54 protein-coding genes and 1 pseudogene (2 of these 55 running past the window's edge) are annotated in these 57,012 nt (G+C 64.9%); 20 read left to right on the top strand and 35 right to left on the bottom strand.

Annotation, left to right across the window (positions count from 1 at the left end; genetic code table 11):
* The 3 genes in view from AWC31_RS21735 to AWC31_RS21745 are tightly spaced (at most 52 nt apart) and all read right to left on the bottom strand, a layout consistent with a single transcriptional unit that may run on beyond the window.
* Window positions 1–265, bottom strand: the beginning of a protein-coding gene (locus AWC31_RS21735) for a fumarate reductase/succinate dehydrogenase flavoprotein subunit (RefSeq protein ID WP_085146049.1). 1,646 nt of this gene lie to the left of the window's left edge; only the first 265 of its 1,911 coding nucleotides appear in the window; its start codon is at window positions 263–265; the stop codon falls past the left edge of the window.
* 30 nt (window positions 266–295) lie between these two features.
* The gene (locus tag AWC31_RS21740) at window positions 296–1,117 is read right to left on the bottom strand and encodes a succinate dehydrogenase subunit SdhC (protein ID WP_067848146.1); all 822 of its coding nucleotides are present in this window, start codon (window positions 1,115–1,117) and stop codon (window positions 296–298) included.
* 52 nt (window positions 1,118–1,169) lie between these two features.
* Complete coding sequence (locus tag AWC31_RS21745; protein ID WP_067848143.1) at window positions 1,170–1,466, bottom strand: Rv0250c family protein; 297 nt, start codon at window positions 1,464–1,466, stop codon at window positions 1,170–1,172.
* 111 nt (window positions 1,467–1,577) lie between these two features.
* Between AWC31_RS21745 and AWC31_RS21750 the strand changes: the two genes are divergently transcribed.
* Together AWC31_RS21750 and AWC31_RS21755 are read left to right on the top strand one after the other, a co-directional pair.
* Entirely contained in the window at window positions 1,578–2,339 is a 762-nt protein-coding gene (locus AWC31_RS21750) for an isocitrate lyase/PEP mutase family protein (RefSeq protein WP_085146050.1), read from the top strand.
* Window positions 2,340–2,424: 85 nt separating this feature from the next.
* Complete coding sequence (locus AWC31_RS21755) at window positions 2,425–2,928, top strand: hypothetical protein (RefSeq protein ID WP_234790814.1); 504 nt, start codon at window positions 2,425–2,427, stop codon at window positions 2,926–2,928.
* A gap of 59 nt (window positions 2,929–2,987) precedes the next feature.
* Here AWC31_RS21755 and AWC31_RS21760 read toward each other — a convergent pair whose 3' ends face one another.
* Complete coding sequence (locus AWC31_RS21760; RefSeq protein ID WP_085146051.1) at window positions 2,988–3,896, bottom strand: DMT family transporter; 909 nt, start codon at window positions 3,894–3,896, stop codon at window positions 2,988–2,990.
* On the opposite strand from AWC31_RS21760, the gene AWC31_RS21765 reads away from it, so the two are divergent.
* From AWC31_RS21765 to nirD, 3 genes are all read left to right on the top strand, one after another.
* Entirely contained in the window at window positions 3,895–5,307 is a 1,413-nt protein-coding gene (locus AWC31_RS21765) for an aminotransferase-like domain-containing protein (protein ID WP_085146052.1), read from the top strand. The genes AWC31_RS21760 and AWC31_RS21765 overlap by 2 nt on opposite strands.
* A gap of 115 nt (window positions 5,308–5,422) precedes the next feature.
* Window positions 5,423–8,002, top strand: a complete 2,580-nt coding sequence (gene nirB, locus AWC31_RS21770) for a nitrite reductase large subunit NirB (RefSeq protein ID WP_085146053.1) — start codon at window positions 5,423–5,425, stop codon at window positions 8,000–8,002.
* A complete protein-coding gene (gene nirD, locus AWC31_RS21775) occupies window positions 7,999–8,370 on the top strand; it encodes a nitrite reductase small subunit NirD (protein ID WP_085146054.1) in 372 nt (123 codons plus the stop codon). The genes nirB and nirD overlap by 4 nt, the downstream gene beginning before the upstream one ends.
* On the opposite strand, the gene AWC31_RS21780 is transcribed toward nirD, so the two are convergent.
* The 12 genes from AWC31_RS21780 to AWC31_RS21835 all read right to left on the bottom strand — a co-directional run bounded on the left by AWC31_RS21780 (window position 8,371) and on the right by AWC31_RS21835 (window position 19,643).
* On the bottom strand, window positions 8,371–8,601 hold the full coding sequence (locus AWC31_RS21780; protein ID WP_067848124.1) for a helix-turn-helix domain-containing protein: 231 nt from the start codon (window positions 8,599–8,601) through the stop codon (window positions 8,371–8,373).
* 681 nt (window positions 8,602–9,282) lie between these two features.
* Window positions 9,283–10,005, bottom strand: a complete 723-nt coding sequence (locus AWC31_RS21785) for a sirohydrochlorin chelatase (protein ID WP_085146055.1) — start codon at window positions 10,003–10,005, stop codon at window positions 9,283–9,285.
* Complete coding sequence (locus AWC31_RS21790) at window positions 10,002–11,162, bottom strand: uroporphyrinogen-III synthase (RefSeq protein WP_085146056.1); 1,161 nt, start codon at window positions 11,160–11,162, stop codon at window positions 10,002–10,004. Before AWC31_RS21790 ends, AWC31_RS21785 begins: the two co-directional genes overlap by 4 nt.
* 34 nt (window positions 11,163–11,196) lie before the next feature.
* Window positions 11,197–12,612, bottom strand: a complete 1,416-nt coding sequence (locus tag AWC31_RS21795; RefSeq protein ID WP_085146057.1) for a nitrate/nitrite transporter — start codon at window positions 12,610–12,612, stop codon at window positions 11,197–11,199.
* Window positions 12,613–12,711: 99 nt separating this feature from the next.
* Window positions 12,712–13,287, bottom strand: a complete 576-nt coding sequence (locus AWC31_RS21800) for a GNAT family N-acetyltransferase (protein ID WP_067848111.1) — start codon at window positions 13,285–13,287, stop codon at window positions 12,712–12,714.
* Window positions 13,288–13,296: 9 nt separating this feature from the next.
* The gene (locus AWC31_RS21805) at window positions 13,297–14,208 is read right to left on the bottom strand and encodes a 5-oxoprolinase/urea amidolyase family protein (RefSeq protein WP_085146058.1); all 912 of its coding nucleotides are present in this window, start codon (window positions 14,206–14,208) and stop codon (window positions 13,297–13,299) included.
* A gap of 9 nt (window positions 14,209–14,217) precedes the next feature.
* Complete coding sequence (locus AWC31_RS21810) at window positions 14,218–14,892, bottom strand: 5-oxoprolinase subunit B family protein (protein ID WP_085146059.1); 675 nt, start codon at window positions 14,890–14,892, stop codon at window positions 14,218–14,220.
* Window positions 14,893–14,966: 74 nt separating this feature from the next.
* Entirely contained in the window at window positions 14,967–15,650 is a 684-nt protein-coding gene (locus AWC31_RS21815) for a queuosine precursor transporter (RefSeq protein WP_067848100.1), read from the bottom strand.
* A gap of 444 nt (window positions 15,651–16,094) precedes the next feature.
* Window positions 16,095–17,048, bottom strand: a complete 954-nt coding sequence (locus AWC31_RS21820) for an ABC transporter substrate-binding protein (RefSeq protein WP_085146060.1) — start codon at window positions 17,046–17,048, stop codon at window positions 16,095–16,097.
* A 16-nt stretch (window positions 17,049–17,064) separates the two neighbouring features.
* Window positions 17,065–18,180, bottom strand: a complete 1,116-nt coding sequence (locus AWC31_RS21825) for a YeiH family protein (protein WP_085146061.1) — start codon at window positions 18,178–18,180, stop codon at window positions 17,065–17,067.
* Window positions 18,181–18,326: 146 nt separating this feature from the next.
* On the bottom strand, window positions 18,327–19,031 hold the full coding sequence (locus AWC31_RS21830) for a maleylpyruvate isomerase family mycothiol-dependent enzyme (RefSeq protein ID WP_085146062.1): 705 nt from the start codon (window positions 19,029–19,031) through the stop codon (window positions 18,327–18,329).
* A 9-nt stretch (window positions 19,032–19,040) separates the two neighbouring features.
* A complete protein-coding gene (locus tag AWC31_RS21835; RefSeq protein WP_085146063.1) occupies window positions 19,041–19,643 on the bottom strand; it encodes a TetR/AcrR family transcriptional regulator C-terminal domain-containing protein in 603 nt (200 codons plus the stop codon).
* A gap of 90 nt (window positions 19,644–19,733) precedes the next feature.
* On the opposite strand from AWC31_RS21835, the gene AWC31_RS21840 reads away from it, so the two are divergent.
* From AWC31_RS21840 to AWC31_RS21855, 4 genes are read left to right on the top strand one after another with little or no spacing between them, the layout of a single operon-like run.
* Entirely contained in the window at window positions 19,734–20,717 is a 984-nt protein-coding gene (locus AWC31_RS21840; RefSeq protein WP_067848088.1) for a nitrilase-related carbon-nitrogen hydrolase, read from the top strand.
* Window positions 20,714–21,730, top strand: coding sequence for an agmatine deiminase family protein (locus tag AWC31_RS21845; RefSeq protein WP_085146064.1), 1,017 nt, complete (start codon window positions 20,714–20,716; stop codon window positions 21,728–21,730). The genes AWC31_RS21840 and AWC31_RS21845 overlap by 4 nt, the downstream gene beginning before the upstream one ends.
* Before the next feature lies 1 nt (window position 21,731).
* Window positions 21,732–23,372, top strand: a complete 1,641-nt coding sequence (locus tag AWC31_RS21850) for an amidohydrolase (protein WP_085146065.1) — start codon at window positions 21,732–21,734, stop codon at window positions 23,370–23,372.
* A 10-nt stretch (window positions 23,373–23,382) separates the two neighbouring features.
* Window positions 23,383–24,726, top strand: coding sequence for an APC family permease (locus AWC31_RS21855; RefSeq protein ID WP_085146066.1), 1,344 nt, complete (start codon window positions 23,383–23,385; stop codon window positions 24,724–24,726).
* Between the two features lie 20 nt (window positions 24,727–24,746).
* Here the strand turns inward: AWC31_RS21855 and AWC31_RS21860 are convergent, their stop codons facing one another.
* The gene (locus AWC31_RS21860; RefSeq protein WP_085146067.1) at window positions 24,747–25,166 is read right to left on the bottom strand and encodes an organic hydroperoxide resistance protein; all 420 of its coding nucleotides are present in this window, start codon (window positions 25,164–25,166) and stop codon (window positions 24,747–24,749) included.
* A 117-nt stretch (window positions 25,167–25,283) separates the two neighbouring features.
* On the opposite strand from AWC31_RS21860, the gene AWC31_RS21865 reads away from it, so the two are divergent.
* A complete protein-coding gene (locus AWC31_RS21865; RefSeq protein ID WP_374214034.1) occupies window positions 25,284–25,739 on the top strand; it encodes a MarR family winged helix-turn-helix transcriptional regulator in 456 nt (151 codons plus the stop codon).
* Here AWC31_RS21865 and AWC31_RS21870 read toward each other — a convergent pair.
* The 5 genes and pseudogenes from AWC31_RS21870 to AWC31_RS21890 all read right to left on the bottom strand — a co-directional run bounded on the left by AWC31_RS21870 (window position 25,726) and on the right by AWC31_RS21890 (window position 32,355).
* Window positions 25,726–27,681: an MFS transporter gene (locus AWC31_RS21870; RefSeq protein WP_085146069.1), complete on the bottom strand. Its 1,956-nt coding sequence runs from the start codon at window positions 27,679–27,681 to the stop codon at window positions 25,726–25,728. The two genes, AWC31_RS21865 and AWC31_RS21870, sit on opposite strands and share 14 nt — an antisense overlap.
* Window positions 27,682–27,858: 177 nt before the next feature.
* Window positions 27,859–28,884 carry an alcohol dehydrogenase catalytic domain-containing protein gene (locus AWC31_RS21875; protein ID WP_085146070.1) on the bottom strand — a complete coding sequence of 342 codons (1,026 nt, stop codon included), beginning with the start codon at window positions 28,882–28,884 and terminating at the stop codon, window positions 27,859–27,861.
* Between the two features lie 2 nt (window positions 28,885–28,886).
* Window positions 28,887–30,794: a flavin-containing monooxygenase gene (locus AWC31_RS21880; RefSeq protein WP_085146071.1), complete on the bottom strand. Its 1,908-nt coding sequence runs from the start codon at window positions 30,792–30,794 to the stop codon at window positions 28,887–28,889.
* Window positions 30,795–31,263: 469 nt separating this feature from the next.
* A pseudogene (locus AWC31_RS37920) lies at window positions 31,264–31,431 on the bottom strand (response regulator transcription factor); the annotation flags it as partial.
* Between the two features lie 234 nt (window positions 31,432–31,665).
* Window positions 31,666–32,355: a class I SAM-dependent methyltransferase gene (locus tag AWC31_RS21890; protein ID WP_085146072.1), complete on the bottom strand. Its 690-nt coding sequence runs from the start codon at window positions 32,353–32,355 to the stop codon at window positions 31,666–31,668.
* Window positions 32,356–32,846: 491 nt separating this feature from the next.
* Between AWC31_RS21890 and AWC31_RS21895 the strand changes: the two genes are divergently transcribed.
* Entirely contained in the window at window positions 32,847–33,749 is a 903-nt protein-coding gene (locus AWC31_RS21895; protein WP_085146073.1) for a helix-turn-helix transcriptional regulator, read from the top strand.
* Between the two features lie 13 nt (window positions 33,750–33,762).
* Here the strand turns inward: AWC31_RS21895 and AWC31_RS21900 are convergent, their stop codons facing one another.
* The gene (locus tag AWC31_RS21900) at window positions 33,763–34,632 is read right to left on the bottom strand and encodes a helix-turn-helix transcriptional regulator (RefSeq protein WP_085146346.1); all 870 of its coding nucleotides are present in this window, start codon (window positions 34,630–34,632) and stop codon (window positions 33,763–33,765) included.
* Window positions 34,633–34,814: 182 nt separating this feature from the next.
* Between AWC31_RS21900 and AWC31_RS21905 the strand changes: the two genes are divergently transcribed.
* Window positions 34,815–35,756, top strand: a complete 942-nt coding sequence (locus AWC31_RS21905; RefSeq protein WP_085146074.1) for an SDR family oxidoreductase — start codon at window positions 34,815–34,817, stop codon at window positions 35,754–35,756.
* Between the two features lie 34 nt (window positions 35,757–35,790).
* Here AWC31_RS21905 and AWC31_RS21910 read toward each other — a convergent pair whose 3' ends face one another.
* The 8 genes from AWC31_RS21910 to AWC31_RS37480 form a co-directional block, all read right to left on the bottom strand.
* Window positions 35,791–36,621, bottom strand: a complete 831-nt coding sequence (locus tag AWC31_RS21910) for a DUF2306 domain-containing protein (protein WP_165766019.1) — start codon at window positions 36,619–36,621, stop codon at window positions 35,791–35,793.
* A 5-nt stretch (window positions 36,622–36,626) separates the two neighbouring features.
* Window positions 36,627–37,280: a cutinase family protein gene (locus AWC31_RS21915; RefSeq protein ID WP_110775203.1), complete on the bottom strand. Its 654-nt coding sequence runs from the start codon at window positions 37,278–37,280 to the stop codon at window positions 36,627–36,629.
* 223 nt (window positions 37,281–37,503) lie between these two features.
* Window positions 37,504–38,541 (bottom strand): amidohydrolase family protein, encoded by a 1,038-nt coding sequence (locus AWC31_RS21920; RefSeq protein WP_165766020.1) that lies wholly within the window; start codon window positions 38,539–38,541, stop codon window positions 37,504–37,506.
* Window positions 38,542–38,585: 44 nt separating this feature from the next.
* Complete coding sequence (locus tag AWC31_RS21925) at window positions 38,586–39,449, bottom strand: MBL fold metallo-hydrolase (protein ID WP_165766021.1); 864 nt, start codon at window positions 39,447–39,449, stop codon at window positions 38,586–38,588.
* A 194-nt stretch (window positions 39,450–39,643) separates the two neighbouring features.
* Window positions 39,644–40,549 (bottom strand): SDR family oxidoreductase, encoded by a 906-nt coding sequence (locus tag AWC31_RS21930; RefSeq protein ID WP_234816947.1) that lies wholly within the window; start codon window positions 40,547–40,549, stop codon window positions 39,644–39,646.
* A gap of 42 nt (window positions 40,550–40,591) precedes the next feature.
* Window positions 40,592–40,939: a DoxX family protein gene (locus tag AWC31_RS21935; protein WP_085146080.1), complete on the bottom strand. Its 348-nt coding sequence runs from the start codon at window positions 40,937–40,939 to the stop codon at window positions 40,592–40,594.
* Window positions 40,940–41,670: 731 nt separating this feature from the next.
* Window positions 41,671–42,468 (bottom strand): TetR/AcrR family transcriptional regulator, encoded by a 798-nt coding sequence (locus tag AWC31_RS21945; RefSeq protein WP_165766022.1) that lies wholly within the window; start codon window positions 42,466–42,468, stop codon window positions 41,671–41,673.
* A 152-nt stretch (window positions 42,469–42,620) separates the two neighbouring features.
* Window positions 42,621–42,785 carry a hypothetical protein gene (locus tag AWC31_RS37480; protein ID WP_165766023.1) on the bottom strand — a complete coding sequence of 55 codons (165 nt, stop codon included), beginning with the start codon at window positions 42,783–42,785 and terminating at the stop codon, window positions 42,621–42,623.
* Window positions 42,786–43,271: 486 nt separating this feature from the next.
* Between AWC31_RS37480 and AWC31_RS21950 the strand changes: the two genes are divergently transcribed.
* The 7 genes from AWC31_RS21950 to AWC31_RS21980 all read left to right on the top strand — a co-directional run bounded on the left by AWC31_RS21950 (window position 43,272) and on the right by AWC31_RS21980 (window position 51,378).
* Window positions 43,272–44,753, top strand: a complete 1,482-nt coding sequence (locus tag AWC31_RS21950) for a cytochrome P450 (protein WP_085146083.1) — start codon at window positions 43,272–43,274, stop codon at window positions 44,751–44,753.
* A 305-nt stretch (window positions 44,754–45,058) separates the two neighbouring features.
* Entirely contained in the window at window positions 45,059–45,850 is a 792-nt protein-coding gene (locus tag AWC31_RS21955; RefSeq protein WP_165766024.1) for an MBL fold metallo-hydrolase, read from the top strand.
* A gap of 27 nt (window positions 45,851–45,877) precedes the next feature.
* On the top strand, window positions 45,878–47,020 hold the full coding sequence (locus AWC31_RS21960; protein WP_085146085.1) for an NAD(P)-dependent alcohol dehydrogenase: 1,143 nt from the start codon (window positions 45,878–45,880) through the stop codon (window positions 47,018–47,020).
* The gene (locus tag AWC31_RS21965; RefSeq protein WP_085146086.1) at window positions 47,010–48,275 is read left to right on the top strand and encodes an oxygenase MpaB family protein; all 1,266 of its coding nucleotides are present in this window, start codon (window positions 47,010–47,012) and stop codon (window positions 48,273–48,275) included. Before AWC31_RS21960 ends, AWC31_RS21965 begins: the two co-directional genes overlap by 11 nt.
* Before the next feature lie 33 nt (window positions 48,276–48,308).
* A complete protein-coding gene (locus AWC31_RS21970) occupies window positions 48,309–48,875 on the top strand; it encodes a VOC family protein (RefSeq protein ID WP_085146087.1) in 567 nt (188 codons plus the stop codon).
* The gene (locus AWC31_RS21975; RefSeq protein ID WP_085146088.1) at window positions 48,872–50,521 is read left to right on the top strand and encodes an FAD-dependent monooxygenase; all 1,650 of its coding nucleotides are present in this window, start codon (window positions 48,872–48,874) and stop codon (window positions 50,519–50,521) included. The genes AWC31_RS21970 and AWC31_RS21975 overlap by 4 nt, the downstream gene beginning before the upstream one ends.
* Window positions 50,518–51,378, top strand: a complete 861-nt coding sequence (locus AWC31_RS21980; protein ID WP_110775227.1) for a fumarylacetoacetate hydrolase family protein — start codon at window positions 50,518–50,520, stop codon at window positions 51,376–51,378. Before AWC31_RS21975 ends, AWC31_RS21980 begins: the two co-directional genes overlap by 4 nt.
* Before the next feature lie 297 nt (window positions 51,379–51,675).
* On the opposite strand, the gene AWC31_RS21985 is transcribed toward AWC31_RS21980, so the two are convergent.
* The 4 genes from AWC31_RS21985 to AWC31_RS22000 form a co-directional block, all read right to left on the bottom strand.
* The gene (locus AWC31_RS21985; protein ID WP_085146090.1) at window positions 51,676–53,172 is read right to left on the bottom strand and encodes an aldehyde dehydrogenase family protein; all 1,497 of its coding nucleotides are present in this window, start codon (window positions 53,170–53,172) and stop codon (window positions 51,676–51,678) included.
* Between the two features lie 17 nt (window positions 53,173–53,189).
* Window positions 53,190–53,660 carry an SRPBCC family protein gene (locus tag AWC31_RS37485; protein ID WP_165766025.1) on the bottom strand — a complete coding sequence of 157 codons (471 nt, stop codon included), beginning with the start codon at window positions 53,658–53,660 and terminating at the stop codon, window positions 53,190–53,192.
* Entirely contained in the window at window positions 53,657–54,844 is a 1,188-nt protein-coding gene (locus AWC31_RS21995; protein ID WP_165766026.1) for an oxygenase MpaB family protein, read from the bottom strand. The genes AWC31_RS37485 and AWC31_RS21995 overlap by 4 nt, the downstream gene beginning before the upstream one ends.
* A 175-nt stretch (window positions 54,845–55,019) precedes the next feature.
* Entirely contained in the window at window positions 55,020–55,868 is an 849-nt protein-coding gene (locus AWC31_RS22000) for a helix-turn-helix domain-containing protein (RefSeq protein WP_085146093.1), read from the bottom strand.
* A gap of 190 nt (window positions 55,869–56,058) precedes the next feature.
* On the opposite strand from AWC31_RS22000, the gene AWC31_RS22005 reads away from it, so the two are divergent.
* On the top strand, window positions 56,059–57,012 hold the 5' portion of the coding sequence (locus tag AWC31_RS22005; RefSeq protein WP_234816970.1) for an MFS transporter. It continues 207 nt past the right edge of the window; the window shows 954 of its 1,161 coding nt (coding positions 1–954); its start codon is at window positions 56,059–56,061; its stop codon lies off the right edge, out of view.

The raw sequence follows: 57,012 nt of genomic DNA on the forward strand, positions 1-57,012 counted from the left end.
ACTCGGCCATTCGCCAGTTGTTGAGGAACTTGCCGCCGCGCATCGTGTCGCCGAAGTGCACCTGCCAGGAGTCCTTGGTGTTGACGTTGCGCATGGCCGCGGCGCAGCCGCCCTCGGCCATCACGGTGTGCGCCTTGCCGAACAGCGACTTCGTCACCACCGCGACCCGCAGACCCCGTTCACGCGCCTCGATCACCGCGCGCAAACCCGCCCCGCCGGCACCGATCACGACAACGTCGTAGGAGTGCCGTTCGAGTTCAACCATTAATCCTCACTTGCTCTTTGAGTGTTATTGCTAACCAATGAATCTCAGGTCGGAGATGGTTCCGCTGGCCACCAGCATGATGTAGAAGTCGGTGAGCACCAGGGTGCCGAGCGTGATCCAGGCGAACAGCATGTGCCGGGTGTTGAGCTTGCTCACCTGGGTCCACATCCAGTACCGGACAGGGTGTTTGGAGAAGTGCTTGAGGCGGCCGCCGGTGACGTGCCGGCACGAGTGGCACGACACGGTGTAGACCCAGAGCAGGATCACGTTGACGACGAGGATGACGTTGCCGAGGCCGAATCCGAATCCGCTGGGCGAATGGAACGCGACGATCGCGTCGTAGGTGTTGACCAGCGAGACGAGGACGGCGGCGTAGAAGAAGTACCGGTGCGCGTTCTGCAGGATGAGCGGAAAACGCGTCTCTCCGGTGTATTTCGCGTGCGGCTCGGCCACTGCGCAGGCGGTCGGCGACTGCCACACCGACCGGTAGTAGGCCTTGCGGTAGTAGTAGCACGTGAGCCGGAAGGCGAGCAGGAACGGCAGCGAGATGAACGCCATCGGGATGAACCACGGCAACTCGCCGACCCACTGCCCGAAGTGGCTCGACCCCGGCGCGCACGCCGTGCTCACGCACGGCGAGTAGAACGGGGTGAGGTAGTGGTAGTCCTCCACCCAGTAGGCACTGCCCCAGAAGGCCCGCACCGTGGCGTAGACGACGAACGCCGCGAGCCCCAGGTTGGTCAATAGTGGTGCCTGCCACCACCGATCGGTCCGTAGGGTGCGCTGTGGGATCTGAGCTCGCGTGGTCGAGAAGACCCCGGTAGCGCGACGGTCAGCGGTGGGTGCGCTCACGGTTCCCTTTCTGAGGTTCAGTTGTTGCGGTGGGCGTCAAACGCCCACGCGCTCATCGATATCCGCCGAGTCCTTCGTCGGCGACGTCCTGCCAGAAATCGCTTCCGTACTGGGTGTCGGGAATGGCGATCTTCTCGGCGCCCTGCCGCTGCCGGGTGACCCCGTGGCGCATCTCCAGCTCTTCGGCGTCGATGTCGAGTCGCTCTATGTCGTTGAGGATTCTTTCGGCATCATTGACGACGCGACGCATGGCCGGGGAATCCCCGTACTTCGAAGCAAGCGTGGTGACGCAACGACGCATGTCGCCGATCAGATTGTGCAGTTCGGCGAATTCGGTGGTGCTGGACAAGTGACCTCCTTGGGCTGAAGGGTGTCATGGCTCACAGTACGACAACCAATGCTAGCCACGTCACCGAGTTGAGAGTGACACAGGTCACGTTGAGGAGTCGGAGGTTTTTGCATGTTGTCTCAACAGGTTTTGCAGGAGCGGGCGTCGGCGCTGCTTGCGCTGCACCGGCCGGGCAACCCCGGCGTCCTGCCCACCGTCTGGGACGCCTGGTCGGCCAATCTGGCCGTCGAGGCGGGCTTCGCCGCACTCACCGTGGGTAGCCACCCGGTGGCCGATTCGATCGGCAAGGCCGACGGCGAGGTGATGTCGTTCGACGACCTGCTCACGCGCGTTCGTCAGATCACCGACGCCGTGGATGTTCCCGTGTCCGTGGACATCGAATCCGGTTACGGCGAGGCGCCGGCCCGCATCATCGAGGGTTTGTTGGATGTCGGCGCGGTCGGCTTCAACCTCGAGGACACCGTGCACAAGGACGGCGGCCGGCTGCGCACCTCGGCCGAGCATGCGGCGTTGGTGGCTGAACTGCGTGCCGCGGCCGACGCCGCCGGAGTCCACGTCGTGATCAACGCACGTACCGACCTCTTCCTGCGCAACGACGGCGAGGACGCCGACCGTGTGGACCGTGCGATCGCGCGCCTGACCGAGGCGGCCGGCGCGGGGGCCGATTCGCTGTTCCCGGCCGGCCTGAAGGATCCGGAAGGCTTGGCGCGCTTCACTTCTGCGGTACCGCTGCCCGTCAGTGTGACGGTACCGCCGGACTCCGCCGACCGGGCCGAGCTCGCGGCTCTCGGGGTCGGCCGCATCACCTTCGGGCCGTTTTTGCAGTGGGCGCTCACGGCCCAGGTCAAGGAGATCCTGTCGCGCTGGACCTAGCCCGCCGGGGGTAGCCGCGCCGGATGTGTCCTGCCCGTAAATAATGTGGCCGTGGGGGTCACGACGAACAGGCAGGACATACGCCATGGGTAGGCGCAGGAAATACGCAGCGACGATGGTGCCCGTGGTGGCGACCGCGGCGATGCTGAGCGGTATCGGCGCTCAGCCCGCCGCGGCCTCGGGAATGACGATGGTGCCGCTACAGAACGTCATCCGGCAGTGCGATTTCGTCATGGAGAACTTCCTGGTCGGCCATGGCAGCGGCACCGGTTCGGGATCCGTCGAGATCGGCGCGCCCGATTCCGGCACCGTGCGCGCCGACGTGCGTATGCAGACCGCGGATCCGAACACCGTCTACCAGGTGCGGCTGATCCAGACGCCGCGGTCGTCGGCGGCCACGTGCAACGCCGGTGATCCCGGTGTCGCGGCCGGGGTGTTGCACACCGACGGCGCGGGCACCGGTTTCACCACGGTCACGGGTCCACGGCAGCAGGGTTCGACCGGCGCGTGGGTGGTCGTCGAGGGCCCGCCTGCGCCCGGCAAGGTGCGCGGTGAGGTTTACAGCACGACGCTGCTGGTGAATCTCTGATCGCCGGATAACCGAAAGTCGATGCACTGCTGAGGGTTCCACCGGCTTCGTTCGGCGGATCATCCGAGCCGGATTCGGACCGCCAGCCCCGCTGACGCGATCACCGCGGCACCGCCGAGCACCGTCACCCAGGTGAGACCCTCGTGCAGCATCAGCGCCGCCCAGCAGATGGTCATCACGGGCTGGACGAGTTGCACCTGGCTTACTTGGGCGATCGGACCGATCGCCAGGCCGCGGTACCACGCGAAGAAGCCGAGATACATGCTGACCGCGGCGAGGTAGGCGAACGCCGCCCACTGATTGGCGGTGGCGTGTGGCGGATGCTGTATGACCGACACGCCGGTCAGCACGACCATGACCGGCGCCGCCACCACGAGCGCCCACGACACCGTCTGCCACGCCCCGAGTTCACGCGCGAGCAGCCCGCCCTCGGCGTAGCCGATCGCCGCCGCGACGACGGCCCCGAACAGCAACAGGTCGGCCCAGCTCAGATGCCCGAAACCGCCGCCGTGGATCATCGCGAACACCACGGCGGCGACAGCGCCGATCCCGACCGCTACCCAGAAGGCCAGCGGTGGACGCTCGTGCCCGCGTAGCACGGCCGCGACCGCGGTCGCCGCGGGCAGCAATGCGATGACCACGGCGCCGTGACTGGCGGGCACGGTTGTGAGCGCATACGACGTCAACAACGGGAAGCCTGCGACGATGCCGGCCGCGACGACTGCGAGCCGTATCCACTGCCTGCCGCGCGGTAGGGCCTGCCTGGTCAGGACGAGCGCGGTGGTGGCGAGCAGAGCGGCGACGACGGCGCGTCCGGCACCGATGAACAACGGTGACAAACCGCCGACCGCGACGCGGGTGAACACGACTGTGAACGAGAAGGCCGTGACGCCGAGCAAACCCCACCAGAGCCCGGCTTGCGATAGCGGTGACCGCGACTGGGTAGTAGCGCTACTCTGATCCAACATGGATAACGATAGCACTGAGCGGATCGTCAGCGGTCTGCGACAGTGGATCGCCACCGCACCGTCCGGTGCCCAACTGCCGTCCAACCGGGCGCTGGTGGCTCAGTACAACGCGAGCCCGGTCACGGTCGCCAAAGCGATGCGCACGCTGCGCGGCCTCGGTCTGGTGGAAAGCCGGCCAGGGGTCGGCACGTTCGTGCGGGCCGTCCGCACCGCCCGCCCGCCCGATTACGGTTGGCAGACGGCCGCATTGCGATCTCCGCACGCCCGCATCCCGGTCCTGTCGACACCCCTGCGCAGCAGCGCCCCCGACGTCATCGGGCTGCACTCGGGCTACCCCGACCGCGAACTGTTGCCGCAACGCCTCGTGCGGGCCGCTGTCGCGCGGGCCGCGCGCGGCGACACCGCACTCAACCGATCGCCTGCGCCGGGCCTGCCGGAATTGCAGGCGTGGTTCGCGCAGGAGCTCGCCGAGGTGAGCCCGGCAAACGTCAGCGCGCCGTCACCGCGCGACGTGATCGTCCTGCCCGGCAGCCAGAGCGGGCTCAGCTCGACGTTCCGCGCGTTGGTCGGGTTCGGACAACCGTTGCTCATCGAATCGCCCAGTTACTGGGGTGCGATTCTCGCGGCCGCACAAGCGGGGGTGCGGCTGGTTCCGGTGCCGAGCGGCACGAGCGGGCCCGATCCCGACGAGCTTGCCCGGGCCTTCACCGAGACCGGCGCCAGGGTCTTCTACGCGCAACCCAACTTCGCGAATCCGACTGGCGCGCAATGGACTTCCGAGCGCGCCCAGCAGGTGCTCGACGTCGTGCGCAAGCACGGCGCGTTTCTCGTCGAGGACGACTGGGCGCACGACTTCGGTATCGACACGACCGCGCGCCCGGTCGCCGCACATGACGACGGCGGCCACGTCATCTATCTGCGTTCGCTGACCAAGAGTGTGTCGCCGTCGATCCGGGTGGCGGCGATCATCGCCAGGGGACCCGCGCGTGAGCGCATCCTCGCCGATCGCGGCGCCGAGTCGATGTACGTCAGCGGGCTGTTGCAGGCCGCGGCACTCGACGTGGTGACGCAACCGGCCTGGCGCACCCATCTGCGTGATCTGGCCGAACAGCTGAAAGCCCGCCGCAACCTCCTGATCTCGTGCCTGGACGAACACGTCCCCGACGCGCATTTGGACCAGGTGCCCCGCGGTGGGCTGCACGTGTGGCTGCGATTGCCCGATGCCACCGATCTCGAGCGCCTGGCCCGCGATTGCGAAGCCGACGGGGTGCTGGTCGCGCCGGGTTCGGAATGGTTCCCCGCCGAGCCGGCAGGCCCGTTCCTGCGGTTGAACTACTCAGGCCCGGATCCGGCCCGTTTCGACGAGGGTGCGCGCGTGATCGGGCAGGCCCTCGCGCGCCAGCACGGCTAGCCGCACCTCACCGGCCCGCGACCTCACAGGTGCGTTCGGCAAACCGTGAGCACACCGTGATGGGCGCTTCACACAGCGCGACATTTCGGCAATATCGGCTTTTTAACCTCGCCGTATGCAGTCAACAAAAAACGTCGTCGTCGTGGGCCACGGCATGGTGGGCCACCGCTTCGTCGAGGCGTTGCGGGCCAGGGATGAGCAGGGCACCTGGCGGGTGACCGTCCTGTCCGAGGAGGCCGACGCCGCCTACGACCGCGTCGGGCTGACCGGCTACACCGAGCACTGGGACCGGGCCCGGTTGGCGCTTCCGGGCAACGACTATGCGGGCGACGACCGCGTCGAGTTGAGGCTCGGCAGTGCGGTGGTCGAGATCGACCGCGCCGCCAAGACCGTGCGCACCGCCGACGGCGACTCCATCGACTACGACACCCTCGTGCTGGCGACCGGTTCGTACGCGTTCGTGCCGCCCGTGCCGGGCCACGACCTGCCGCACTGCCACGTCTACCGGACCCTCGACGATCTGGATGCCATCCGCGCCGGCGCACTCGCCGCGGTCGACTCCAAGACGCCGGTCGGCGTGGTGATCGGCGGCGGGCTGCTCGGCCTGGAAGCCGCCAACGCGTTGCGCGCGTTCGGGCTGACGACCCATGTGTTGGAGATGTCGCCGCACCTGATGGCGGCCCAGCTCGACCCAGCAGGCGGCGCACTGCTCAACCGGATGATCCGCGGTCTCGGTATCGAGGTGCACACCGGGGTCGGCACCGAGAGCATCCAGCCGGTCCAGCGGAACAAGCCGCTGCGCAAGTCCGACATCGACGACTCCGTGCGGCTTTCGCTCAATGACGGCAGCAGTATCGACGCCGGCGTGGTCGTCTTCGCCGCCGGTGTGCGCCCGCGCGACGAACTGGCCCGCCAGGCCGGTCTCGACATCGCCCAACGCGGCGGTGTGCTCACCGATCTGTCTTGTGTCACAAGCGATCCGAGTATCTATGCGATCGGTGAGGTGGCCGCGATCGAGGGCCGCTGTTACGGCCTGGTCGGCCCCGGCTACACGAGTGCCGAGGTCGTCGCCGACCGGCTGCTCGGCGGAGAGGCCGAATTCCCCGAGGCCGACATGTCCACCAAGCTCAAACTGCTCGGCGTCGATGTGGCGAGTTTCGGTGACGCCCAGGGGCGCACGCCCAACTGCCTGGACGTCGTGGTCAACGATCCGGTCAAGAAGACCTACGCCAAACTGGTTCTCTCGGATGACGCCAAGACGCTTCTCGGCGGCATCCTGGTGGGCGACGCGTCGGCCTATGGCGTGCTGCGCCCGATGGTCGCGAGCGAGTTGCCCGGCGACCCACTGTCGTTGATCGCACCGGCGGCTGAAGGTGGAGCCGGGGCGTCCGCCCTCGGCGTCGGCGCATTGCCCGATATCGCGCAGATCTGCTCGTGCAACAACGTGACCAAGGGTGACTTGAAGGAGGCGATCTGCGGGGGCTGCGCCGATGTCGCCGGCCTGAAGAAGTGCACGCTGGCCGGCACGTCCTGCGGATCCTGTGTGCCGCTGCTCAAGCAGTTGCTGGAGGCCGAGGGCGTCGAGCAGTCCAAGGCGCTGTGCGAGCACTTCACCCAATCCCGGGCCGAGCTGTTCGAGATCATCAGCGCAACCGAGATCCGCACGTTCTCCGGTCTGATCGAGCAGTTCGGTACCGGAAAAGGTTGCGACATCTGCAAACCCACGATCGCGTCGATCCTGGCCTCGACGAGTTCCGACCACATCCTGGATGGCGAGCAGGCCTCACTACAGGACTCCAACGACCACTTCCTGGCCAATATCCAGAAGAACGGCAGTTATTCGGTGGTGCCGCGGTCGCCGGGCGGTGAGATCACCCCGGAACAGCTGATCCTGATCGGCGAGATCGCAAGGGATTTCGACCTTTACACCAAGATCACCGGCGGGCAGCGGATCGACATGTTCGGTGCTCGCGTCGAACAGCTACCGGAGATCTGGCGGCGGCTGGTCGAGGGCGGCATGGAGTCCGGCCACGCGTACGGCAAATCGCTGCGCACGGTGAAGAGCTGCGTGGGCAGCACGTGGTGCCGCTACGGTCAACAGGATTCGGTGAACATGGCCGTCGAGATCGAGAAGCGCTATCGGGGTCTGCGTGCCCCGCACAAGATCAAGATGGCCGTCTCGGGCTGCGCGCGCGAATGTGCCGAAGCGCAGAGCAAAGACGTCGGCATCATCGCCACCGAGCAGGGCTGGAACCTCTACGTGTGCGGCAACGGCGGAATGTCGCCGCGGCACGCGCAGCTACTGGCCGGCGACCTCGACGACGAGACGCTGATCCGCTACATCGACCGCTTCCTGATGTTCTACATCCGTACCGCGGATCGGCTGCAGCGCACCGCGCCGTGGTTGGAGGCCATGGACGGCGGGCTCGACCACCTGCGTGACGTCGTGTGCAACGATTCCCTCGGCCTGGCGTCGGAGTTCGAGGCGGCCATGGAGCGCCACGTCGCGGGCTATGCCTGCGAATGGAAGGGCGTGCTGGAGGATCCGGAGAAGCTCTCGCGTTTCGTGTCGTTCGTCAACGCGCCCGATGTGGCCGATCCGACCATCACGTTCACCGAGCGCGCCGGCCGCAAGGTGCCGGGCGCGACCGATATCGGGATGCCGAAGGTTCGCGGATTCCAGGAGGCGAAATGACATTGCTCGACGATCGTGAAGACTCCCATGCGCAAACCCTTTCGGAGTGGACGACAGCGTGCCGCTACGACTTTCTGATGCCGTGCCGCGGCGTCGCGGTGTTGTTGCCGGACGGCGCTCAGGCGGCATTGTTCCGACTCGATGACGGTTCGTTGCACGCCGTGGGCAACATCGACCCGTTCTCGGGTGCGGCGGTGATGTCGCGCGGAATCGTCGGGGACCGTGGCGGCCGGGCAACCGTGCAGTCACCGATCAAGAAACAGGCGTTCGCGTTCGACGACGGCAGCTGCCTCGACGACGCGGCGGTGTCGATTCCCGTTTACCGAACCCGGGTCACATCCGCGGGAATCGTCCAGATCGCGGCTTGATCAGTCGGCGCGTGTCCAGTGGGCGTCACGACCAGGAAGTTTGCGGCGGCGCACGTCACCGCGGCGTTCGAGAACCGTCAGGTTCCGGTACACCGCCTCGATCACGACGGGTTCCCGGAAGTGCTCGTGGATGTGGTCGCGCAACTGCGCGGTCGACATGGGTTTCTTGCTGCTTTCCAGGGCGCTGAGCAGGTTCTGACGCAGCCGCTCCGCAGGTGCTGAGTCAGGCACTGGCACAGCAGTTTTGGCCATTATCACGCGCTGCGCAGCCCGGTCTTGTCACCTGCAACCTACCCATACCCCCGCACACTCCGGACAACGATCGACATAACGATAGCTGAGTACAACTCGCCTATTCACTCGGAGATCTGCCACGTGCGCGTCAATAACTTGGGTTACAAAGTTAACCACCTGCACAGGCCGTGTTTTGATCGTGATCTTTGCCAAAGTGAACAACAGTTGAACAACGGTGGCGGTGCCGGGTGATGCCCAACTGGCTAACTAGAGATGTTCGCTGGAGATGTTTAGACTCGCACCCGAGGGGGAACCTTCGAACGGGGGTGATGAGTAATGCTCGGGCGGTCGATCCTGAATCTGCTGGGCGCGTCGGCAGTGCTCGGCGCGTTGGTTGCTGTGGCGCTGCCGCTTGGCCTGAACGCGGTCGATCGGACGGGGCAACCCATCCCGTGTGGCAGCGCTTTCAGCCCCGATTACGAGGTCGCGGCCAAGCAGGATCTGCTCAACCTCGACCAGCACACCCTGGCGGGGCCGGCGTTCGCTACGAGTGACTACGTCGCACAGTGTGCTGGATTGGTCACCGATCGCAGAAGTGTGGCGCTGTCGGTCGGCGGCGGCGGTGCCGCGCTGTTGCTGACGGTGTTTGCTGTGCCTTACGCGGTCAGAATGGTGAGCTCACGCCGCGGCAGGAAGGCTGAGTACGCCCGCCCGGCGGAACCGGTTCGCGATCAGTCTGACCATGCCCGGATGGGTGCCCAGTGGGTCACTCACCAGGTCGGCACCGGAAGCACGCAGCCGATCCTGGAAAAGTCCGTCGGCGAGCAAATAGGAAGCAACAACTACGCGGCGCGGACGCGAGGAGCAGATGGAGTCGCCGCCGCTGCGGCGGCGTTGCGCCGCGACGGCGTCGGCCACGCTGGGGGCGCCGGTGGCGGCGTAGGCCAGTTCTACGCGGTCGCCGGTAACGGCTGACAGCATCGCCGCGGTGCGGCGCAGATCGGACTGCGCGCCCGGGTCTGACGTTCCCGCCGCGGCCAGGATCACCGAATCCCCTGGGCGCCAGCCCGACTCGACCAGGCGGTCGGCGATGACCCGAACGGTGCCGAGACAGGGACCAAGCGGAGGCGTGATGCTGACCAGCGGATGCCCGCTGGCAGCGACGTGGGCGGGCACATCGACGCGGACGTGGTAGCCCGCGGCCAGGAACGCAGGAACCAGGACCGCGGGCCGGTCCGTCGGCAGCGTGGCGAGTACCTCTGCGGGGGTCGGCCCGAGCACGTCGATGAACGAGACGTGCACCCTGCGGTCGAGCAGCCCGGCCACCCGGTCGGCCAGATCGCCGATCATCGCGACGCCGCCGGGCTTGCGGGTTCCGTGTGCGACCAATACCAGGCTCATAGCGCCCGCGCCATATCTTTCATCTCGGAGTCGTCGACGGCCAGGCGGTAGCCCCGCTTCACCACAGTCGACACGATGTTCTTGTCGCCCAGAGCCGTTCGCAGCCGGAGCACGGCCGTCTCGACGGCGTGGGTGTCGGTACCGCTGCCCGGCAGCGCCCCGAGCAGGTCGAACCGCGACACCACCGCACCCGGTCGATGCGCCAGCGCGCGGATGGTCGCCATGGCCGCCGGGGACAGCGACTTGACGACGCCGTCGACGAGCACGCATGTGCCCCGGATCTCGAGCACATGGCCGGCCACCCGCACCGTGCGGGACTGCAGCAGCGGCAATTCGTCGGTGATGTGACGGGCGAGGGCGCCCAGTCGCATGCGTTCGGGCGCCGACGTCGGCACGCCGAGCCGAACCAGCGGGCGGGCGGTGACCGGGCCGACGCACATCGCGTGCACATCGGTGCGCAGGGCCGACACCACCCGGTCGGCGATTCCCATCTCGGTCGCCCGCATCAGGACCGACGCCACCGCGGGCGCCGAGGTGAAGCTGACGGCGTCGAAGCGGCGTTCGGCGATGCCGGCCACCAGTTGATCGAAGTCCCCGTCAGCGGGCGCGGGATGCCAGCGATACACCCGGATCGGCACCACTTCGGCGCCGGCCTCTCGTAGTTCGTCGAGGAATTCCGGGAACGGATCCCACTCGTCGGTGGCGCCGTGCAGCTGGACGGCGATGCGTTGGCCGGCGACGCCGTGTTCGACGAGATACCGTACGACCTCACGCGAGGACTCCGACTCCGGTGACCATTCCTCGGGCAGCCCGGCTGCCCGCAGCGCGCCGGTGGCCTTCGGGCCACGGGACACGATGCGGGCCTTGCCGAGGGCGTCGGTCAACTCGTTCGCCAACCCCCAGCCGTCGGCCGCGGCGATCCAGCCCCGAAACCCGATGCCCGTCGTGGCGACCACGATGTCGGGCGGCAGGTCGATCAACGACTCTGTGTGCGAACGCAGTTCGTCGTCGTCGGGCAGCGGGACCATCGTGATGGCGGCTGCGCTCGTCACCGTCGCACCCCGCCTGCGGAGCAGCGCACTCAGTTCGTCGGCACGGCGGGAAGAGGTCACCGCCACCCGAAAACCGGTGAGCGGTGCCCAGTCGGGCTCACTCATGGTTCCTGTGTATGCAGGCCGTGTTTCCAAGTCGTTACCCGGCGATTGCTGAGGCGTGTCGCTGCGATTCGTCCACTGTGACCTGGGTCGCAACCGGGCGACGGACGTAACGCACCCACGTGACCACCGACGCCAGCACGTAGAACGCCAGGAAGATCCAGAACGCCGCGGTGGCCGATCCGCTCGACAGGTAGGACTGCCGCAGCGCGAGGTTGATGCCGACGCCGCCCAGGGCGCCGATTGCACCCGCGAAGCCGATCAACGCGCCCGACATCGACAGCGACCACTTCTGCCGCTCTTCCTCGCTGACCTGCAGCGAGTGGCTGCGCGCCTCGAAGATGGACGGGATCATCTTGTACACCGAGCCGTTGCCCAGCCCGCTCAGCAGGAACAGGGCGATGAACCCGATCACGTAGCCGGCCATCATCAGGCCGGTCGCCGCGCCGGTGCTGTGGTCGTCGACCACGCTGATCGCGACCAGCAGGCCCGCGGCCAGGATCATGCCGCCGAACACCGCCAAAGTGACTCGGCCACCGCCGATCCGGTCGGCGAGCTTGCCGCCGTAAACCCGCGACAGCGATCCGAGCAGCGGCCCGATGAACGCGATCTGGGCGGCGTGCAGCGAGGCCTGCGCCGGAGTCTGGCCGCCCGCGGCGAAGTTGATCTGCAGCACCTGGCCGAATGCGAACGCGAATCCGATGAACGAGCCGAACGTCCCGATGTAGAGCAACGAGATGACCCACGTATCCCGCTCGGAGAGAATGGCTTTCATCGCGCCGAGGTCGATCTTGTGCTGCTCGAGGTTGTCCATGTACAGCGCCGCGCCGATGCCTGCGACGGCCAGGGCCACGAGGTAGATCGCGCACACCCAGTACGGCGCCCGGTTGCCCGCGGTCGCGATCACGAGCAGGCCGACGAGCTGGATCATCGGCACGCCGATGTTGCCGCCGCCCGCGTTGAGCCCCAACGCCCAGCCTTTGAGCCGCTGCGGGTAGAAGGCGTTGATGTTGGTCATCGACGAGGCGAAGTTGCCCCCGCCGAAGCCCGCGAGCGCCGCGCACAGCAGGTACGGCCACAGCGGCAGGCCGGGGTTGGCCATCAGCACGAGGGTCATGGTGGTCGGCACCACCAGGACGAACGCCGAGAACACCGTCCAGTTGCGGCCACCGAAGGTGGCGGTGGCCAGCGTGTAGGGGATCCGCAGGCAGCCACCCACCAGCGTGGCGGTGGCGCCGAGCAGGAACTTGTCACCGGCGGAGAAGCCGTACACCGCCTCGGGCATGAACAGCACCATCACCGACCAGATGGACCAGATCGAGAAGCCGATGTGCTCTGCGAACACCGACCAGATCAAATTGCGACGCGCGACGAACTTGTTTCCGGCCTCCCACGCGACCGTGTCCTCGGGATCCCAGTTGGTGATGCGGTTCGACTTCAACAGATTGGGCATGAGGAAACGCTAGAAAGCGTTTATTGCCCGAAAGCTGCCCGCGGTGACCCGGCCGTGAACTTCCCCTCACCGGGTCATCACGTCGGGTGTGAGGCCGATTTACCAGACGTCGCCGTCGCGCCAGTCGCAGGCGATCGCCGCGGTGGTGTCCAATTCGATGCCCATCGGCAGCACGAACACGCCGCCGTCGTCCTCGGCGGTCCGAACCAGGCCCGAGGGCGCGAGCACCGACGTCGGCCCCTGCCATGGCAACCAGCCACGAGAGGTGTACATCTGCCGGCCGACGTCCGAGGCGCTCAGCGCGCCGAGCTGATAGGCCCCGCGCAGCACTTGTTCCAAGGCATCCATTACGGCGGTGCCCAGCCCCTGGCCGCGCCAGTCCTCGCGGACCGCCACGCCCTCGATGTAGCCGCATCGCAGGGCGATATCGCGGTACAGCATCCGGCGTTGAACAACGGCACCGTGCGCGATGAGCGCACCATGGTGGCAGATCAGCGCATGCATGCCGCCGAGCGAGTGCTCCCAGTCGGCATCCGTGAAATCACCGTCGAACGCGTCGATGACCATCTGGTGCGCGCCCTCGCGGGTCTCGTGGTCGAGGTCGGAGGTGTGGACCAGGCGTGCAGTATGGAGAACCCCGCGCACGTGAGGAGCGTAGGTATTCGGGGAGACCACACTCTTGTTTTACCAGCGCTCCGCGTAAGTGTCTTGACTAACCTCGAAAGGTTGACGCGGGTAGGCCCAGTGCAATCGGACCGTCTGTCCGGGACGCACCTGTCCCAGTTTGTCGATGTCCTCGTCGATGACGACACCGATCACGGGGTAACCGCCGGTGACCGGATGGTCCGGCCCCAGAATCACCGGAAAGCCGTTGGGCGGTACCTGAATTGCACCTCTGGTCGCCCCCTCGCTCGGCAGCTGCCGATCTGGCCACCGATAGTCCATCGGCATTCCCACCAGCCGCATCCCGACTCGGTCGCTGCGGTTGGTGACGAGCCAGTTGGTGCGAGTGAGGATGTCGGGGTCGACGAACCAGTCGTCACGTGGCCCGGGCACCACCCGGAGTTCGACGATGTCCTCGCTGATCGCGGCCACCGGCGCCTGGTCGAGCTCGGGGAACTCGTCGGTGTGCTCACCGACCGGCAACACGTCGCCGGGCCGCAGCGGTGCCGGGCCGATCGCCGACATCACGTCGTAGCTGCGGGAGCCGAGAATCGGTTCGACGGCGATACCTCCGCGCACCGCGAGGTAGCTGCGCAGACCCGAATGCGGGGCGCCCAGCGAGATTACCTCGCCGTCGTGGACGTGATGAATGCTGTTGATGCCGAATGGAACTCCGTTCACCGCCGGATCGGTGTCCGCTCCGGTGACGGCGATCGCGACGTCGCCGCCCCGTACGCGGGCCGAGAATCCGCCGAACGTGACCTCGATCGTGGCACGCTCACCGGGATTGGCGACGAGGCGATTGGCCAACGTGTGCGACCGCCGGTCGGCTGCGCCGGAACGGCTGACGCCCATGTGCGCCAAGCCGGGCCGGCCGAGATCCTCGACCAACGCCAATGGTCCGGTGCGCAGGACTTCCAATGTGGTGGTCATCTGAGCCTCCTAACCGATCGCCCGGAACTGCACCCACATGCCGGGGGTGAGCAGCGCCGGGCTGTCTCGATTCACGTCGAACAGCACTGCGTCGGTGTGGCCGATCAGCTGCCAGCCACCCGGGGACTTGCGCGGGTAGATCCCGCTGAACTCGCCGGCCAGCCCGACGGCCCCGGCGGGCACGTTGGTGCGCGGTTCGGCGCGGCGGGGAACCCGCAGCCGTTCGTCGCCGTCGACGAGGTAGGCGAAGCCGGGCGCGAACCCGCTGAAACCGACCCGCCACGGGCTCCCGGTGTGAGCCGCGATCACCTGTGCCGGCGTCAGCCCGGTCAGTTCCGCGACGTCATGCAGGTCGGCGCCGTCGTAGACCACGTCGATGGTGATGTCCACCCGGTCGTCCGCCGGTGGCCCGGCCAGTGCGTCCGGTTGTAGCTGCAGCTTGCTCAGCCGCTGCCGTGTCGGCGCCTGGTACCGGTGCCCGTCCAGCTTGATCAGGATCGTCCGGGAAGCCGGGACGATGTCCATCACCCCTGGCAGGCCGGCCTCCCGCAGCGTGTCCGTCCAGGCCAAAACCTCGGCGGTACTTGCGAACTCAAGCAGCAGCGCCTGGTCGCCATAGTCATGTGGAGTACCGGGGCCGGTTTCCGCGCCCCGTGCGTCCATCAAATCCGATGCCACACTCATGGCATGAAACTACCCGCGAGTAGCTAATAACAACACGGGTTTGTGAAGGTTGCCAGAGCTGCCTTATCGAAGCCTCACACAGCGAGCTGATAGGTGGGCTCACGGCGCTTGATGACAGCGATCACGCGGTAGGTCACGGGGAGCAGGACGGCCTCGATCACGGTCTTGTAGATCCAGCCGATCGCGGCGTAGACCGCGAAGGAGCCCATGTTGCCGAATCCGATGATCGGTGCGGCGATCGCGCAGAACACCAGCGTGTCGGCGAACTGCCCGACCACGGTCGAGCCCAGCAGGCGCGCCCACAGGTGCCGCTCCTTGGTGCGCTGTTTGATCATCACCACGATCGCCGCGTTCACCAGCTGGCCGGAGAGGAACCCGGCCAGGCCTGCCGCGGCCAGGCCGGTGATCGACTCCACGGTGGTGGCCAGCGCGTCCTGGTTCGCATAGTCGGGTGCGGCGGGCAGGCGCACGGTGGTCCACAGCACCACCACCGCCAGGGCCTGCATGGCGAATCCGATGAGGATCGCGCGGCTCGCGGCCTTGAAGCCGTACACCTCACTCAGCACGTCGCCGATCACGTACGTGAGCGGGAAAACGATGAAGCCGCCGTCGGTGAGCAACGGGCCGAACGCGACGCCCTTGGTCGCCGCGACATTGGAGATCAGCACCAGGGCCGTGAACACTGCGACGAGCGTCGGATAGTAGGCCGAACCGATGATCGCCGTACCGCGGTGCTCGTGTTCCTGGGTGCTTGTCACCGGGCAATCTTGTCAGTCGGCCGCGGACTCGGGCCAGCGCGGTGGTTGGCCTCGCCGGTCTGGCGCTACTCGGCGCTCGATTACGTCGCGTCGTAGCACTGTTGGGGCCAGGTGCCATCCCGCCCGCATAATAGCGACAATGTCGCTGAAAAAGCCTCGTGCGCAACACCATTCGCTTGAGCCCCACGCCGACGATCGCACCTGTCACTCTGGCCCCGTCGGCCTCTTCGGTCACGCGATTTCCGCTGCCCACCTATCAGCGACAAAGTCGCGCGCATTCGGGCGCGTTATTGCAGAGGCCAATGCGGCGAGACGATACTTGTGTGCTGCATGTGATTTGACCAGAGCGGCCGACGGTGCCAGTGGGGCAGGTGAGTCGGTTTCCGCGACATTGTCGCTCGTAGCCGGGCAGACCGATACCACGTCCGCTCAGCGCGCGGGCGGCTAACCCAGTACGAGCGACAGAAGAGGCGGCAACTGGTCGGCGACGACCGGATACGACAGTGGCGACGCGAACGCGATCGCGCCCGCGAGCTCCTTGGTGGTGAAGACGTTGCGGTCACCCAGGGTGGCCTTCAACTGCGCGATCGTGGGATCGGCGAGCAGGGCGTCGCGCTCCTGGTCGCTTTCGGTGGTCCAGATCAGTACATCGGCGGTGTCGAGCACGGATGCCCACTGATCGCGCGGTATGAGGGCGGGCACGTCGGGGGCGGTGAGGCCCATCTGTGTGAGGAACTCGGTGCGCCACCCGGGTGGCCGGGCCTGCAGGCTGTCGCGATACAGCGTGCCGCCCAGCAACACCGCCTTCTTTCCGGTGAACTGCGGGTTGTTGGACGCCACGGCCGCGAACTTCTCGTCGACGCCCTTGATGAGTCCCGACATCTCGTCGTTCTTGAACACGGCCTGGCCGATGATCGTGGCCTGGTCTTTCCAGGGTTCGAAGAACGCGTCGCGTCCGGACTGCGCGATGGTCGGCGCGATCGCGGAGAGTTTGGCGTACGTGTCGGCATCCAGGCCGGCGTTGGTCGCGACGATCAGATCGGGTTTGAGCGCTGCGATCTGGTCGACCTGGACGCCGTCGGCGAGGCTCAGCACGGTCGGCTGAGCGCCTGCCAGTTTGGGCTGGGCCCACGGCCACACCGCGAACGGTTCACCACCGAACCAGTCGGTCACCGCGATCGGGACGACGCCGAGGGCGAGTAGATCGTCCTGCTCGGTGAAGCCGGCGCTGACGACCCGCTGCGGTGGCGCCGGGATCTTCGTCTCGCCGAAGATGTGGCGAACGGTCACCGATCCGTCTTTGGCAACTTCGCCGGGCTTTTGCGAACCACACGCGGCAACGAGCGCCATCCCGGCGGTGACCGCCAGAAACCCACGCCGTGACAAGGTTGTCGGCACTTCGCCAGATTAACTGTTACCCGGTCGTGAAGGTGCCGAAGAGCACCGCGGCGAGTCCGAGTGCGACGACGATGTTGACGATCGTCGCCGATGCGAACACCGCGACCGGTCGCCAGCCCGCTTCCCGCAGACCCCGAAGCGAGAACTCGAGTCCGATGGAGACGAACGCGAAGATCAGGAACCAGGTGCGCAGGTCGTTGACGGTTGCGATCGCCGCCTTGCCATCGCTCGCGTACTGCAGATACAGCGTGCCGATGATCGATGCGGCTATGAAGCCGAGGACGAATTTCGGGAAGCGGTCCCAGAATTCGTGGGCGGACGGTCGCGCGTCAGCGGCCGATCTGCGCTCAACCTTCAATGCGAAGTATGCGGTCAGTGCGATCGCCACGATTCCGATGAGCGCGTTCTGTGTGGTTTTCACGATCGTGGCGATCTGTAGCGCCTCCTCGCCGGCGAGCGCGCCCGCAGCGGCGACTGCCGCAGTGGTGTCGATGTTGCCACCGATCCACGCGCCTGCCACGGCATCAGACAGCCCGAAGACGTCCGCCAACCACGGCAGCAGGAAGATCGATGGCAGCGCGAAGGCGATGACAAGCGACGCGGCGTACGCCAACTGTTCCTTTTTCGCCTGTACCGCTCCCGCGGCGGCGATGGCCGCGCTGACGCCGCAGATGGACACCGCGGATGCGAGTAGGGCCCGCAGTTTGTCCTCCAGGCCCAGCTTGCCGCCCAACCACCACGTGAACCCGAATACGATCGAAATCAGCAGCAGTGCTTGGATGATCGCCGGGCCAGCGGCGGTCACGAGCACTTTGAGGTTGACCGAGGCTCCCAGCAACACAAGACCGGTCTTGATGAAGAACTCGGTGCGGAAGCCTTGGGACAGTGCGTCGCGCAACGCGAGCTTGGCGAGAACGGCATTTCCGACGAGACCCAAAGCGATTGCGTAAACCGGGAACTCGATGGACTTGGCCACCTTCGCGAACGGTGTGCTCTCAGCCCACTGGGGCACCTGGGCTTCGAGGAAGCGTGTCGCCGCGCCGAGTGCGACTACGAGAAGTACGCCGGCGACCGCGTATCCGACTCCGAACGATCGTTCCGTTGACCGCTCATCGGTGCGCTGCTCGGTCACGGGATCACACCGCCTGGAATGGCTCCGGCCAGTATCAGTGCCAGCAGGGCAAGGCCGACTAAAACGGCCAGCCAGTCCTCGTTCACGCGCGACACGCTAGGCGCCGAAACGCGGCGCGGGAACGGTTGCGATCAGGGCGAATCGATCTAGGGCGTGAGCGCGTGTGTCAGCGCCGCCCGTGCCGCGCCGTCATCGCCGTCGATCTCCGACCTGTCGAGGAGGTCGATCCGTTTCCACAGGCCGAGGTAGAGCGTGGCGGCGTCGGAGGTCACCGTCGCGACCGGTTCCCCGTCTCCGAGGGTCCATTTGTCGCCAGTGTCGTTGGCGCAGAACTGGATCGGTGTGGCGATCGGTTCGGTGCGGCCGAATCGGACCTGGCGTGGATAGAACACCGACAGCACCTCGTCCACCCCGTCGGCGGCGAACGCCGGATCGAATAGGAGCGGGTCGCTTCCCAAGGCGGTGATGAGGTCCACGCGATGTATCGCGTGCTCGTGCGCTTGGCGGCGGCCCCAGAACCCGGCCAGCCGGGGCGGCGGCCCGAAGTTCCAGCACGCTTCCTCGGGGCTGATGGCCCGCATCGCGGTCAGGTAATCCGGGATGCCGTCGACGAAATCGGCGACGGCCCGCGTCGGGTCGGCGGCCGGTTCACGCTCTTGCGCCACCTCGCGGGTGCGCAGGATCTCGCGGACCCAGCCCTCGACCGACCACAGATGGCCGAGCAGGTCGGCGACGGTCCATCCCGGGCACGTGGGAACCGGTCGGCCGAGGTCACCGCCCTCGGCCAGCGCGACTGCTTCTATCGCCATCAGGTCGGTGTGCAGCCGGCTCAGAAACTCGTTGTGGTCCACCCGTGCAGATTACGGTTCGGCCAGTCCCCGTAGCAGCACGGCAAGGCCGAATTCGAACGCATCGTCGGCGCGCGCGGGCTTGGGCGCGCCGGTGGCCAACGCCGCCGCGAGCTCGGGTCCGACTTCGGCACCCGATTCCCAGGGTTCCTCCGGCGCGGCGAGGTCCAGCGCGGAGCCGAGGACGTAATTGTCGAACATCGTGATGATCCGCAGGGTGTCGGCGGGATCGAAACCGGCCCGGGCCAGCGTGACGGCAAGCGCGTTGTACATCGTGAACGCCTGAGTGCTGTTCACGGCGTAGAGGGTGAGCAGCGGTATCAGCCGCGGATAGCGAGCAAAACTGCGCCGGTATGAGCGCATGACATCGGCCACGATGTCGGCCCAGGGCCGGTCGGCGTCGATATCAGGCAGATCCACGTCTGACATCGCGCGCTCGCGCAGGAGCTCGACGATCTGTTCACGCCCGGACACATGGTTGTACAGCGACGACGGGCTGACCTTGAGCTTGCGGGCCAGCTCCGGGATGGTGAACCCGCCGGTCGCGCTCACCAAATCCAATGCTGCAGAAGCAATCCGGTCTGACGACAGGATCGGTATCGACGGACGTCCCATGGCCGGTTCCCCCTAGTTTTCGTCCCACCGCTTTACAACACGGTGGTCCTCATCACACAATAAACGAACTGCATTCGTTTTAGGAGTCTGATGATCACCCTGACGGCCACCGCGCCCGAACCGCTGTCGCGTACCACTGCGTCTCAGCGGCCGCCGCTGCGAGTAGGGCTCGTGCAACACCGTTGGCGCCCGGACGCCGACGAGCTGGCCAAAGTGCTGCGTGAGGGCATCGACCGCGCCGCAGGCGCGGGTGCCACCGCGGTGTTTCTTCCCGAGATCACGCTGTTGCGCTACCCGGCAGATACGCCGGCGGGCCCCAACCCGGGCGACCACGCCGAGGATCTGACCGGCGGGCCGACCTTCGCGCTCGCTGCCGAAGCCGCGCGCGCCAACGGCATCTTCGTGCACGCATCGCTGTATGAAAAGGCGCCCGCAGCAGACGGTCTCGGCTACAACACGGCCATCCTGGTCTCGCCGTCCGGCGAACTCGTCGGACGCACGCGCAAGATGCATATCCCGATCTCGGCGGGTTACTACGAGGACACTTACTTCCGGCCCGGCCCAGCTGACGACAATCCGTACCCTGTCTACAACCCCGAGGGCCTGGGTGCCCGCCTAGGCATGCCGACCTGCTGGGACGAATGGTTCCCCGAGGTGGCGCGCAACTACTCGCTGGGTGGTGCGGAAATCGTCGTGTATCCGACCGCGATCGGCTCGGAGCCCGTGTTCCCCGCGTTCGACACCCAGCCGTTGTGGCAGCAGGTGATCGTCGCCAATGGAATCAGCAGCGGCCTGTTCATGGTGGTGCCCAACAGAACTGGCGACGAGGGCACGGTCTCCTTCTACGGGTCGTCGTTCATCTCCGACCCGTACGGCCGCGTCCTCGTGCAGGCACCGCGCGACGAGGAAGCGGTACTGGTCGCCGATCTCGACCTCGATCAGCGGCGGGACTGGCTCGAGCTGTTCCCGTTCCTGCTCACGCGTCGCCCCGACAGCTACGGACCGCTGACCGCACCGGTCGACCCGTCCCGTCCGTACGGCGCCGGCCATGCGGCCACCGCGGTCGTCAAATGACCCGATACGTCATGGCCGCCGAGGGCGTGCCGCAGGATCGGGTGTGGATGGCCTTTCCCTGTGAGGGCTACTCCCTGGGTGACACCGAGCAGGAGCAGCACGAGGCACGGTCCACCTGGGCTGCGGTCGCACATGCGATCGTCCAGTTCGAGCCGGTGACGATGCTCGTCGACCCCGCCGAGATGAACGCTGCGAAACAATATGTGTCCCAACAGGTCGAGCTGGTCGAAGCGCCACTGAACGACGCCTGGATGCGCGATATCGGCCCGACCTTCGTGCACGCCGCCGACGGATCGGTGGCCGCGGTCGACTGGGTGTTCAACGGGTGGGGCGGCCAGGACTGGGCGCGCTGGGATCGCGACGCCAAGATCGGCGCCACCGTAGCGGAGCTGGCCGGGGTCGAGTTGGTGCCATCGCCCCTCGTCAACGAAGGCGGCGGTATCCAGGTCGATGGTGAGGGCACCGTACTCGTCACCGAGACTGTGCAATTGGATCCCGGCCGCAATCCGACGGCCACCAAGGCCGACGTCGAGGCGGAGTTGGCGCGCACCATCGGCGCGACCGATGTGGTGTGGTTACCGCGGGGGTTGACCCGCGACAGTCAGCGGTTCGGAACGCGTGGACACGTCGACATCGTCGCGGCCTTCACTCAGCCGGGTCGGCTTCTGCTGCACACCCAGCAGGACGAACAGCACCCGGACAACGTGGTGTCCAAGGAGATTCGGTCCGTTCTCGAGGACCGGTTCGACGTCGTCGACATGCCGGCTCCCGCGACTCTCACCGACGCCGAGGGGTACGTCGATTACAGCTACATCAACCATCTGGTGGTCAACGGTGGCGTGATCGCCTGCAGTTTCGACGATCCACGTGATGCCGACGCGGTGGCGATCTTGGCCGAGCAGTACCCGGGCCGGGAAGTGGTCAGTGTCGACGCCCGCCCGCTGTTCGCGCGTGGCGGCGGAATCCACTGCATCACCCAACAACAACCATCCCCGATAACCACCCGGAGTTAGTGTGAACGCGCGTAATGTGCCGACCGTGCTCGACACGGCGGCCACCCTCTTTCATGGCGGAACCATCTGGACGCCCATGACGACGCCGACCGATGCGCTGTTGATCGCCGACGGCGTGGTGCGGGCGATCGGGGAGCAGGCCAAGGCGCAGCACGCTGACAATCACGTCGATCTCGACGGTGGCTTTCTCATGCCGTCGTTCGGCGACGGGCATGCGCATCCGCTGTATGGCGGTCTGGAATCGGCGGGCCCGCCGGTGCGGCAGTGCCAATCGATCGACGAAATAGTGCTGGCCGTCAAGGAATACGCCGCTGCCCATCCCGAGCAGGAGTGGATCGTCGGCGCATCGTACGACGGGAGCCTGGCGCCCGGCGGCTTGTTCGACGCCCGGTGGCTCGACGCCGCCGTCCCGGATCGCCCGGTTGTGCTGCGGGCCTGGGACTATCACACCTTCTGGGTCAACTCGGTGGCGTTGCAGCGGGCCGGTATCACGGCCGACACTCCCGAACCGGTGCTCGGCGAGATCCCGCGCCGCGAGGACGGCTCACCGCTCGGCACGTTGCGCGAATGGGGTGCCACGGATCTGGTCGCGGCGGTGATGCCCGCCCGTGACGAGGCCGTGCGCGTCGGTGCTCTGGGTACCGCGGCCGACTATTACCTCGCCCACGGTGTGACGTGGGTGCAGGACGCCTGGGTCGAACCCGCCGACGTCGACACTTATGTCGCCGCGGCCCAGCAGGGTGCGCTGCGCATGCGGTTCAATCTGGCCTTCTATGCCGATCCGCGCCATTTCGATTCGCAGGTCAAGCAATACGCGGCGGCCCGGGACCGCGTACAGGCGGCCGGGTCGCCGTTGCTGACCGCGCAGACGGTGAAGTTCTTCGCCGACGGCGTCGTGGAGAACGAGACCGGTGCCCTGCTGGCACCGTACTGTTCGGGCCTGCACAACCACGGCATGCAGTTGTGGGAGGGCGATTCGCTCGCCCAGGCGGCGCGCCGGGTCGATGAACTGGGCATGCAGATCCACATTCACGCGATCGGCGACGCCGCGGTGCGCCAGGCCCTGGATGCCATCGAATACGTTGTGCGGCAGAATGGTCCGCGTGACCGCCGCCCGGTCATCGCGCACGCGCAACTGGTGGATGACGACGACATCGGCCGGTTCGCCGAATTGGGCGTGATCCCGAACATGCAGCCGTTGTGGGCGCAGATGGATGCGTTGATGACGGTGCTCACCATCCCGCGCCTCGGGCCGGAACGGTCCGACAAGCAATACCGGATGCGCACGCTGGAGAACTCCGGCGCGGCACTGGCTTTCGGCTCGGACTGGCCGGTGTCGTCCGGTGCACCGCTCGACGGCATCGCCGTCGCGGTCTCCCGGCGTACTGCCGAAGGCGATCCGGCGGGTGGCTGGACGCCCGATGAGATCTTGCCGATCGAGCCTGCCCTCGCGTCCTACACCGGCGCGGTTGCGTTCCAGGCATTCGCCGAGGCGGACTGGGGCCGGATCACGCCGGGCGCGAGTGCCGACCTGGTGTGGCTGGACCGTGACCCGCGCACCGTGTCCCCGCTGGAGTTGCCTGCGGTGCAGGTTCGTGCGACCTATTTGCAGGGCCGCCAGGTCTATTCGGCCGCGGATTGAGAGGAATGACATGTCGAACACCACGGAGGTGACCGAGGGGCAGTTGCGCCGGGCGCTCGGCCTGCCGTCATTGGTCTTGTTCGGTCTGGTGTACATGGTGCCGCTCACGGTGTTCACCACCTACGGCATCGTCACGCAGACCAGTGGCGGACGCCTTCCGCTCGCCTACCTGGTGACTTTGGCGGCGATGGTGTTCACCGCGCGCTCCTACGCCAGGATGGCCGTCGCGTATCCCGTTGCGGGGTCGGCATACACGTATACCCAGAAGTCGTTCGGCGCCCCGGTGGGTTTCCTCGCCGGCTGGTCGCTGATGCTGGACTATCTGTTCTTGCCGATGATCAACTACCTCGTCATCGGCATCTATCTGGAGGCCGCGTTCTCGGCCGTACCGGCGTGGATCTTCATCCTCATCGCGATCGCGATCGTGACGGTGCTCAACATCGTCGGCATCGTGTCGGTGGCCCGCGCGAACTTCGTCATCATCGCGATCCAGGCGATTTTCATCGTCACGTTCCTGGTGCTGGCGTGCTCGAAGGTGTTCGGCCTCGGCACCGTTGACCTGGCCGCGCCGTTCACCGGCGACGGTACCGCGCCCGGGTTCAGCCCGATCTTCGCCGGTGCGGCGATCCTGTGCCTGTCGTTCCTGGGCTTCGACGCGGTGTCGACCCTGTCGGAAGAAGCCAAGGACCCCAAACGGACTGTCCCGCAGGCCATCATGATCGCCACCGTGGTGTCGGGCCTCATCTTCGTCGTGCTGTCCTACCTCGGGCAGCTCGTCTTCCCGTCCAACGAGTTCGCCGATGTGGACTCCGGATCCCTCGACGTGATGGTGACCGCGGGTGGTCAGTTCCTCGAAACCTTCTTCACCGCCGCGTATGTGGCAGGCGCACTGGGGTCCGCGATCACGTCGCAGGCCTCGGTGGCCCGCATCCTGTACGCGATGGGGCGTGACGGCATTCTGCCCCGATCGATATTCGGCTACGTATCACCGCGGTATTCGACTCCGGTGTACGCGATCCTCGTGGTGTCGGTGGTCTCGTTGCTGGCCGTCGTGATCGATCTGGCCACCATGGCGTCGCTCGTCAGTTTCGGTGCACTCGTGGCGTTCTCGGTCGTCAACCTGTCGGTCATCAAGCATTACTACGTCGACAAACGCGAACGGACGGGAGCGCAGGTGATCGGTAGTCTGGTGTTGCCGCTGATCGGCTTCCTGCTCACCGTGTGGCTGTGGACGAGCCTGTCCGGTCTGACCCTCATCATCGGTTTGTGTTGGCTGGCAGTGGGATTCGTGTGGCTGGCCGGGGTCACCCGCGGGTTCCAGCAACCGACCCCGGTGCTGGACATGAAGGAGTAGACCCCGGCCGGCTACGAGTGTCAGGCCACGTTCAGCGTGACGTCGACGTTGCCGCGGGTGGCCTTCGAGTAGGGGCACACCTGGTGTGCATCGTCGACGATCGCCTGCGCGGTCTCGCGATCGACGCCGGGGATGGTGACGTTGAGCCGCGCCTGAAGTGAGAACGCCCCGTCGGTGTTGAGAAGATCGACTTCGGCGTCGACGGCGGTGTCGGCGGGCAGCTTCACATTGTGCTTACCGGCGGTCAAGCCCATGGCGCTGAGGAAGCACGCAGACCAGCCGGCGGCGAACAGCTGCTCCGGGTTGGTGCCCGAACCATTTCCACCCGGCGGGGTCAACTGGATGTCGAGGTTGCCGTCCGAGCTGTAGGACTCGCCCTGACGTCCACCAGTGGTGTGGGTCTTGGCGGTGTAGACGACATTCTCGGTCTGCGTGGCCATGTTGGTCTCCTGTTCATCTTTTAGTCGGATCCGATTGAATCGGATGCGTTAGACATTAACACCGAAACCCGCGATGTCAATCCCATCCGATTGAATCGGATCCGATATAATATGGGTGTGACAACCAAGAGTCCGCGCTTGGCCGACTTCATGTGCTTTGCGATCTATTCGGCGAACCTCGCCTACGGCAAGGCGTACAAGCCCATCCTCGAGCCCAAAGGCGTCACGTACACGCAGTACATCGTGCTGGTCGCCTTGTCCGAAGAGGATCACCAGACGGTCGGCAGCCTCGGCGAGAAGCTGTTCCTGGAGTCCAACACCTTGACCCCGATCCTCAAGAAGCTCGAATCGCTCGGTTATGTGACGCGCCAACGAGATCCGAAAGACGAACGCCAAGTCGTCATCAGCTTGACCGACGCCGGCCGCGCGCTTCGCGAACAGGCGCTGGAGATGGACCTTGTCGCCGCGACCGGGCTCTCGCTCGACGAACTCAAGACCATGCAGCGCGGTGTCGCGGCACTACGGGACAACCTGCGTAAGCACGTGCAGGAAGGTGCCGCTACTCCGGAATGACGAGGACGGGCGTGGTGGCGTGCGCGACGACCGCTGCAGCCACGCTGCCTTCGAGGTGTCCCAACAGCCCGCTGCGCCGGTGCGGTCCGATCACGATGAGGCTCGCGTTGTGTTCGTCAGCGGCCTTGACGATGCCCTTCCACGTGGGTGCGCCTTCGACGGCAACACTGCGGGCCAAGAATCCGGCCGCGCCCGCGAGGTCTGCTCCGTGCGCAGCCGTCCGCGCGGCCGCCTGCCGCACCTCGGTCGCCTTGTCGGCGTCGAAATGTATTCCGCCGGTTGGCGTGAAGCCGACATCGACGGGCTGCCAGACACACACCACGACCGCGTCACGCCGAGGCGCGAGCTGGGCTGAGGCCTGTCTGATCGCACATGCGGCGCGTTCCGTTCCGTCGTAGGCGAACAGCACGGGGCCCGCCGAGGTCGACGTGGACCGGCGTTCCGGAACGAGGAAGGTTGCGGCCCGTTCGGCGGGGATCGTCGGCGCCGGGAGGCCTCGACGGATCCGTGCGAGAAGCGGTGGCGAATACCACGCCGGCGACTCGCCGTCGAGGAAGCGATCGAGATCGGGCGTTTGGGGCCGCGCGCCGCTGAGCGCGTAGACCGCCACACCGAACAACGCGCCGCCGACGGCGAGGTCGAAACCGACCCACAACGCATCCCCGGTACCTGCCGTGAGACCGCCCGACGCGTTGACGGCGAAATGCGCGAAGATCGGCGCGACCATGAACGCGGCCACCGCCCGCAGCAACTCGATGATCGCGAAGACACGCTGAAGGCTGTTGGACTGCAGCGAGAATCCGGCGACGAACAATGCCGGTGCGACCGTGGCACCCAGCGCGAGGCCGGTCAGTGCGGATGCGATGAGTGCCAACGGCTGATTGGCGGGCAGCGCGAGCCGGAAGACGACGATCCCGGCGGCGAGCAGTGCCATGCCGACCAGTGGCAGATAGTGCATCGCACGTCGCGTGATGACGAAGCCGAAGACGAAGGCCATGACGACCGCGCCACCGAGCTCGGGCAGATACAGCAATCCGACCTGCACCGGGCTGTAGGTCTGCAGGAACACCCCGGCCGTCAGAGCCGTCGCCGCCACCGAAGCCGCCGCGGCGAACAGGGCCACGCCGACGCCGGCGACCGGGATGGCACTGGTGAGCATCGTCCGGATGGTTAGCAGCGGCCGACGTGCCTTGAACTGGTAGATAATCAGGACCACGATCAATGCCAGGCCGCCGAGCATCGGCACCGTGACCGCGGGGTCGGAGAAATCGTGGCTGGTCAGTTGTGAGGCACCGATGAAGGCCGCGGCACAGCCGACCGAGGCCAGGCCGATCGCCGTCAGGTCACGCGGCGCGTCGAGGTCGGCGGGCGGTGCGTCTTCGAACGTCAATGCCGCCATCACGAGCGCCAGAAGCGCGATCGCAGCCACAACCCAGAACAGCGGTCGCCACGAATTCGCTTCGGCCTGAACGCCACCGATGAACGGGCCGAGGGCGACGGCCCCGAACACGCACATGTTCATGATGACGGCGGTGTGGCGAAGCTTGTCTCGCGGAAACCCGATGGTCAGCGGCGGTGCCGCGGCGATCAGCAGCATGCTGGTGGCCAGGCCCTGCAGTATGTGGCCGCAGACGAACATGACGCCGTTCTGCGCCGACGCCGCGATCACCGAGCCGATGACGAGAACCACCGCATACAGCAACAGCATTCTGCGTTGCGGCAAGTGTTGGGCGAACTGGACGGCCAGCACCGTACCGACCGCGTACGCGGCGTTGCCCAGACCGGAACTCAGGCTCATCGCCTGCTCCGACATGTGCAGTTGTTCGCAGATGATCGGTACCAGCGGGTCCAGCGCGGCCGATAACGCCAGGTAGGGGATCAATGCGAGGGTGACCATGGTGGCCACTGCGGGATAGCGACCGGCGAGGGGGCCTTGGCGCATCAGCTGCGCCCGGTGTGGGTGGGAAGGGGTGTGCGCACGTGTCCGTGAAACGACCAGTGACGTGACCGCTATTCCATTTTTCGCGACAACATTCCCGATGTGGGCAGTGTTACGAAAACGTTTCGGACGGTGGACCTTTCAACAAGTTCACAGCGAACTGGCAGGAAATTGTACGGTTTACGGATTCAGCCGGATCTTGAGATGTTCGCCGGATCGTGACATGGCGGCTGCGTATCCGTCGGTGGCCTTGTCCAAAGGCAGTGTGTCGGTGAATATCCCGTCGACATCCAGCCGGCCGGCCTGCAGCAGCGGAATCAACTCCGGCCACGTCTGCTGTACGGGCGCGGTCGTCAGCCGGATGGTGAGGCTGCGCAGCAGGCACGCAAGTGCGGGTAGGGGGTAAGGCTGCAGGTCATGCACGCCCACGATCGACACCGTGCCGCCCGTGCGTACGGCATCGAGCGCGTCGTTGATCGAGCTGTCGGTGCCGACGGCGTCGATGACCGCATCGACACCGAGCCCACCGGTGGCTTCTCGGATCTGCTGCGCGGACGGCGCCGTGATCCCTTTCGCGCCCCAGGCTTCTGCCCGCTTGCGCCTGGCCTCGACCGGATCGACCGCGAAAACCGTTGCCGCGCTGAGCGTCAACGCGCTACGCAGCGCGCACATGCCGACCGCGCCCAATCCGATGACGGCCACCGTGCCACCGATGGGGATGTCGGCCCGTTTCGCCGCGGCCCAACCGGTGGCCAGGTTGTCGGTGAGCAGCAGGGCCTGTTCGGTGTCGATGCCGTCGGGCACGGTCAGTAGCTGGAAGTCGGCAGCGGGCACCGCGAGCAGTTCTGCCTGTGCGCCGCCGAGGATGCCCGAGCCGAAGATTTGCGGTCCTTGTACACATTTGATCGGGTCGTGGGTCGCGCAGCCTGCGCACCGGCCGCAACCGGCGACCGAGGACACCAGCACTCGGTCGCCCCTTTTGAATCTGGCGACGTCCGAGCCGGTTTCGACGACCGTGCCGACAGCTTCGTGGCCGAGGGAGACTGGGTCGGCGATGGGGTAGTGGCCTTCGAGGAAGTGCAGGTCTGAACCGCAGATCGACGCGGCCTCCACCTGGACGACTGCGCCATCCGGGCCGGGCAGTGCCGGGTTGGGCCGGGTGTCGACGTGGATCTCACCGGCGTTGTCGACGACGACCGCGCGCATCTTCAGGCCTCCATGATGAAGTCGGACCAGACGGGTTCATTGATGGCGGAGCGGTATTCGCTGAGCCGCCATGGGCTGACGGTGTGAATCTCCCCGTCGGCGTTCTTGAAGTACGAGTGCTTGATCGACGGGTGTGCCCACACGGTCTTGCGGATCTCTTCTTGAGAACGCTTGTGCCAGGCTCTCGTCGGCTCTTCGCGTGGTTCCATGGTTTTCAGCCCGTTGGTGACGAGATGTTCGAGGCATTGGTTGATGTAGCGCATCTGCAGTTCCGAGTTGAGGATGAGGCTGCCGCCATGCGCCAGATGCGTGCCGGGGCCGTACGTCATGAAGAAGTTCGGGAAGCCCGGCACGGTGATGCCGCGGTACGCGTACGGCCGCCGTCCCCAGAGCTCACGCAGATCGATGTCGTCGCGGCCGGTGATGGTCATCGGGAACAGCACGTCGGTGGCGCGAAACCCGGTGGCGTACACGATGATGTCGACGTCGTAACGGGCGCCGTCTTTGGTGACGATGCCCGTCGGGGTGATGCGTTCGATCGGCGTGCGGATCAGGTCGACGTTGTCGCGCTTGAGGGTGCCGAGCCAGCTGCCGTTGTCTTGCAGGGTGCGCTTCCCGGTGGCCGGGTAGTCCGGCAATACTTTCGCCAACAGGTCGGCATCGTCGCCGACCTGGGTGGTGATCCAGTCGGTGAACATGAGGCGTGCGACGGCGTTGATGTCGCTGACGGCGTTGCCCTGGTCGGCGTAATTGGGGTCGACGCGGGCGGCGTCGAGGCCTTTGTCGGCGCCCGGCCACAACAGCAGAAACCGGTACCAGCGGCCGTAATACGGCAGATGCTCCATCGCCCACCGGACGCCGTCGTGGACCGGCTCGTGGTACATCGGGTTCGGGAACATCCACTGGGCGGTGCGCTGGAACACCGTGAGGTGCTCGACCTTGTCGGCGATGGCCGGGGCGATCTGAAAGCCACTCGCCCCCGCGCCCACGAGGGCAACGCGCTTGCCCGTGATGTCGACGCTGTGGTCCCACGCGGCGGAGTGAAACGACGGGCCGTCAAACGTTGCCGCGCCGGGGAATTCGGGGATATGCGGACGGTTGAGTTGGCCGACTGCGGTGATGACGGCGTTCGCGGTGTAGGTCTGGTCGTCGGTGGTCACGGTCCACGCATCGCCGTCCCAGCTGACCGAGCGGACTTCGGTATTCCATCGGATATGCGGCTCGAGCCCGTGGCGGTCGACGACGTCACGGAAGTACTGACGTAACTCGGGCTGCTCGGCGAAGAAGTGGTCCCAATGGTTGCTGGGTTCGAAGCTGTAGCAGTAGAAGTGGTTGGCCACATCCACGCGGGCACCCGGATAGCTGTTCTCCCACCAGGTTCCGCCCGGGCCGGCGTTCTTCTCCAGGATAGTGAACGGGATGCCGGCTTGCTTGAGCCGTACCCCGGCCAGCACGCCGGATTCGCCGCAGCCGATCACGATCACGTGGAAGTCTTTGGCTTGCTCCGGGTCGAGCGGGTTCGGGCGCCGCGGGTCGATGCCTTCGAGGTCGAGTTCCTCCAACGCCAGGGGAAGATTGTCGTCGTCGACCTGCTCACACGCCGCCCAGTCCAACATCTCTTTCACGAGTTCGGCCGGCAACGGATCTGGCACCGGACAGCCACGGTCGCGGTAGTCGGCGATCACCGGCAATGCGGCCGCGCGGGCCCTGGCTTTGTCCTCTTCACTCATGAAGCCCTGGACCTCATTGAGAAACAGCCCGGCCTGCTTGAACTCCCGGATGAACCGCGGATCACCGGAGATGTGCACGAGCGAGAGCAAGAGCGTCGGGATGCTGACATCCTGCAACGCCGCCTCGATGTCTGCATCCGACGTGGTGAACGGCTGGCCGACATGGAAACTCCGGGTCACAGGCGGTTACGCTACTCACCGTAGCGATATGTGACAAGGGACCAACATGTTCCCAACAACCGACGCCCGCACAGCGAGCCGATGCCCGATACAGCCACACATATCGAGACAGCATCTGAGCGGTCCAACGATCTCTAGATGTAAGACCCGTAGTTACGACGTCACGCCGAGAGGCTTCTCGGAGAATGGGTCACTCATCGAGCAGTTGTTTCACGCTGCAGCTGTGCGAATGCATGCGGGTCTGCCGCACCTACAGGCGACATCTTGCCCTGCTCTACCCGCTGAGTTCCAGTCGCGTAGCTAACTGATCTCCGTAAGGGTGTCGTGGGTGAACGATAGTTCGCACCCCGCTCGAATACCAAGTCATCAGACCTCTCCGTTCAGTCAGGCCGTGTGGCCGGGTTCCAGTCGTGACGACGTAGCTACTTGGGGCCGGGGCGGTGCATGCCGCGTGGGGTTCCGGCATCCTTCAGCGACGTTCGCCGAGCCCGGCTTCCCGGGCCCGTACGATCGCCTCTGATCGGTCGGCCACATGCAGTTTGGCGAAGACGTTCGACACGTGATTGGCCACCGTCTTCGGTGAGATGACCAGCCGCCTGGTGATGACGGCGTTTCCGTGGCCGGCTGCGATCAGCTCGAAGTCGATCCACCTCGACGTCGAGTGCTGAGCGACCGCTCGCGTCAGACCGTGAACCCGAGCGCCCGCAGCTGCTTGCGGCTGTCGTCGGCGCTGGGTACGGCCCAGGCGCTTCGCGGCACGGCTGCGACGCCGAAGGTTGGTTCGCGAATCGTGTCTCGCTGACCGGGCTGACGCCGCGCTTCATCACGGCCGAAACCGACTATGGCACTGCCGAATTGTCCAGGGGGTGTGTCACCCGGCTTGGCGTTCGATCCGGTACACCGAAGCCGGTGGAAGGTTGCGTGGCGTCCAGCCGATTCGTGTAGCGCGTAACCGCAGTGCTGCAAGAAGTTTCGGTTGGACGGGGCAGGTCGGTCCGTAGGTGAACTGGTAGAAATGTCCCTGCGGTCGAAGTACCGATACCGCCGTCGCGAGGACTCCAGCGACAGCATCGACAGACATGGACAACAGCGGCAGGCCACTGATAACGGCATCGATCTCTGTGCGATCGATCAGCTGCCATGAGTCGGTGGCGGCATCAGCGCATACGACGTGGAGGTCCGGGAATCGCGCGTTGAGCCGGTCGGCGAACTCGGCGTTGGCTTCTACCACGGTCAGGCGGGATGACGGCACGCCGCGCGCGAGGAGAGCGTGAGTGAACACGCCGGTGCCGGGTCCGAGTTCGACTACGCGATCAGATGCGGCGATGTCCTTGGTCATCAGTCGAGCCAAGGCAGGGCTCGACGGCACGATCGCCGCGGTGCGCAATGGGTGTCGCAGCCAGGCGCGGAACAGGGTAGCCGCGTCACCGTGGCGGGCGGTGCTATTAGCATCGGCGCGACGGCCGGCCGATGTGTTTTGATTGCTTGGGTGGCGATCGGGTAAGCGGCGATGAGTTGCGCCATGCGAGTCGTGGGCAGATGCCGTTTCGCGAAGTGTCATGCTGTTATTGGAATCTGCGTTGCAGGGCGCTACCAGGGACCGGTCAGTCCGTGGATAGCATCTCCCGCCCTATCTGGTCACTGTTGTACCCCGACCACCGCGTAAACAAGGCTACTGGTAACCACCCCGCGCATCGCTTCTCCTGACAGTGTAGTCCGCATCAAAGTTCGTCTCGCACAACGGAATGCGTTCGTGTCAAGCCAGGCGGACCGCGCTACGAACCCCCGAGCTGTGAGAGTCATGTCGAGCGAGACGTTTTGGCAGCCCCCACCCAATACCGACTGCTAGCGGAAGTGACGGGATTGTTCGCGCGAGCACGTGGTCACCTTCGTGATCGCGACCATCGTGAGATCAGGACGACCCCATTGATCTCATGACGGATCCGGCATGGGTTGTTATACATCGCTTCGGCGAGTGTGAGGGTAGTAGGTCGACGATCGGGGGTGTCCCACTCCCTGGATGTTCGACCCGATCTCAACGACAATGGGCACATGGATCAACCTCAGCTCGCCGAATTCCTCCGTAGCCGGCGCATGGCACTGACTCCTGAAGACATCGGGTTGACCAGCGGCCTGCGACGTCGCACCAGTGGACTTCGTCGCGAGGAGGTCGCGTCCCTGGCAATGATTTCCACTGATTACTACTCCCGAATGGAGCAGCAGCGCGCTTCACAACCATCGGTGGAGGTGGTGGCCTCGTTGGCCAAGGCGCTACGCCTCTCGCTGGACGAACGTGATCACCTGTTCCGACTGGCAGGACACAATGCGCCTGCGCGCACCCCGGTCGGCACCGAGGTCAGCGCGGCAATGATGCGCATAGTGGATCGACTACAGGACACGCCGGCGCAGGTGATGTCGGCATTGGGGGAGACTCTGGTCCAAACCCCACCTGCCCGCGCACTTCTCGGCGACGAGACAAGGTACGACGGACTGTCCCGTAGCGTCCTCTACCGGTGGTTCACCGACGAGGCCGCGCGCAGCGTGTATCCGATCGAGGACCATCCGAAGGTCGGGAGGTCTTTCGTCGCGGGTGCCCGCATCGCATACGTCCGGGACGGAGCGACATCCCGAGCGGCGCAGGTTGTCGACTCGCTACTCCAGCGCAGCCCAGAGTTCACAGAGCAGTGGGCGCAACATGATGTCGGCCAATCTCACGAGCTGGAAAAGCGGATTGTGCACCCGCGGTTGGGCGTTCTCGATCTTCAGTGTCAAGTTCTCCACGATGTAGCGCACTCACACACGTTGCTCGTGTTCACCGCCGACCCCGCGACTGAAAGCCGCGCCAAACTCGCAGCACTCTGTGCCGCACCACACGAATACCAGCGGGACGCTCCCACTGCTGTCAGTCCTACCGAAGTGCCGGCCCGACGTCAGGATGTCAACGGCAGGTCGTGAATGATGTGGCGTATCAGCAGTTGAATTGGTGGTTGCCGATGACCGTCAACAGCTGCAACGTTGTTTCATCGGCTGAACCCGGAGCCGCGTGGTAGATGACAACCCGCTGGCTACGGTCGGTCAGGGTAAGGACCTCGCGCTGCAACTCGAGTGGACCCAGAGATGGATGGATGAAGCAACGCGGCTCGATGGTGAACGGTTGCTCTCTCAGGTCCTCACGCCTCCATATCGTCGCGAATTCCGAACTGCGACTGAGTAATACGATGATCAGATCGGTCACGGACTGGCTGACTCGCGTACTCGATTGTGCACGTCGCAGGTCGGCCGCGATCTCCACACTGATCGTGCGGTGATCGATCGGCGCGTAGCGTTGCCGCTCGCCGGGGTCGAGGAACCAGCGGTAGTAACCGCTGCGGGCCCGCCCGGTATGCCTGCTCAGGTCTCCGATCAGCGATTTGGAAGCTCGTGTCTGCCAGAGAACCTCGCCTATCGGACCAACGGAGTGTGCGGGCGTGTCGGCGAGCCTGTCGAGCAACAGCATCACTCCCGGATCGACGTGCGTGAAGGCATCATCGTCCCCCGCGGCATAACCGGCTGCCGCGAACAACGCGTCACGTTCCTCGCGCGTGAACCGAAGGCCCCGTGCAATGCCGGCCAGGGTGGCGGGCGACGGACGAGGTCCGGTCGCTCTGTCGCCTCGGGACCGTTCCAGCCGGCCGTAATAGGTGGTCGATATCGAACAGAGCTCAGCGACTTCTTCGCGACGAAGCCCGGGAGTGCGCCGTCGCCTACCACGGGCTAAGCCGACGTCCTCTGGCTGTAGAGTTCGGCGCCGCGCTCGTAGCAACTCTGCCACGCGGCCGAGATCGACATCGAGGGACATCACGTGTCGATGATGCGGCCCCTCGCCGACACATGGAAGGACCTGCGTATCCGCGGATCCGCCATCCGTGGACGCCGACAGGGGGACTGTCAGTCAGCGGATAAGTGCGGCCTGAACCCGTTTCGAACAGCGTGCCATAGTCGGGATCACCGGTACACATCGGCGAAACTGAGGAGAGCGGAATGAGCAGGAAATCAGAGGTTTTCGTGCCGGATATGCGGGGGCGTCTGGCAGTGATCACGGGCGCAAGCGACGGCATCGGGTATGCGCTCGCCACCACACTGGCCCGCGCCGGCGCCGACCTTGTGCTTCCGGTGCGCAACCTCGCGAAGGGTGACAGGGCTCTCCGCGAGATTCGTGCCATGGCTCCCGGAGCGGACATTCGGCTCCTTCCCCTCGACCTGTCGTCTCTGCAGTCGGTCGCTGATCTTGCCCAGAGTCTGCTGAGCGCCGGACGCCCGATCAACGTGTTGATCAACAACGCCGGTGTCATGAGTCCGCCCGACCGGCAGACCACGGCGGATGGCTTCGAACTTCAGTGGGGGACTAATCATCTGGCACACTTTGCGCTCACTGCCCGGCTGCTACCCCTTCTGAGGGCAGGCAACGCGCGTGTCACCACTCAGTCGAGCGTGTCGGCGCAGATGAATGGGATCAATTGGGATGACCTTAACTTCGAACGGTCCTATTCGGACTCCAAGGCGTACAGCCAGTCCAAGATTGCGAATCTGATGTTCGGTCTGGAGCTCGACAGGCGCAGCATCGTCGCCGGGTGGGGCATCACGAGTAATGCGTCCCACCCCGGCGTGACTCCTACCAATCTTCTGAAAGCACAGCCGCATATGGGCCGTTCCCGCGACACGACAGGTTTTCGGATGGTGAAGGCGTTCGCTCGGCTGGGCCTGTTGAACCGGTCGGCTGAAGAGGGAATGCTCCCCGCCCTGTACGCGGCGACGCATCCGCAGGCCGAGGGCGGTAAGTTCTACGGACCCAGCGGTTTTCTCCACTTGTCGGGGCCTGCCGCCGAACAGCAGGTCTACCGGCCGGCTCGCGACGTGGAGGAGGCCGCGCGCGTCTGGGAAAAGTCGGAGGAACTCGTCGGCGTTGAATTCGCCATGCGCTGAGCCGATTGTCAGGCTTTCTCCCCCGCCCGAGTGTTCACCACCGCGAATACACCCCGATCACCACAACCGCTGCGGCAACGGAAAGCGCAAGGAGAGATGCGGTACGCCATGCTATGGAACCATCGCGCCGTCGCGCCCGCAGATACATCTCCGCGATGAGGAGGTTGGGCACATAGAAGGCGAAAGCCATCATCTGGTCGAACCATCCGGTGAACTGGGGTGTATGTCCGCCCGTTCCGAGGACGCCCGCTACACCGTACTCGAGCCGGTACAGCCAAGAGGCGACGACGAGTACGAACAGGCGAACCGCCCAATCGCGATGCGCCGCGACGTCGCGCGCGCGTGCGTGACGAAGACACCGGACGGCCGCTACGAGTACGAGGACTCCGTAGAGCCCAAAACCGAGGTCCATGACCGCACCGCCTACGGTGCCGTTGAGCACGATGTAGCCCAATCCTCCAACCGCGGCCAACATCGCGGAACTCACATACGCCCGCCCGATCACACGATGGACGACCGGCCACCGACGACGCGCCACCGTGACGAATTGCACGCACCCCAGCACCATCACGATGACGCCGGCGACCAGATGCAGTACCAGTGATGTGGTGGCGACCGGATCTCCGCCATTTGAGAAGCCGGGTGCGAACAGATGCCACTGATCAGGCTCGGCACCGAGCAATGGCGCTAGATACCGCAAGACGATGTACAGGCAGAACTGCATGCCGCTCAGGCACAACAACACCGTGATCCCGATTGCGAGCTGCCGGTTCATTGCGTCGAGCAACCCTGATGTCTTACGCGAGTGCTCCTCGCCGCCTTGATGATCCGGGTTCTGATCACCTCCGGCGTCGGGACGGGACACCACCGTCATTGTCCGCGCAGCCGTCCTGCGGCAAAATCGGCGGCCTGAGACGCCATGCCGTTGCCGACGTAGGTGCCGTGAGCCGCCCGGTCCAGACCACCGGCCGCGCATATCGGGTCCTGTTCGGCGCAGAGGTTCAGCGTCCTGCCCTGGTATGTCGGGCCGATCACCGATGGTGGAGCGTCTTTGACGGCGAGTCTTGTCACGAAGGTCGATGGACGTCCGAACAAGACGACCGCGGATACGCGATCGGCGGCCGCGCCGGTCAGCGGGCTGGGCATCGGGGCCGGGGGAGCGTATCCGGCAGGCATTTCCTCGCTCGTGGCGTAGGCGGCCACGGCCGCGCCTTGTGAATAACCACCCAAAACGATGTCGGTGAGGGGGCAGCGTTCCGACACCGCGCGAACCCGATTGACGACATCGATAACGCCGTCAGCTGCCCGGGGGAAATCAAGCGATGCCGGATATTCCACAGCGTGTACGGTCAGGCTTTGATCGGGGAGGCGGGCGCGCAGCGCGTCGATGAATCCCTGTCCTGTCGCACCGATTCCCGGTGGCTCGAAGGTGCCGCGGGCGAAGATCACCTCGACGTCAGGACATTCGTCAGTCTCGGCGGCCGCGCCGGGACCGGTCAGAATAGCCACTGCCGAGAACAGCATTGCCAAAAGAGTTGCAGCGACTGGAGTTCGGCCGATCCAGCGCCGCGCAACACGCGTGTGTCGACTGCCTTCCGATGTCGGCGACTCCTTGACCGCAGTAGTAATCAACAGAGTGCCGTCGGGGGTGCTCCGTGCCGCCATGGCGTCTCCTCCGATTTTCGGACCTTTGGGACACATCCGTCGTGCGACGCTTCCGTGGACGCCGGCATACCACCCGATGGTGCTACCGAGGGTCGTGGTTGGGGAGGGTCGGCTTATCCGGGGATCGCGGCTCCCCCTGCGTGGCTTTGGCGGGGGCGGCAAGCCGCGGGAACAGTGCCGTGGCGGTGGTCGCCATCGCCGAGAGTTCGTTGTCGTCGAGGACCGTAGTCGCCTTCAGAAGCTGCATGTTGATTTCGATGACGCTCTCGTCCGCCGGCGGATAATCGGATCCGAATACGATATGCGATGCGGTCGTAGTTTCGAGAAGCGGCAACAGTGAATTGGCGTGCGCTGACAACGCCGTGTCGTAGTACAAACCAGCCAGCTGGGCCCGGACCTCGTCAGCGGTGACATTGTTGGGGTTCGGCACCCACCCGAGCATTCCGGTGGTTGCGATGCGGGTGGCCAGCACCGGTAGCACGCCCCCGGCGTGTGCGATGATGAAACTGATTCGTGGGTAACGCAGGAAAATCCGCGCGTAGACGGCGTCGACGATCGTCCGGGCGGTGTCCATGGGAAACTCGATGACCGGTCCCGGCCGCCCGCAGGAGAGATGTGGGAAGCCGGCCGGTTCGACTGGGTGTACGAATACTGTTGCTGCACGCCCATTTAGCGCTGAGAAGACGTCATCGAAGGCCGGATCGCCGAGGTAACGGCCGTCGTAGTTGGTGATCAGGACGAAACCGTCTGCGTTCAGATCGTCTGCAGCTCGGTCGATCTCTGACAGTGCGGCTCGGGGTTCGGTCAGCGGGAGGTTGGCCAGCAGGCCGAACCTGTCAGGCCGACCTGTAACGACGCCGGCGCCGAAGTCATTGAAACGGCGTGCCGAGTTCGCGGTCAGCTGATTGGGGTTGGACAGCAATTGGGCGCGTATTCCGTTGGCATCCATGAACTCGATGGCGAGTTCGGGACTCCACTTGCTAGCAGGCGGGAACAGGAAATTGCTGCGCTGATGAGCGGCGAGTATCGCGGGGCGCCTGTCGTCCGGTATTGGTGGGGCATAGTGGGCGTGCACATCCACGAGATCCTCGCCGGTACGGTCCCTCAGCGTCGTGGTCATGTCGGCAGGTGTGTCCTTTCGGCGGTTTGCGGTGTAGTGAGTGGCTATCGGCGAGGCGGCCCGGCCAGGATGTCGGTGGCGATCGGCTGCCAACGGACTCCACCGGACAGATCCCGGTCTACACGACCGAACGGCTGATCGCCGAAATGTATTGCGAAAGCGTATGTATCGGACTGACAGAGTTCCTCGAGAAGACGAGCGCGCGCCCTTGGGACCAGATCGGGGGCAGCGTCCGGCGCCGATCCCCATTCCGGGTGGCTCAGTTGCGCCGGTACGTGAAACGCATCCCCGAAGGCGACAAGTCGTCGACCGGAGGATGAGGTGATGAGGTACGACGTGTGGCCTGCGCTGTGGCCGGGAGTGATTATTGTCTTGATGCCCGGCATGATCTCCTCACCGTCCGTCACCCGTCGGAGGGCCGAAAGCCGTTCCATAGGTGCGACGATGGAGTCGTGGTCGCACGCTCCCAGAGGGCGCTCCCCGCGATGAAAGGGCTGTAGTTCCGACTCGGCGACGATGTACTGTGCGTTGGGGAACGCTGGCACCCTGCGGCCGTCGTCGCCGTCCAGGAAGGCCCATCCGGCGTGATCCACGTGAAGGTGGGTCAGGGCGAATACATCGACGTCCTCGGCTCGAACGCCCAACGCATCGAGAGTGTGCATGAACTCGCCGGAGTCGTTTCTTCCGATCGCGTTGTTGCTCTTTACATCGCCTAGTCCGGCATCGATGAGCATCGTGTGGCCGGGAGACTCGATCAGTAGGCCGCCGGTGGACATCGCGACGTAACCATCAGGGCGGACCTCATCAGGATGGTCATCCCAGTACCGGCTCGGAATCGCGTTCAGAAAGAGAGCGGCGGTCAACCACATCGATCCGTCCACGACGTAGGTGAACGTGAATTCGTCCATCTGCCAACGCCGTATGGACGACTGCTCCGCTAGCTTTCCGATTGCGGCTTTCATACTGCACTTTCGTTCGCAAGGAGGGGCGTGTCGATTCAAGCCGAGCTGAAGCGATCAGAATCGTTCGGCGCCCTGAACTGGTGTGCCAGAGACACTGTCATGGGATCGCTCGGAGTTCGAATGCTCAGTCACCGTACGGTCTACATCTGGGCGCCGCCGCTGACCAGTAGGTGCTGGCCACTTACCCAACCCGCCAGGTCGCTTGCGAAGTACTCCGCGGCGTCGGCGACGTCCTCTGGACGTCCCATTCGTCCGCCAATTGGCCGCATCACGGCATTCATCTTGTTGTAGCGGTCGTCGGCGGCGATGTTCGTGAACACTCCTGCCCCCTCGATGACTGTGGGCAGAATGGTGTTCACCGTGATGCCGCGCCTGCCGAGCTCCAAAGCGAGAACTCCCACCAAGTATCGGGGCGCCATCTTGCTGGCTCCGTACAGTCCTACGCCGGCGAATGGACTGCACGTGGTGCTCGATCCGATGTAGATGATCCGACCGTTATCGGCGATGTATTGCGCAGCCTTCTGTAGCGTGAAGAACGCGCCCTTGGTGTTGATCGCGAAAAGACGATCGAACTGCTCTTCAGTGGCTTCGAGGACCGGTTGATCGACGATCTCGACACCGGCGTTGGCCACGACCACGTGGAGGTCGCCGAACGCGGCGCGTGCGCTCTCGAAGAGCCGGTCCAGATCGGCGGTCCTGGACACGTCGGCTTTGATAGCGATGGCCTTACCGCCGACATTCTCGGCGTCTTTGACCGTTTGCGCCGCACTTGCTTCATCACCCGAATAGTTGATGACGACGGAAGCGCCGCACGATGCATACCGCAGTGCGATGGCGCGGCCGATGCCGCGCGCCGATCCCGTGATCAGCGCTACTTTGCCGGTGAGATCGGTCATACCCCATGTTCCTTTGATTCGTAGGCCGATGATCGGACTCGTGTTCGCAGCACGGGCGTCGTCGAGGCGGTGTCCCGTTGCCGCTAACCATAGGGCATTGGCTACCTGCAGGCAAGCAAGGAGCCGGGAGGAGCTGTCAATGAGGTTCACATGTGCCGGACGTTGAAAGTCGCTGTGCGACAGGTTTGGATGTCAACGTGTGATGATCCGCAGCGCTAATGCACCCACGGCCAAGGCGAAGAGAATGGCGGCAGGCACGACATTTCCTTTTCGGGCGCGTACGTGAGCTCCGACGGCGCCGAGGAAATACAGGACGACGCCGCCTGCTGCAGCGACCCCGATCGGCCACCACCTCAGGCCAAGGAGTAGGCCGGCCGCACCCGCCAATTCTGCCGAGGCCAGGGCCGCGGTGTACTTGGTCGGGAACCCGACCGTCGCCAAACTTTCGACGGTGGTGGCGTGGCCGGCGAGCTTCGCGACACCGGTCGCGGTGAGGGCAACCGCGAGCAGGCAGCATAGAACTGTTAAGGCGATGAACATTCTTTGGTTCCATTCGTTTGTGGCCGGAATCATTTGCGGTGCATCGCGAACCGGGCGGAGGAGCGTCCAGGATAGCTTGCGGGCAAGCAAGTAGACTGTCAACCGATCGATCTCGTTAGGTCTGGAGGTAGCCGGAGCGAGGTTGTACGTTCGGCGTGGCACCTGCCGGCGCTGGCTGAACACCACTATCCGTCCGGCCGGTCCGCGTGTAGTCCGCGATGCGGCCGTTACCCGTTTCGGATGGCCTGTGCGACTGCCGCGCACACGTGATCGCGGAGTTCTGGTTGCTCCAGGATCGGATCCCTGGCCAGAATTCGAGATAGTAGTTGGGCACCTCGGTCGGCGGGATTCGACTGTGAGAGCGGCACTCCGACCAGCATATGGACGTGGCGTACGCCCTCGCCGAGCGCGTATGTGTAGGTGCGGTCCGTGCCAGTCGCTGCTTGCAGACGTGTGGATACGTCACGCAGAAGGATGCCGAGCGAGGTGGCCTCGTCGGTGTCAAGTTCGGCCAGTGTCTCTACGTGACGGCACGTTTGCACGGCGAGCCAGCCCGGTGCGGCGACACCCGGGTGTGCCGAGACGGCCCAGAGCTCACCGTGATATATCCACCCACCGGGCGGCGGTACCGACGAGGCAAGGCGTTCGCACAGTGCGCAGTCAGTCACGTGATCCAACGTAATGCTATGACTTGCCGGCAAGCAAGTACTTCGGTGCTGGCGCCGATCTCGCTATGCCCGTTGCCGACGGGCGGTCGTGGGCGTCTTCGATGTCGTCTTCGCGGATTTCGGCGGCTTTGCCGTCGCGGGCGTAGGGGCGGCGGACTCACTGCCGGTGAGGCCCGATATCGCGATCCGGGCGGCCTGATCGGCGACCTCGTCGATGGAAGTGCGCGAAAGGGCGCCTTCATACCACTGGGTGGTCCCGTTACACATGCCCACGAGCAGTAGGGCATGCATCATCGGGTGAGCGGGGACGAATGCGCCGGCTCGTTGACCGGCCTCGATCACGTCGGCGATGCGGTGGACGTAGGCGGACATGCCCTTGCGCAGCGTCTCAGCGCGGTCGCCGCTGAGCTTGTTCAACTCCGCGAATTGCACGCGGAAGGTGTCGGGTTGGGCCAACACAACCCGAACATGGTTACGCACAATCTCGGTTAAAGCCGCATCGGGCTCCAGATCGGCGTCGAAGATGGGTTGCGACGTCGAGATCATCGCCTCTCCGGCCTGTGCGATCAGCTCATACAGAATCTCGTCTTTGGCGGGGAAGTAGTGATAGACGGCTTGGCGGCGAAAACCGAGCTCCACGGCGATCTGATTGAGGTTGGTCTCACGGTATCCCTGCTCGGCGAACAGTTTGGTAGCCGCACGCAAGATATCCTGACGGCGTGCGGCGTCCTTATGCTCCACGGGGCGTGGTCCGCCAAGCGTGCGCTCGGGTCGGGTTCGATTTACCACCACGGTGTCCTTCCGCCAAATGTCGGTTATCAAGCTAATGCTCTGCCAACGTGAGAGGCCGAGCGCAGACATAGCCAAGTGTCGGTCACGCACTTTCCGCACGATCCACCTGTGGCTGTTCCAACTTGATGTCGAGTTCTGATCATAAAGATCCACACTGGCGGCGGTGAGGGTGCAGTTGGTAGAAGGCGGTTCGTATTCAATCGAGCTATCGTCACGCCGACTCACCCGCCGTCGTCCACGGTGACCAGTCCGATACGGTCGATGAGCAGAACGATCACACCACGGCGGGTGTCGCGGGGTACCGTGCGCCGCACGTCGAACTCTCCGATGGTCGGTCCGTCCTCGACTTGTACGGGCGTAGCTTCGTTCTTCTGGTCGCGGCGCAAAGTGTCGAAACCTCATGGTAGGCGGCAATATTCGCCGATCTGGGTGTGCCGCTCGATATTGTCCACGGCGCGTCATGGGGCGCCTCCGCGAGATACGCCGCACCGATGACGCTGGCTCGTCCCGACGGAGGGCGGCTGCCTTCGATTTCGATCGAGTGGGCGTGACCAACGTCGTTCCCTCCGTCACTGTAGCAACCTAACATTCTACTTGCTTGCAGGCAGTCTGTGTGCATGTTGGTGAAGGTGTGGAGTTGAAGTCGATCCGTTGCGAGCCCGCAATTGTGCGGTATCGGCTGCGGGGCGATGACACAGATCCGAGCTATAAATCATTATCTCGCAACCGAATTGGAACTCGGCAGTGACTGGAAGTGGTGAAAGTCGCCGCGATGTTGCGATGGCCATCAAACTTGACAGGCGTCAAGTTTGATGGCCATCATCGACTGTCGGTGATCTCCACCACTCATCCCTGCAACTCAGGAGCCATACATGGCAACCATCAGCACCTCCCGTTACCTTTTGGGCCAGATCAAGCGGCGGCTCACCTTGATGCCGGCCACGACGCCGGGGCTTGGCGCTCTGGAGAAGCGGCTCAAGGCCAAGGACTGGGACCAGTTCGTGTTCGCCGAACCCCCGGCCGGCAGTGGGCTCAAGCCGATCATGGGCGACTCCGGTTTGCCGGTCCTTGGGCACACGATCGAAATGTTCCGCGGCGGTCCGGAGTACGCGCTGGACCTGTACCGAAGGCACGGTCCCATCTACTTCACCAATTCGCCGGCGTTGTCGTCGGTGATGGCGCTGGGGCCCGACGCTACCCAGGCGGTCTTTTCCAACCGCAACAAGGACTTCTCGCAGCGCGCCTGGGTGGGGGCGATCGGCCCGTTCTTCGATGGCGGGCTGATGCTGCTCGACTTCGACGAGCACATGTTCCACCGCCGGATCATGCAGGAGGCGTTCACCCGCACCCGGCTGAGCGGCTACATTTCGCACATCGATTCGGTGGCCTCGAGCGTGCTGGCCGACGACTGGGTGGCCGACGACCCGCGGTTCCTGTTCCACCCGGCGATCAAGGTTCTCACGCTCGACATCGCTTCCGAGGTGTTCATGGGTGTGCCGGCCGGCACCGACCGAGCCCTGGTCACCAAGGTGAACAACGCGTTCACCACGACGACGCGCGCCGGCAACGCGATTGTGCGGACATCGGTGCCGCCGCTGAAGTGGTGGCGCGGGATCCGGGCCCGCAGAACCCTGGAGGACTACTTCTTCAGCCGGATCGGCGAGAAGCGGCACTCGGAGGGTGCCGACATGTTCAGTGTGCTGTGTCATGCACAGGACGAGGACGGCCAGAGCTTCACCGACGGTCAGATCGTCAGCCACATGATCTTCCTGATGATGGCCGCGCATGACACGTCGACGTCGACGATGACGACGATGGCCTACCACCTGGCGGCCAATCCGGAGTGGCAGGAGAAGTTGCGTGAGGAGTCCGAGCGGATCGGCGACGGTCCGTTGGACTTCGAATCGCTGGACAAGTTGGAAACCTACGACCTGGTGATCAACGAGGCGCTGCGGATGATGACGCCGCTGCCGTTCAACTTCCGCGAAGCCGTGCGCGATACCGAGTTGCTGGGCTACTTCATCCCGGCCGGGACCAGCGTGCTGACCTGGCCGTCCGTCAATCACCGGTTACCCGAGCTGTGGACGGATCCGGAGAAGTTCGACCCGGAGCGTTTCGCCGAGCCGCGCAGCGAGCACAAAAAGCACCGGTATGCGTTCGCGCCGTTCGGTGGTGGTGCGCACAAGTGCATCGGCATGGTGTTCGGCCAGTTGGAGATCAAGACGGTGATGCATCGGCTGCTACGTCGCTACAAGCTGGAGCTCGCCAGCCCGGATTACCAGCCGCGCTACGACCACGGCGGCATGCCGGTGCCCGTCGATGGCATGCCGATCGTGCTGCGCCCGCTGCACTGACATCGGACCCACTGGCCGCGGTGCCGCTGGGTGAGTGGCGATTCTCTCGATGCAGCATTGCTCTGCTGCCTGTTGCACGGCCCGGGACGGAACACGTTCGCGCGCGGTGTCTTTCGGTACGTCGCGATTTGATCGCGGCGATGAGGTTGGCGAACAGTAGCACTCGTGCCGGAATCGTGACGGGGCATTTGGCCGAACGGTTGATCCGTCAGCTGGGCTAGGGCTGGCCACCCGAAATGCACCGCCAAACGCGACTAGGGGAAGGGCGTTTGACATTTTGCTTGCGAGCAAGTAATTATGACGATATGTGGCAGGCGTCGTTGCGTGTGGGGGGAATCGTCGTTCACCCGGTGGTCGACGGGATCATGCCGGTGCCACTGACGATGCTCTACCCTGACGTCTCCGAAGACGTGTGGCGGAGCATGTCCACCGATCTCAGCTCCGATGGCCGCCTCAACGTCCCGTACGGGGGGTTCCTCGCCGTCGATTCGTCGGGCAACACGGTGTTGATCGACACCGGCGGCGGTCCGACGCCGTCATCGCTGCCGGATGGCTCATTGCCTCACAGGTCCGCCGAACTTCCCGGGGCACTACATGCATGCGGTTTGACGCCTGGCCAAATCGATCACGTAGTCCTGACTCACTTTCATTCCGACCACATCGGCTGGGCCACGGTCGACGGCGCGTCGTACTTCCCGAATGCCGTTTACCACGTGCACGAACTCGAATGGGCAAGCCTCGATGCGGAACACGAAGCGCACCATGTGCTGCAGCCGATTGTGCCGCAAATAGCGATCTGGTCCGGCGCGCGAGCCGCACCGCTCCCGTGGCTCAGCCTGCATCATGCGCCGGGCCATTCACCCGGTAATACCGTCGTCGTGGTGTCGGATGTGAACGGCGAAGACGCCCTGGCGCTCGTCGGCGACCTGTTCCATCATCCTCTGGGCGTCGCCCATACCGAGTGGCGATGTGGTTTCGATGCAGACGCCGAGGCCGCCGCGCGGCAACGCTGCGAGTGGGCGGGACGCCTGAGGGCCGCCGGGATTCCGGTTGTCAGTTCCCATTTTCCCGGCTTGCAGCCATTGACCACGTACTGATTCGACAACGGTGAGGGGTGAAGCAGGATGATTGCGACCACGGCCGCGGTGAGCCGCGCTGGGGCCAGCGGCTTTGTCGTCGAGGAATTGAGTGTCGAAACTCCTCGCGCGGATGAAGTGATCGTCCGCTTCCTCGCGGCCGGGTTGTGCCGCACCGACCTTGAGGTCGCTGCAGGCCGTCTCCCGACGCCTCTGCCGGTGGTGTCGGGGCACGAGGGCGCCGGCGTGGTCGAGTACGTCGGTTCGGGCGTCGAGGGATTTGCCGTGGGCGACAGAGTGATCGCCGGCTTCAACTTCTGTGGATGTTGCGCTAACTGTCGAGGTGGGATGCCGGCGTATTGCCCCGATCACTTCGCGTTGAACTTCGGGGCCCAGCGCGCCGACGGATCCGTCGGCCTCAGCGATCAGAACGGCAGGCCGGTACACGACCACTTTTTCGGGCAATCTTCGTTCGCCGGTCTGAGTCTCTGTCGCCCAAGTGGATTGGTGAGGGTGAATGAGGACATCCCGGCGTCGGTGCTCGCGCCACTGGGGTGCGGAGTCAGCACTGGTGTCGGCGCTGTGTGGAACGTATTGAAGGCCGAACCCGGAGTGACGTTGCTTGTCATCGGCGCAGGGGCGGTCGGGCTGAGCGCGGTCATGGCGGCGGTCGCGTCGGGGGCGGGCCGCATCATCGTCGCCGACAGACACACGGCGAGGCTGGATCTCGCGGTGCAACTCGGCGCTACCGACGTGGTCGACGTCAACACCAGTCCGCCGGTCGACGCGGTGATGGAACTCACCGGTGGCGCAGGGGTTGGCCTCGCCCTGGAGTCCACCGGATCGCCGGAATCGATGACGGCCGCGGTAGGTGCGTTGGCTCCGTTAGGCAGGGCGGCAATCCTCGGAATCGCGCCTCCGCAAGCTCAGTTCCGCACCGACGCGTTCGAGTTGTTGTTGGGACGCAGTGTCATGGGGTCGGTCATCGGCCACCAGGCACCTGCGGTGTTGATTCCGCGAATCCTCCGCTTGTACCGGCAGGGCAGGTTTCCGATCGAACGGCTCACGACGCTCTACCCGTTGGAGTCGATCAATGACGCAGTCGCCGACGTCGAAGCGGGTGTGACCGTCAAGGCGGTTCTCCAACATCGACACGACCAGGAACAGAAGGAATATCCCAGTGGACGTTGAACGTACCGACACGACCGAAGGCAGCGGCGAGATCCCCAGCGCCTTCGTATTTTTCGAGGAAGAGAACCGGCTCAGCGGTGTCGACTTGACGAAGCGGCTCGAGAAGCTCGCGAAGGCCGATCTCAGGCTTCCGTCGGATGTGGTTTCGAGCATGGGGCGTGCGCTGGACCAGGGGGACCGGCTCGGTGACGCCTGGTATGCCGATGCGCGGTCCCGCGGGTCGGTCCGGCAGGCGCGAGACGTGTTCAACACCGCCGTGCGCGGGGGCATCGAGGCTGTGGAGGATCCGTCGCCCGCCCTGGTCGAGCTGTTCACGCAGATTCACACCGAACCCGAGTGGTTGGATTGGGATCTGCTCGATCGAGGTGCCACAGTGTTCCGGCGGTACGGGAAAGAGCTCTACCCGTATTTCGGGATGGCGACTTTCGCCGGCTACCGTACGCCCTCGGTCACCAAGCCGCTGATCCTGACCGGCGCGTACACCGGAAACTCGGCGCTGAATCGCTTCTGGGAGACGTGCAAGCACTGGACCGACATCAGTGAGCCCGGCGGAATGCGCAGGGGCAATCCCGGTTACGTGACCTCGCTGCATGTGAGGCTGCTGCATTGCATGATTCGAGCACGGATCATCAACCACAAGGAATGGGACCGCCCACGCCTCGGTGTTCCGATCAGCCAGTTCAATATGTTCACCACGCTGATGGCGGGTTCGATCATCTCAGGAGCACAACTGCGGACAATTGGGTACCGTACGACCGACGACGACATCGTCGCGATGCTGCACATGTGGCGCTACATCGGCTACGTGATGGGCGTGGAGACACCGTGGTATCCCGAGACCATCGACGACGCCTACCGCGCCATGCGGTTGACCGCGCTGGCACAGCGTACCGAGGACAACGACGACAGCCGCAAGTTGTGTCACTCCTTCATGGATTCCTACAAGCCCGTTCCCGACGAGCGTGGATGGCCGCGGGTCAAGGCCGAGCTGAATTACCGATTCCAGTTGGGCCACGCCTACTTCTACACACCCGGGTCGTATGTGAGGTCCGATTTCCCGAACGTCGGCCCTTGGCGCTTCGCTCCGCTGCTGCGGTTCGTGCCGAACTTCATCCGGGATACCGCTTGCCAAAAGATCCCGACTGTTGCCCGCCTGGTTGACCACCGGCACCGCGAATGGCGACGCAAGGAGCTCGACCGCACGCTCGGAGCAGGTAAAGGCAGCTACAGCCCGGTCGAGACGCTATCCCGCTAGTTCGCGTTGATTCAGGCAAGGAGTCGAAAAAAGATGTGCGAATCGTTCCGCATCGGCTTGTCGGAGGTCGTCCTGCGTACCCCGTACTACGAAAGACTGTGCTGGTTCTATTCCGAGGTGTTGCGGCAGCCTCCGACGCTGGACATGACTCCCGCCAGTGGGGTGGGCACTGCCGATCCGGACACGCCGACCCGGATTGCGTTCTTTCAACTGCCGGGGGGATTTCCGTACACGCAACGCATCGCGGTGTTCGAATGTGCGAATGTTGGTGGGACGGGGCGACGTTCGGTCGGGCTGCACCACCTGCAGGTCCGGTACCCCGACCTGGAGCGCTTGCACGGTCAGTATCGCCACCTCAAGGCACTCGATGTGCTACCGATGGAAGCGGCCAATCACGGCGTGGCGAGCAGCCTCTACTACCGCGACCCCGATGGCAACAAGGTGGAGTTGTCGGGCATGAACTTCGCAACGGAAGAGGAGATGCGAGCATTCATGCAATCCGCGGGATTCCAGCAGAATCCCGACGGGCACACGATCGATCCGGAGGACTACTTCGCACCGGGCGGCAAGGCAGCGAGCTACAGCGGTTTCCGTCGATGACCGTGACCGTGGCCGGGCTTGCCAGCGCGGACATCGAAGTAACTGAGTACGAGGTCGTGGTGATCGGCGCCGGACCCGTCGGACTGGCCGCGGCGATCGACCTCGGCGCGCGGGGAATATGCGTTCTCGTAGTCGACTGCGGGGACGGGTCAATCACTTACCCCACGGCGGAGTCAATCGATGTTCGAACGATGGAATGGCTTCGACAGTACCGACTGTCGGATGAAGTGAACAGGAGTGGCTTCCCGGCTGATTATCCGCGAGACATCTCCTTTGTGACTCGGTTGACGGCGCACGAGCTTGCACGCTTCCATCGGCCGCCCAATGCGGATCGGTTGTCGACGGCGTCGCACCCGAGCCCGGAAGGCGCCGTATGGTGGCCGAAGTTCTGGTTCGATCCAGCTTTGCGCAGCCGTGCGAACGCGCTTCCCACCGTTACCGTCCGTTTCGGATGGCGATGTGCACAGGCCACCCAGGAGGGCGACGGTGTGGTCGCGCTGTTGAAGGCGGCGGATGGCCAGGTGAAACGTGTGACGGCGTCCTATGTCGTCGCGTGCGACGGAGCCGGGTCCACCATTCGCCGCCGGCTCGGCGTGGCAATGGAGGGCCAGCCGGGAGAAGCCACATGGCAGGGCGTATTCGCCGAGATCCCCGACCTTCTCAAGGTAACCAATGCACGCCCCGCAGTGCAGTACTACGCCCTGCGACCCCGCCGTGCCATCTTCGGATCGCTCAACGGCAACAACCTCTGGCGGGTCACGTACCCACTGCGGCCCGACGAGCGACATGGTGCCGACGACGTGGTGGCGACGATCCGGGACTGCATCGGCAGTGCCGACATCCAGGTGGACGTCATCGACTCCAGAACCTGGTCCGGACGAACCGTCGTCGCGTCGTCTTACCGTGTCGGGCGTGTCCTGCTTGCCGGTGACGCCGCCCATCAGATGTGGCCGTCGGGAGGTCACGGCATGAACACCGGGATAGGCGATATACACAATCTCTGTTGGAAGCTGGCGATGGTCCTGCGTTCAGAGGCAGGCCCGGATCTGCTCGACAGTTACGAACTCGAACGCAGGCCCGTGGCGGAACGCAACACGCGTCGCGCCCAATCGAACTATCTGGCGGACATCGCCCTACCTACGGGCGCGGACCTCGATGACGAAGGCGAGGAGGGCGATGCAGCCCGTGCCCACGCGGCCGATGCCGTGATCCGAACGCGGGCCGCGGAATGGTCCTCGCTCGGCACCCAGCTCGGGTACCGCTACACGGAGTCTCCCGTCGTGATCGGTGCGGACACCTCGGACGTACCGGACGACCTCAGTACGTACCTTCCCGCGGGCGTTCCGGGCCGCCGTGCCCCCCACGTCAAACTTCCAGACGGCAGTTCCGTTCTGGACCTGTTCGGCCGCTCGTTTGTACTGCTTGTATCACCGGAGGGGGTCGACGCCGATGCTTGGATCTCGGCGTTCGCCGATTCGGGAGCGCCGTTGAACGTCGTCCGGTTGTCGGGGAGCGACGTTTCCGCCTCGTACCCCATGCCCTTGACATTGGTCAGACCCGACGGATTCATTGCCTGGGCCGGCTGCGGCTCCGAAGACGCCGACGCCCTCACCGCGGCTGTGCTGTGCAGATCGGCTGCGCGGTGACACGATTCGCGCAGACCGCCCGAGGCGTGGCGCGAATCGAGGGGGAGGAGCTCCACCTCCTGGACCTAGCCCAATCACTTGACGATCTCATCTGTGGCGGTCAGCTGGACCGAGCATCGAACGCGTCGGTTCGCGACGTCGCCGGGGTCGAGACCGTGCCGATGCTGGCGCCCGTTCGCCGGCCGGGCAAGCTCTGCATCGTCGGGCTCAACTACGCCGACCACGCCCGCGAGATCGCCGCGGACGTGCCCTCGCACCCGCGCTTCCATTTCGCGGTGGGTTCGGCGGTCGGCAATCCGGGGGACGCCATCGTGCTACCTGATATCGCTGCCGAGGAAGTGGACTACGAGGGGGAGGTGGCCCTCATCATGGGAACGCCCGCCCGCCGCGTGAGAGTCGATCAAGCTTGGCGCCATGTCGCGGGCTTGACCGCAGCCAACGACGTCTCCGCACGCGACGTCCAACTCGGACGTCGCGCATACGTCGGACGACCGAACGTCCCCGTCGCGAAGTCGTTCGACAGCTTCAAACCGCTGGGACCCTGCATGCTGAGCGCCGACGACGTCGCCGCGGGAAAGCCCCTTGCGTTGCGGACGTACGTCGACGACGAGTTACGGCAACACGCGTCCACTGCCGACATGATCTTCGGATTCGCCGAACTGATATCGGAGATCAGCCACTACGTCACGCTCGAGCCAGGGGACGTCATCTTGTCGGGCACCCCCGCGGGCGTCGCCGAGAACACCGGGAAGTTCCTGAAGGCCGGTCAGACCGTTCGCGTCGAGATCGACGGTATCGGCACGCTGTCGAACCCCGTGTGCCGCATGGCGGCCGAGAACTCTGCGCCGTCCGATTGACCTCTTACCCGGCGAGTGCTCGGGCGATGATGCCCAGTTTCCGACAGTATTCCGGTGCGATGCGCGGAAGCTCGGAGGTTGCTCTTCAGGGTCGGTGAAACAATCGTGCGATGACAGCTGCCAGAGCTGCCCTCCACCAGAGAGCAAACCCAGTCGCCCACGACGAGTACGTACGCCAGTGCGCCGCTTGACGTATACCGAATGACGTACCCCGATCTGTAAGGGAGATCGAGGCGACATGCGCGATTTCGCTTCGCAGGCGCCGGCCATCCTGACCGAATTTCCGCCGACGACCTGTCAGGCCCGTAGATCGTAGGCCACGACCTTCTGCACGGTGTAGTGATCGAGGACGGTGCCGAGCGTTCCTTCCCGGCCGAATCCACTCTCCTTGACTCCGCCGATGGCTTGACCCGGGGTCAAATTGAAGTAGCGGTTTATCCAGACCGTTCCGGTATCCATCGAGCGCGCGATCCGTTGTGCGCGTGAGAGATCCTTCGTCCAGACGCCGCCCGCCAGACCGTAGCGGGTGTCGTTGACCTGGCGAAGCATTTCGGTCTCGTCTGTCCACCCGATGACGGCGGTGACGGGCCCGAAGATCTCCTCCTGCGCAATGCGCATGTCATTACGGACATTGGTGAAGACCGTGGGCTGAATGAAAAAGCCGTTCTCGAAACCCGGCACTGTGGCCCGGTTTCCACCACTGAAGATGGTTGCCCCCTCCGCTCGTCCGATGTCGATGTAGTCGAGGATCTTGTTGAACTGCGTCTCGGATGCCTGTGCTCCGAGTGTGGTGGACAGATCCAGTGGATCGCCCTGTCGCACAAAGGTGAGCATGCCCCGCAGGTGGTCGAGAAACTCCTTCCGGACGGCATCGTGGACGAAGACGCGTGATCCGGCCAGACACACCTCTCCCTTGTTGACGACGGTGGACAACACGACCGACGCGGCTGCGGCGGCGACGTCGGCATCCGCGCACACGATGTTGGCGGACTTCCCACCGAGCTCGAGCGTCTGGGGAACGATGTTGTTCGACGCGTATCGCAGGATCCTCCTGGCGGTTTCGCGGCTGCCGGTGAACGCCACCTTCCGGATATCCGGGTGGCCGACGAGTTCCTCTCCGACTTCCACCCCGAGTCCCGTCACCACGTTGAGCACCCCAGGCGGCAGCAGATCGCGAATGTCGTCGATGAACTCGAGCACCGATAAGCAGACGGACTCGGCGGGCTTCAAGACGACCGTGCACCCGGCAGCCAGTGCCGGCGCGAGCTTCATCGAAGCCATGAGAAGGGCGACGTTCCACGGAATGATCTGCGCTACCGGGCCGATCGCCTGACGATGGGTGACCACGGACGTATCACGGAAATCCGCGACGTCTCCCTTCACGTGGTACGCCGCACCCGCGTAGTACTCGAATTGCTCTATCGCCGAGGGTACGTCGTGACGATAGGCTTCGGTGACCGGCTTACCGTTGTTCAGTGACTCCAGTACCGCGTAGTCGAGACGGCGCTCGCGCAACCTGTCGGCGATGGCGAGGAGCGCTCGTTGCCGTTCGGCGGGCGGGGTACCGGACCACGAGAGGAACGCCGCGCTCGCAGCCCGCACCGCCTGCTCGACATCGGCTGGGGTGCTGCGTTGGATGTGTCCGACCACATCGCGCGTGGCGGGATTGCACAGATCCAGTTGTCGGCCTTTGCGCGCATCGCACCACTGCCCGTTGACGAAGTTCCCGTAGGACTTGGGCGTGGCGAATCGCGCGGCGGTCGCTCGAACGACCTCGGGATCAAGCGCCGGCATACGAAACTCCTCGGTTGTTACGGCGATTCCAGCCGTCGCTTGACGGTTTCGATGTACCGGTCGTGTACGTCCGGATCGGACGCACCCTTGGGCGGGACGCGATATGCCCTTCCGGTGCTCTCCGCAGCCGGATAGCTGATCGTCATGTGCCTGCGGAACATCGTGCCCGTGCCGTCGGGCTCGAATTCGTACTGAATGCGACACGACACGTCGGGATCTCCCAGGGCGTCCGTTTCGATGACCCACAGGCGGTCGATCTCGTGGACGGTGACCCGCCACCGAACGTCGAAGCCCGGTTGACCGCCGCCGCCGATGGTTTCGACGAACTCGTCCCCGGTTGTGGCGCGGGCGTCACCTCCGCTGAAACGGACGTCCTCGGTAACCGGATGCGTGCCGACCCAGTTGCGCGGTCGGGTGACGAAGTCGAACACCACCGCTGGAGGGCGACCGATGAAGCTGCTACTCGAGGTGGAGACATCCAGCGTCACGATGCACTCCGGTGCTCGGCGTTGGTGTTCTCGTACAGTGCGGCGTCGGACGCCTGAACCGAGCGACGCGCAGCGGCGAGGTTGTCGTCGATGTGGGCGCTCCACTTCGTCGGTTCGGCGCGCAGGGCACTTCTGGACGAGCGCACCCGGTCGATGGCCGCGGCGATGACCGTGTCGGCCGCCCGCGATCGCGCGATGCCGAGTTCGTCGGCCACGGCGTCGCCGTGGAACATGCGCGCCAGCGATGCCAATCCGCGAGATCCCAACGGCTCGGGCAGCCGCAGGCCGGTGTGAAGCAGATCGGCGATGGAGTTCAATGTCGCGGACGCGAGGGCCACGGAGTCGTCGACGAGGGGTCCGGTGGCGTACTGGATCAACGCATCGACTCGGGCTGCCTGTTCGTTGGTGGAAACGCCCTGCACCAGTCGTGCGTCGATGCCCAGCAGGTGCGCGAGGAGCCACCAGTACGTGTACAGGGAGCGGGTTTCGCGCGACGTCAGCGAGAACCCCATGATCTCCTCGGCGCGCATCGAGGTGTACGTGAAATCGAGCCAGGTGCGTGCGAGATCCACCTGATTGATGGGGACACCGTGCACGGCTTCGTCGAAACCGCGACTGCGGGCCAATCGACGCATCTGCGCGTGCAGCATCCGGACCTGCAGGGTCGCCACGTAACCCGGTTCACCAGGACGCAGACCACCGGGGAGCATGGCGGTCGACACCCATTTGCCCGTTTCCCGGATGCGACGGTCGGCTCCTTCGATCAGGCGTCCCGTCGTCGCGAGAACCCGTGATATGGACGGCGACTCGTAAACGCGAATGAGCGCGCCCGCACTCAGCGACACCATGTGAACGGGCGGGGGCATGGTGTAGAAGGGAAGCGAGCCGCTGTCGATCAGGGCGTCGTCGGCGAAGTCCGGGAACGTTTCGCAGTGCCTCAGAAGGGCTTCCACGGCCGGAGGAGGATCGGTCAGCGACGCGAGACCGTTCCGTATTCCGGCGTCGAGGCTGGCACGCGCGCTTCGTCCGTGTGCGTGCAGTTCCTCGGCAGCGGCATCGGCCAGGGGGTCGCCGGTCTGTAACGCCCACTGCAGCAGATCGGCGCGGCTGCGTCCGAACTGCAGTAGCGCTCCCGAATGGGTGCCCCTCCCGGATGGAAAGGGCGGAGGTGAATCGTCGTGCACGAGTGGCACTCCTGTCGGTTGACGCTCGGCGCTGTGCGCGCTGCTCTGAAACAACAATGCCACAAGTTTGCTTTCGCGCAAGGAGGGACCCATGGAACTGCCGGACCGGTGACTACCGGCGATCGACCTCTGCGGCGATCTCGCGGGCTCTGCCGACGTCTGCGGCAGGATGCCGTTACTCGTTCCTCGCCCGTTCGGTGGCGCTCAAGGTGCCGAGCAGCTTCAGCGCTTGCTCGGACCGTCCACCCTGCTCCGCGCGGCAGACCAGCAGGTACTGATCGGCCGTTCCGGTCACTTCGAAGGTGTGGTAATCCAGCGATAGGCGGCCCACCGCGACGTGTTCGATCAGCTTCGTCGCGTGAGACTTGCTGGCGATCGTGTGTGTATGCCAAAGCTCCTCGAACTCCGCGCTGCCGCAGAAGAGTTCATCGATGAGCGGATCGATGCGGTGTCGTTCGGAGGGCCGTCCCCATGCCTGCCTCAGAGCGGCGACGGTGTCGGCGGCGACCCTGTCCCACTCGACGAAGAAGCGTTTGCCCTCGGGATCGAGGAATACCATCCGACCGAAGTTGTCAGCGCTGCTGAATCCGGCGTGCAAGACGGCCCCGAGCGCATTGCTGGCAAGGATGTCCTGTACGTCGTTGTAGATGAACGCAGGTTGCATCGGCCATTGATCCAGGAGCTGCCGGAGTGCCGGCGCAACGGTTCTGTTGGACCGCGAAATGCCGTGCGCGGAATCGACGCCAGCCAGTCGGTGTAGATGCACGTGTTCGTCGACGGACAATCGCAGTGCTCTGCTGAGGGCGCTGAGCAGCGGAGGTGAGGGGTGCCGTTCCCGGCCCTGTTCCAGTCGTGTGTAGTAGTCGACGCTCACTCCGATGAGCGTGGCCACCTCCTCCCGGCGCAGTCCGCTGACGCGACGCTGGCCGCGTGGGAAGCCGACATCCTCGGGTCGTACCAGCCCCCTGCGGATCCGGAGAAACGCGCCCAATTCACTGCTCGCGCCTGCTTCGGAACCGTTCATCACTTCACCGTAACCGAGGTGATGTGGAGCCGAGGGGGTGTGTGACACCCATGCTCATTGCTTCCACCTCGCTGCTGAAATGTGCTTCTAGCGTCGACATCCGGCTGGCTGAGACCGTTCGGCCGGCATTTACGGACGAGGAGACGTCATGCAATTACGGCGGAGGACGATCCCGATCGCACTCCTTGCGATGGCGGGGTTCGTCGTCGTTACCACCGAGTTCATCATCATCGGATTCCTGCCGCAGTTGGCCGCCGACTTCGGGGTGTCGTTGCAGCAGGCCGGCATGCTGGTTTCGCTGTTCGCCTTCACGGTGGCCTGCGCCGGACCCATCGTCACGCCGCGGCTCAGACACCTTGACCGGCGACGTCTATTCGTATCGATCGTGCTGATGTTCGCAGTAGCCAATGCCGCAGCGGCGGTTGCACAATCCATGTGGGTATTCGCCCTAGCCCGATTCCTCCCCGCGGTCGCGCTGCCCGTCTTCTGGGGTCTTGCGAGCGACACAGCGGTCAGAAGCGGCGGGCCAGGGCGCGAGGCGCGTTCGGTCGCGGGAATATACCTCGGCATGTCCACAGCGATGGTCATCGGCGTACCGCTGGGCACCGTCGCCGCCGCGTCGATCGGTTGGCGCGGTTGCTTCGCCGCATTGGCCGTTGCGGCGCTCATCATGGCGGTGTGCCTGCACTTCGGAATGACCACGGCATCGGTCGGCGGCGTCGAGGAGGCGGACGCGCGCGGCTACGCGCTCCTTCGTGCACCGATGTTCCTCGTCCACGTGGCATTGTCCATCCTGGTCTTCACGGCGATGTTCGCCGCCTACACCTTCCTGGCCGAGATACTCGGTGTTGTCGTTGGCGTCGACGCCGCGCGAGTTGGTTGGTGGCTCATGGCATTCGGGATAGTCGGTCTGTTTGGCAACTGGGTTGGAGGCTGGCTGGCCGACCGGCTGCCGATTGGCTCCTCCATCGTCTTCGCCGTCTTGCTGGCGGTGGGTATGGCTGCGGTGGCGCCGTTGTCCTCGGTACAGGCGGGTGTCATGGGCGCCCTCTTCATCTGGGGTTCGGCCTTCACCGGTCTGTTCCCGATCAGCCAGATACGAGTGATGGCACAGGCACGCGGCGATCGATCCCTCGCCGCCACC

Source organism: Mycolicibacterium wolinskyi, from assembly GCF_002101965.1.
In the GTDB taxonomy this organism is placed as follows: domain Bacteria; phylum Actinomycetota; class Actinomycetes; order Mycobacteriales; family Mycobacteriaceae; genus Mycobacterium; species Mycobacterium wolinskyi.

Excerpts from the sequence above, each read along its gene's own strand:
- AWC31_RS21805 (WP_085146058.1), bottom strand. The coding sequence starts at position 14,208 with ATGACCACCACATTGGAAGTCCTGCGCACCGGACCATTGGCGTTGGTC.
- AWC31_RS21870 (WP_085146069.1), bottom strand. The coding sequence starts at position 27,681 with ATGCGCCAAGGCCCCCTCGCCGGTCGCTATCCCGCAGTGGCCACCATG.
- AWC31_RS22000 (WP_085146093.1), bottom strand. The coding sequence starts at position 55,868 with ATGAACGGTTCCGAAGCAGGCGCGAGCAGTGAATTGGGCGCGTTTCTC.
- AWC31_RS21985 (WP_085146090.1), bottom strand. The coding sequence starts at position 53,172 with ATGCCGGCGCTTGATCCCGAGGTCGTTCGAGCGACCGCCGCGCGATTC.
- AWC31_RS21915 (WP_110775203.1), bottom strand. The coding sequence starts at position 37,280 with ATGCTGTTCTCGGCAGTGGCTATTCTGACCGGTCCCGGCGCGGCCGCC.
- AWC31_RS21810 (WP_085146059.1), bottom strand. The coding sequence starts at position 14,892 with ATGAGTGTGGCATCGGATTTGATGGACGCACGGGGCGCGGAAACCGGC.
- AWC31_RS21755 (WP_234790814.1), top strand. The coding sequence starts at position 2,425 with ATGGGTAGGCGCAGGAAATACGCAGCGACGATGGTGCCCGTGGTGGCG.
- AWC31_RS21765 (WP_085146052.1), top strand. The coding sequence starts at position 3,895 with ATGGATAACGATAGCACTGAGCGGATCGTCAGCGGTCTGCGACAGTGG.
- AWC31_RS21890 (WP_085146072.1), bottom strand. The coding sequence starts at position 32,355 with ATGACACTTCGCGAAACGGCATCTGCCCACGACTCGCATGGCGCAACT.
- AWC31_RS21935 (WP_085146080.1), bottom strand. The coding sequence starts at position 40,939 with ATGTTCATCGCCTTAACAGTTCTATGCTGCCTGCTCGCGGTTGCCCTC.
- AWC31_RS21945 (WP_165766022.1), bottom strand. The coding sequence starts at position 42,468 with ATGTCTGCGCTCGGCCTCTCACGTTGGCAGAGCATTAGCTTGATAACC.
- AWC31_RS21900 (WP_085146346.1), bottom strand. The coding sequence starts at position 34,632 with ATGTCCCTCGATGTCGATCTCGGCCGCGTGGCAGAGTTGCTACGAGCG.
- AWC31_RS21970 (WP_085146087.1), top strand. The coding sequence starts at position 48,309 with ATGTGCGAATCGTTCCGCATCGGCTTGTCGGAGGTCGTCCTGCGTACC.
- AWC31_RS21855 (WP_085146066.1), top strand. The coding sequence starts at position 23,383 with ATGTCGAACACCACGGAGGTGACCGAGGGGCAGTTGCGCCGGGCGCTC.
- AWC31_RS21905 (WP_085146074.1), top strand. The coding sequence starts at position 34,815 with ATGAGCAGGAAATCAGAGGTTTTCGTGCCGGATATGCGGGGGCGTCTG.
- AWC31_RS21790 (WP_085146056.1), bottom strand. The coding sequence starts at position 11,162 with ATGAGTGAGCCCGACTGGGCACCGCTCACCGGTTTTCGGGTGGCGGTG.
- AWC31_RS21950 (WP_085146083.1), top strand. The coding sequence starts at position 43,272 with ATGGCAACCATCAGCACCTCCCGTTACCTTTTGGGCCAGATCAAGCGG.
- AWC31_RS21955 (WP_165766024.1), top strand. The coding sequence starts at position 45,059 with ATGTGGCAGGCGTCGTTGCGTGTGGGGGGAATCGTCGTTCACCCGGTG.
- AWC31_RS21840 (WP_067848088.1), top strand. The coding sequence starts at position 19,734 with ATGATCACCCTGACGGCCACCGCGCCCGAACCGCTGTCGCGTACCACT.
- AWC31_RS21795 (WP_085146057.1), bottom strand. The coding sequence starts at position 12,612 with ATGCCCAATCTGTTGAAGTCGAACCGCATCACCAACTGGGATCCCGAG.
- AWC31_RS21845 (WP_085146064.1), top strand. The coding sequence starts at position 20,714 with ATGACCCGATACGTCATGGCCGCCGAGGGCGTGCCGCAGGATCGGGTG.
- AWC31_RS21875 (WP_085146070.1), bottom strand. The coding sequence starts at position 28,884 with ATGCGCGCGGTCGTCGTCGACAACGCCGGTGAGATCCACGTCGACACC.
- AWC31_RS21925 (WP_165766021.1), bottom strand. The coding sequence starts at position 39,449 with ATGGACGAATTCACGTTCACCTACGTCGTGGACGGATCGATGTGGTTG.
- nirB (WP_085146053.1), top strand. The coding sequence starts at position 5,423 with ATGCAGTCAACAAAAAACGTCGTCGTCGTGGGCCACGGCATGGTGGGC.
- AWC31_RS21920 (WP_165766020.1), bottom strand. The coding sequence starts at position 38,541 with ATGACCACGACGCTGAGGGACCGTACCGGCGAGGATCTCGTGGATGTG.
- AWC31_RS21975 (WP_085146088.1), top strand. The coding sequence starts at position 48,872 with ATGACCGTGACCGTGGCCGGGCTTGCCAGCGCGGACATCGAAGTAACT.
- AWC31_RS21960 (WP_085146085.1), top strand. The coding sequence starts at position 45,878 with ATGATTGCGACCACGGCCGCGGTGAGCCGCGCTGGGGCCAGCGGCTTT.
- nirD (WP_085146054.1), top strand. The coding sequence starts at position 7,999 with ATGACATTGCTCGACGATCGTGAAGACTCCCATGCGCAAACCCTTTCG.
- AWC31_RS21750 (WP_085146050.1), top strand. The coding sequence starts at position 1,578 with ATGTTGTCTCAACAGGTTTTGCAGGAGCGGGCGTCGGCGCTGCTTGCG.
- AWC31_RS21835 (WP_085146063.1), bottom strand. The coding sequence starts at position 19,643 with ATGGGACGTCCGTCGATACCGATCCTGTCGTCAGACCGGATTGCTTCT.
- AWC31_RS21785 (WP_085146055.1), bottom strand. The coding sequence starts at position 10,005 with ATGAGCCTGGTATTGGTCGCACACGGAACCCGCAAGCCCGGCGGCGTC.
- AWC31_RS21760 (WP_085146051.1), bottom strand. The coding sequence starts at position 3,896 with ATGTTGGATCAGAGTAGCGCTACTACCCAGTCGCGGTCACCGCTATCG.
- AWC31_RS21895 (WP_085146073.1), top strand. The coding sequence starts at position 32,847 with ATGGATCAACCTCAGCTCGCCGAATTCCTCCGTAGCCGGCGCATGGCA.
- AWC31_RS21860 (WP_085146067.1), bottom strand. The coding sequence starts at position 25,166 with ATGGCCACGCAGACCGAGAATGTCGTCTACACCGCCAAGACCCACACC.